52 protein-coding genes and 4 pseudogenes are annotated in these 53422 nt (G+C 27.1%); 40 read left to right on the top strand and 16 right to left on the bottom strand.

The genetic code is table 11. The features are described 5' to 3' along the window. Positions 1-118: 118 nt before the first annotated feature. Both DU473_RS06195 and DU473_RS06190 read left to right on the top strand, forming a co-directional pair. On the top strand, positions 119-1093 hold the full coding sequence (locus DU473_RS06195; RefSeq protein WP_131186747.1) for a GDP-mannose 4,6-dehydratase: 975 nt from the start codon (positions 119-121) through the stop codon (positions 1091-1093). Then, positions 1086-2228, top strand: coding sequence for a LegC family aminotransferase (locus tag DU473_RS06190; protein ID WP_131186746.1), 1143 nt, complete (start codon positions 1086-1088; stop codon positions 2226-2228). Before DU473_RS06195 ends, DU473_RS06190 begins: the two co-directional genes overlap by 8 nt. Before the next feature lie 27 nt (positions 2229-2255). Here DU473_RS06190 and DU473_RS06185 read toward each other — a convergent pair whose 3' ends face one another. After that, complete coding sequence (locus DU473_RS06185) at positions 2256-3584, bottom strand: major outer membrane protein (protein WP_131186745.1); 1329 nt, start codon at positions 3582-3584, stop codon at positions 2256-2258. A gap of 124 nt (positions 3585-3708) precedes the next feature. On the opposite strand from DU473_RS06185, the gene DU473_RS06180 reads away from it, so the two are divergent. From DU473_RS06180 to DU473_RS06160, 5 genes are read left to right on the top strand one after another with little or no spacing between them, the layout of a single operon-like run. Beyond that, positions 3709-5739, top strand: coding sequence for a capsule polysaccharide biogenesis protein (locus DU473_RS06180; RefSeq protein WP_131186744.1), 2031 nt, complete (start codon positions 3709-3711; stop codon positions 5737-5739). 24 nt (positions 5740-5763) lie between these two features. Beyond that, entirely contained in the window at positions 5764-6954 is a 1191-nt protein-coding gene (gene kpsS, locus DU473_RS06175; protein WP_131186743.1) for a capsule polysaccharide modification protein KpsS, read from the top strand. Positions 6955-7007: 53 nt separating this feature from the next. Further along, positions 7008-8132 (top strand): DUF829 domain-containing protein, encoded by a 1125-nt coding sequence (locus DU473_RS06170; protein ID WP_131186749.1) that lies wholly within the window; start codon positions 7008-7010, stop codon positions 8130-8132. Position 8133: 1 nt separating this feature from the next. Continuing rightward, complete coding sequence (locus DU473_RS06165) at positions 8134-9501, top strand: cytochrome P450 (RefSeq protein WP_131186742.1); 1368 nt, start codon at positions 8134-8136, stop codon at positions 9499-9501. Then, entirely contained in the window at positions 9498-9854 is a 357-nt protein-coding gene (locus tag DU473_RS06160; protein ID WP_131186741.1) for a hypothetical protein, read from the top strand. Before DU473_RS06165 ends, DU473_RS06160 begins: the two co-directional genes overlap by 4 nt. Here DU473_RS06160 and DU473_RS06155 read toward each other — a convergent pair whose 3' ends face one another. The 3 genes from DU473_RS06155 to fliL are packed head-to-tail and all read right to left on the bottom strand — an operon-like array spanning position 9855 to position 11373. Beyond that, positions 9855-10478 (bottom strand): hypothetical protein, encoded by a 624-nt coding sequence (locus tag DU473_RS06155; protein ID WP_131186740.1) that lies wholly within the window; start codon positions 10476-10478, stop codon positions 9855-9857. Continuing rightward, positions 10479-10832, bottom strand: coding sequence for a holo-ACP synthase (acpS, locus tag DU473_RS06150; protein ID WP_131186739.1), 354 nt, complete (start codon positions 10830-10832; stop codon positions 10479-10481). Position 10833: 1 nt separating this feature from the next. After that, positions 10834-11373 (bottom strand): flagellar basal body-associated protein FliL, encoded by a 540-nt coding sequence (gene fliL, locus DU473_RS06145; protein ID WP_131186738.1) that lies wholly within the window; start codon positions 11371-11373, stop codon positions 10834-10836. A gap of 92 nt (positions 11374-11465) precedes the next feature. Between fliL and DU473_RS06140 the strand changes: the two genes are divergently transcribed. Both DU473_RS06140 and DU473_RS06135 read left to right on the top strand, forming a co-directional pair. After that, on the top strand, positions 11466-12845 hold the full coding sequence (locus DU473_RS06140; RefSeq protein WP_131186737.1) for a phosphomannomutase/phosphoglucomutase: 1380 nt from the start codon (positions 11466-11468) through the stop codon (positions 12843-12845). A 30-nt stretch (positions 12846-12875) separates the two neighbouring features. Beyond that, complete coding sequence (locus tag DU473_RS06135; protein ID WP_131186736.1) at positions 12876-13253, top strand: DUF1090 family protein; 378 nt, start codon at positions 12876-12878, stop codon at positions 13251-13253. On the opposite strand, the gene rsfS is transcribed toward DU473_RS06135, so the two are convergent. Together rsfS and nadD are read right to left on the bottom strand one after the other, a co-directional pair. Next, the gene (gene rsfS, locus DU473_RS06130; protein ID WP_131186735.1) at positions 13250-13579 is read right to left on the bottom strand and encodes a ribosome silencing factor; all 330 of its coding nucleotides are present in this window, start codon (positions 13577-13579) and stop codon (positions 13250-13252) included. The two genes, DU473_RS06135 and rsfS, sit on opposite strands and share 4 nt — an antisense overlap. A gap of 8 nt (positions 13580-13587) precedes the next feature. Then, on the bottom strand, positions 13588-14151 hold the full coding sequence (gene nadD, locus DU473_RS06125) for a nicotinate (nicotinamide) nucleotide adenylyltransferase (protein WP_131186734.1): 564 nt from the start codon (positions 14149-14151) through the stop codon (positions 13588-13590). Positions 14152-14210: 59 nt separating this feature from the next. Between nadD and gap the strand changes: the two genes are divergently transcribed. From gap to DU473_RS06100, 5 genes are read left to right on the top strand one after another with little or no spacing between them, the layout of a single operon-like run. Further along, complete coding sequence (gap, locus tag DU473_RS06120) at positions 14211-15206, top strand: type I glyceraldehyde-3-phosphate dehydrogenase (protein ID WP_131186733.1); 996 nt, start codon at positions 14211-14213, stop codon at positions 15204-15206. A gap of 1 nt (position 15207) precedes the next feature. Beyond that, positions 15208-16410: a phosphoglycerate kinase gene (locus DU473_RS06115; protein ID WP_131186732.1), complete on the top strand. Its 1203-nt coding sequence runs from the start codon at positions 15208-15210 to the stop codon at positions 16408-16410. Next, entirely contained in the window at positions 16407-17087 is a 681-nt protein-coding gene (locus DU473_RS06110; protein ID WP_131186731.1) for a triose-phosphate isomerase, read from the top strand. Before DU473_RS06115 ends, DU473_RS06110 begins: the two co-directional genes overlap by 4 nt. Continuing rightward, a complete protein-coding gene (fabI, locus tag DU473_RS06105) occupies positions 17081-17896 on the top strand; it encodes an enoyl-ACP reductase FabI (RefSeq protein ID WP_131186730.1) in 816 nt (271 codons plus the stop codon). Before DU473_RS06110 ends, fabI begins: the two co-directional genes overlap by 7 nt. Before the next feature lie 10 nt (positions 17897-17906). Then, positions 17907-19559 carry a hydrogenase small subunit gene (locus tag DU473_RS06100; protein WP_131186748.1) on the top strand — a complete coding sequence of 551 codons (1653 nt, stop codon included), beginning with the start codon at positions 17907-17909 and terminating at the stop codon, positions 19557-19559. Between the two features lie 5 nt (positions 19560-19564). Here the strand turns inward: DU473_RS06100 and DU473_RS06095 are convergent, their stop codons facing one another. Further along, positions 19565-20512, bottom strand: a complete 948-nt coding sequence (locus tag DU473_RS06095; protein ID WP_131186729.1) for a phospholipase A — start codon at positions 20510-20512, stop codon at positions 19565-19567. Then, the gene (locus DU473_RS06090) at positions 20505-21083 is read right to left on the bottom strand and encodes a molybdenum cofactor guanylyltransferase (RefSeq protein ID WP_131186728.1); all 579 of its coding nucleotides are present in this window, start codon (positions 21081-21083) and stop codon (positions 20505-20507) included. Before DU473_RS06090 ends, DU473_RS06095 begins: the two co-directional genes overlap by 8 nt. A gap of 63 nt (positions 21084-21146) precedes the next feature. On the opposite strand from DU473_RS06090, the gene DU473_RS06085 reads away from it, so the two are divergent. The 9 genes and pseudogenes from DU473_RS06085 to DU473_RS06045 all read left to right on the top strand — a co-directional run bounded on the left by DU473_RS06085 (position 21147) and on the right by DU473_RS06045 (position 29803). After that, a complete protein-coding gene (locus DU473_RS06085; RefSeq protein WP_131186727.1) occupies positions 21147-22454 on the top strand; it encodes an NFACT RNA binding domain-containing protein in 1308 nt (435 codons plus the stop codon). Between the two features lies 1 nt (position 22455). Further along, entirely contained in the window at positions 22456-22782 is a 327-nt protein-coding gene (locus DU473_RS06080) for a hypothetical protein (protein ID WP_131186726.1), read from the top strand. An 8-nt stretch (positions 22783-22790) separates the two neighbouring features. Continuing rightward, positions 22791-23519 carry a phosphatidate cytidylyltransferase gene (locus DU473_RS06075; RefSeq protein ID WP_131186725.1) on the top strand — a complete coding sequence of 243 codons (729 nt, stop codon included), beginning with the start codon at positions 22791-22793 and terminating at the stop codon, positions 23517-23519. Next, entirely contained in the window at positions 23516-24583 is a 1068-nt protein-coding gene (dxr, locus tag DU473_RS06070) for a 1-deoxy-D-xylulose-5-phosphate reductoisomerase (protein ID WP_131186724.1), read from the top strand. Before DU473_RS06075 ends, dxr begins: the two co-directional genes overlap by 4 nt. Positions 24584-24592: 9 nt before the next feature. Beyond that, positions 24593-25993: a peptidoglycan D,L-carboxypeptidase Pgp1 gene (gene pgp1, locus DU473_RS06065; protein ID WP_131186723.1), complete on the top strand. Its 1401-nt coding sequence runs from the start codon at positions 24593-24595 to the stop codon at positions 25991-25993. Continuing rightward, on the top strand, positions 25990-26997 hold the full coding sequence (tsaD, locus tag DU473_RS06060; RefSeq protein WP_131186722.1) for a tRNA (adenosine(37)-N6)-threonylcarbamoyltransferase complex transferase subunit TsaD: 1008 nt from the start codon (positions 25990-25992) through the stop codon (positions 26995-26997). The genes pgp1 and tsaD overlap by 4 nt, the downstream gene beginning before the upstream one ends. 9 nt (positions 26998-27006) lie before the next feature. Continuing rightward, entirely contained in the window at positions 27007-27537 is a 531-nt protein-coding gene (locus DU473_RS06055; protein WP_131186721.1) for a prepilin-type N-terminal cleavage/methylation domain-containing protein, read from the top strand. Continuing rightward, positions 27524-28740: pseudogene (locus DU473_RS06050) on the top strand (DUF2920 family protein). The gene DU473_RS06055 and the pseudogene DU473_RS06050 overlap by 14 nt, the downstream one beginning before the upstream one ends. Before the next feature lie 49 nt (positions 28741-28789). Continuing rightward, entirely contained in the window at positions 28790-29803 is a 1014-nt protein-coding gene (locus DU473_RS06045) for a 3-oxoacyl-ACP synthase (protein WP_131186720.1), read from the top strand. A gap of 41 nt (positions 29804-29844) precedes the next feature. Here DU473_RS06045 and DU473_RS06040 read toward each other — a convergent pair whose 3' ends face one another. Beyond that, positions 29845-31053: a DUF2920 family protein gene (locus DU473_RS06040; protein WP_131186719.1), complete on the bottom strand. Its 1209-nt coding sequence runs from the start codon at positions 31051-31053 to the stop codon at positions 29845-29847. 56 nt (positions 31054-31109) lie between these two features. Here DU473_RS06040 and DU473_RS06035 point away from each other — a divergent pair, with 56 nt between their 5' ends. From DU473_RS06035 to DU473_RS06015, 7 genes and pseudogenes are all read left to right on the top strand, one after another. After that, a complete protein-coding gene (locus DU473_RS06035; protein ID WP_131186718.1) occupies positions 31110-32612 on the top strand; it encodes an amino acid adenylation domain-containing protein in 1503 nt (500 codons plus the stop codon). Positions 32613-32925: 313 nt separating this feature from the next. Further along, positions 32926-33099: a hypothetical protein gene (locus DU473_RS08255; RefSeq protein ID WP_166683081.1), complete on the top strand. Its 174-nt coding sequence runs from the start codon at positions 32926-32928 to the stop codon at positions 33097-33099. Between the two features lie 188 nt (positions 33100-33287). Then, positions 33288-34025: a formyltransferase family protein gene (locus DU473_RS06030; protein WP_131186717.1), complete on the top strand. Its 738-nt coding sequence runs from the start codon at positions 33288-33290 to the stop codon at positions 34023-34025. A 33-nt stretch (positions 34026-34058) separates the two neighbouring features. Continuing rightward, positions 34059-34448: a polysaccharide deacetylase family protein gene (locus DU473_RS08465; protein ID WP_262868086.1), complete on the top strand. Its 390-nt coding sequence runs from the start codon at positions 34059-34061 to the stop codon at positions 34446-34448. A gap of 204 nt (positions 34449-34652) precedes the next feature. Further along, positions 34653-34982 (top strand): annotated as a pseudogene (locus DU473_RS08460) (polysaccharide deacetylase family protein); the annotation flags it as partial. Between the two features lie 110 nt (positions 34983-35092). Continuing rightward, positions 35093-35998 (top strand): hypothetical protein, encoded by a 906-nt coding sequence (locus DU473_RS06020; RefSeq protein WP_187347525.1) that lies wholly within the window; start codon positions 35093-35095, stop codon positions 35996-35998. Between the two features lie 26 nt (positions 35999-36024). Further along, positions 36025-36252, top strand: coding sequence for a phosphopantetheine-binding protein (locus tag DU473_RS06015; protein ID WP_131186716.1), 228 nt, complete (start codon positions 36025-36027; stop codon positions 36250-36252). Here DU473_RS06015 and DU473_RS06010 read toward each other — a convergent pair. Then, positions 36249-37313 carry an acyl carrier protein gene (locus DU473_RS06010; protein ID WP_131186715.1) on the bottom strand — a complete coding sequence of 355 codons (1065 nt, stop codon included), beginning with the start codon at positions 37311-37313 and terminating at the stop codon, positions 36249-36251. The genes DU473_RS06015 and DU473_RS06010 overlap by 4 nt on opposite strands. A 240-nt stretch (positions 37314-37553) precedes the next feature. Between DU473_RS06010 and DU473_RS08340 the strand changes: the two genes are divergently transcribed. Both DU473_RS08340 and DU473_RS06005 read left to right on the top strand, forming a co-directional pair. Beyond that, positions 37554-37733 (top strand): hypothetical protein, encoded by a 180-nt coding sequence (locus tag DU473_RS08340; protein WP_187347524.1) that lies wholly within the window; start codon positions 37554-37556, stop codon positions 37731-37733. Further along, on the top strand, positions 37720-38301 hold the full coding sequence (locus DU473_RS06005) for an AAC(3) family N-acetyltransferase (RefSeq protein ID WP_187347526.1): 582 nt from the start codon (positions 37720-37722) through the stop codon (positions 38299-38301). Before DU473_RS08340 ends, DU473_RS06005 begins: the two co-directional genes overlap by 14 nt. Here the strand turns inward: DU473_RS06005 and DU473_RS06000 are convergent. The 5 genes and pseudogenes from DU473_RS06000 to dcd all read right to left on the bottom strand — a co-directional run bounded on the left by DU473_RS06000 (position 38276) and on the right by dcd (position 43448). Further along, positions 38276-39632: pseudogene (locus tag DU473_RS06000) on the bottom strand (DUF4910 domain-containing protein). The gene DU473_RS06005 and the pseudogene DU473_RS06000 sit on opposite strands and share 26 nt — an antisense overlap. Then, positions 39625-40755, bottom strand: a complete 1131-nt coding sequence (gene pseC / locus DU473_RS05995; RefSeq protein ID WP_131186714.1) for a UDP-4-amino-4,6-dideoxy-N-acetyl-beta-L-altrosamine transaminase — start codon at positions 40753-40755, stop codon at positions 39625-39627. The pseudogene DU473_RS06000 and the gene pseC overlap by 8 nt, the downstream one beginning before the upstream one ends. Continuing rightward, positions 40755-41759, bottom strand: a complete 1005-nt coding sequence (pseB, locus tag DU473_RS05990) for a UDP-N-acetylglucosamine 4,6-dehydratase (inverting) (RefSeq protein WP_131186713.1) — start codon at positions 41757-41759, stop codon at positions 40755-40757. The genes pseC and pseB overlap by 1 nt, the downstream gene beginning before the upstream one ends. A 57-nt stretch (positions 41760-41816) precedes the next feature. Further along, complete coding sequence (locus DU473_RS05985) at positions 41817-42878, bottom strand: SLAC1 family transporter (protein ID WP_131186712.1); 1062 nt, start codon at positions 42876-42878, stop codon at positions 41817-41819. A 9-nt stretch (positions 42879-42887) separates the two neighbouring features. Then, a complete protein-coding gene (dcd, locus tag DU473_RS05980; RefSeq protein WP_131186711.1) occupies positions 42888-43448 on the bottom strand; it encodes a dCTP deaminase in 561 nt (186 codons plus the stop codon). A 161-nt stretch (positions 43449-43609) separates the two neighbouring features. Here dcd and accB point away from each other — a divergent pair, with 161 nt between their 5' ends. Genes accB through DU473_RS05965 form a run of 3 tightly spaced genes read left to right on the top strand, consistent with a single transcriptional unit; the run spans position 43610 to position 46100 of the window. After that, positions 43610-44065, top strand: coding sequence for an acetyl-CoA carboxylase biotin carboxyl carrier protein (accB, locus tag DU473_RS05975; protein ID WP_131186710.1), 456 nt, complete (start codon positions 43610-43612; stop codon positions 44063-44065). Continuing rightward, positions 44065-45396 (top strand): acetyl-CoA carboxylase biotin carboxylase subunit, encoded by a 1332-nt coding sequence (locus DU473_RS05970; protein ID WP_131186709.1) that lies wholly within the window; start codon positions 44065-44067, stop codon positions 45394-45396. The genes accB and DU473_RS05970 overlap by 1 nt, the downstream gene beginning before the upstream one ends. Positions 45397-45422: 26 nt before the next feature. Beyond that, entirely contained in the window at positions 45423-46100 is a 678-nt protein-coding gene (locus tag DU473_RS05965; RefSeq protein WP_131186708.1) for a type 1 glutamine amidotransferase domain-containing protein, read from the top strand. A gap of 24 nt (positions 46101-46124) precedes the next feature. On the opposite strand, the gene DU473_RS05960 is transcribed toward DU473_RS05965, so the two are convergent. Further along, complete coding sequence (locus DU473_RS05960) at positions 46125-46940, bottom strand: peptidylprolyl isomerase (RefSeq protein WP_131186707.1); 816 nt, start codon at positions 46938-46940, stop codon at positions 46125-46127. A gap of 66 nt (positions 46941-47006) precedes the next feature. Here DU473_RS05960 and gltX point away from each other — a divergent pair, with 66 nt between their 5' ends. From gltX to DU473_RS05935, 5 genes and pseudogenes are all read left to right on the top strand, one after another. Further along, the gene (gltX, locus tag DU473_RS05955) at positions 47007-48395 is read left to right on the top strand and encodes a glutamate--tRNA ligase (RefSeq protein ID WP_131186706.1); all 1389 of its coding nucleotides are present in this window, start codon (positions 47007-47009) and stop codon (positions 48393-48395) included. Beyond that, positions 48395-49630, top strand: coding sequence for a malic enzyme-like NAD(P)-binding protein (locus DU473_RS05950; protein WP_131186705.1), 1236 nt, complete (start codon positions 48395-48397; stop codon positions 49628-49630). The genes gltX and DU473_RS05950 overlap by 1 nt, the downstream gene beginning before the upstream one ends. Next, entirely contained in the window at positions 49627-50256 is a 630-nt protein-coding gene (gene upp / locus DU473_RS05945; protein WP_131186704.1) for a uracil phosphoribosyltransferase, read from the top strand. The genes DU473_RS05950 and upp overlap by 4 nt, the downstream gene beginning before the upstream one ends. A gap of 4 nt (positions 50257-50260) precedes the next feature. After that, positions 50261-50923 (top strand): MqnA/MqnD/SBP family protein, encoded by a 663-nt coding sequence (locus DU473_RS05940; protein WP_131186703.1) that lies wholly within the window; start codon positions 50261-50263, stop codon positions 50921-50923. 1244 nt (positions 50924-52167) lie between these two features. Next, positions 52168-53422, top strand: a pseudogene (locus DU473_RS05935) (hypothetical protein); the annotation flags it as partial.

Genomic DNA, 53422 nt, shown 5'->3' with positions numbered 1-53422 from the left:
TCAAAGAACATTTAGAATGGCTTAAAATGATATATGCACATATTAATGCACTTGAACTTGCTTTAATAAAAAACATTAAGCCTTTAGAAGAAGAGTTATATAAAAGGGGACTTGAGAAATGGATAAAAATATCCTAGTAAGCGGTGCAGATGGATTTATAGGTTCTCATCTTTGCGAAAGTTTAGTTTTAAAGGGTTTTAAAGTTAAGGCTTTAGTGCAATATAATTCTTTTAACTCCTATGGACATTTGGAAAAAAGCCCTTATCTTAAAGAAATGGAGATCATAAGCGGGGATTTAAGGGATAGTTTTTTTTGTGAAAAATTAGTTCAAGATGTAGATATTATTTTTCATTTGGGTGCTTTAATTGCTATTCCTTATTCTTATATGGCTCCTAAAAGTTATGTTGATACTAATGTAAGTGGGACTTTAAATCTTTTAGAAGCAGCAAAAAAAAGTGGTATTGAACTTTTTATTCATACTTCAACAAGTGAAGTATATGGGAGCGCTCTTTATGTTCCTATTGATGAAAAGCATCCTTTACAACCTCAAAGTCCTTATTCAGCAAGTAAGATTGCAGCTGATATGATGGCTCTTAGTTATTATCATTCTTTTAATCTTCCACTTATTATTGCAAGACCTTTTAATACTTATGGTCCAAGACAAAGTGCAAGAGCTATTATTCCTACAATTATTACGCAAATTTTAAACAAAGAAAAAGAATTAAAATTAGGAGATCTTACGCCTACAAGGGATTTAAATTTTGTTTTAGATACTTGCGAAGGTTTTATTTCTTTGCTTAAATTAAAAAATTATGGAGAAGTTTTTAATATAGGAAGTTCTAAAGAGTATTCTATGCAAGAAGTTGTTATGCTGATTAAGAAACTTTTAAATTCAGATATAAAAATTATTCAAGATGAGCAAAGATTGCGCCCTAAAAACAGTGAAGTATTAAGGCTTTGTTGCGATAGTTCAAAACTTTTTAATGCAACAGGTTGGAAAAGCAAAATAAGTTTAGAAGAAGGGCTTCAAAAAAGTATAGAATATTTTAAAGAAAATTTAAGTTCTTATAAAAGTAATATTTATAATGTTTGAAAAAGAAATTGATTTTATCAAAGGACTTTTTTCTCAAAAAAAAGAAATTGCTCTTCATGAACCTTGTTTTATAGGTAATGAGAAAAAATACCTTGAACATTGTATTGATAGCGGTTTTGTTTCAAGCGTTGGAGAGTTTGTTTATAAATTTGAAAATAAAATTAAACAAATTACAAATTCTCCTTTTGTTGTTGCAACAAATTCTGGAACTTCAGCTTTGCATTTAGCACTTTTAGCTTATGATATCAATGAAGATAATGAGGTAATTACTCAAGCTATTAGTTTTGTAGCTACGGCTAATGCCATTGCTTATACTGGTGCAAAGCCTATTTTTTTAGATGTAGACAAAGAAAGTTTGAGCCTTGATCCTAAGGCTTTAGAAAATTTTCTAAAAGAAAATACCTATCAAAAAGACTATAAAACTTTTAATAAAATCACACACAAACATATAAAAGCTTGTGTGATAATGCATACTTTTGGTTTGGCTGCAAAACTTAAAGAACTAATAAAAATTTGTGAAAATTATCATTTAATTCTTATAGAAGATAGTGCTGAAGCTTTAGGAAGTACGTATAATAATAAGGCTTTGGGAACTTTTGGATCTTGTGGAATTTTAAGTTTTAATGGTAATAAAATTGTAACAGGGGGTTGTGGGGGAGCTCTTTTATGTCATAATGAAGATATTGCAAAAAAGGCTAAGCATTTAAGCACTACTGCTAAAATCAATCATCCTTATGAATATGAGCACGATTTAATAGCTTATAATTATAGACTTTGTAATATCAATGCAGCTTTGCTTCTTGCACAGCTTGAAAATTTGGAGTTTTTTTTAAAAAATAAAAGAGAATTATCTATTTTATATAAAAACTTTTTTAAAAATAATGAATTTTTAACCTTTATTGATGAAACCTTGGATTCAAAAAGTAATTTTTGGCTTAATGCAGTAATCTTTAAAGATGAGGATTTAAGAAATATTTTTATCAAAGAATGTTTTGAGAATAATATTTTCGTGCGTCCTGTATGGAAAAGTTTAGCATCTTTAAAAATGTATAAAGATTGTCAAAATGATGGATTGCTTTATACTAAAATTTTAGAAAAAACTTTAGTTAATCTTCCAAGTAGTGTAAGATTATAATAAAACGCAAAAATGCGTTTTATTATTTTAAAATTTATATAGAGCTTCAAGGCGAACAGTGTTTTTTTCTCCTTCATCATGTAAAGCTTTTACTTTAGCATAAGAATACCAAGTTCTAAAGGTAAGTTTAGGAGAATATTTATAATCTATTCTTGCAACAGATTCAAGTTTTTTTCCTGCTCTTCCAGCTACAGCTGAGAGATCACCTGATTTAGTTCCACCATAAACAAAATCTGCCCCTAAGCGCAATACTTCATTAAAGGTATATCCAGCACTTGCAAAAGCAAAAAGATTTTCACCAGTATCTCCATTAAGTTTAGAGCCATCAGAATAAAAAATTTCTTCACCTGCTAGAAGAGATTTTAAGTTTCCTTGATCTTCTATAACTACCATATTAACGCCATTTTTATCCCCGTAATAAACTCCACCTAAACTTGCATCAATACTATTGATTGTGATTGTTCCTTTTAGGGCAAAAAAGTTACTATTTTTAAAACCTAGATCTTTTAAGCTACTTTCAATAACTTTATTTCCAAGATATGCTCCTTGTAAATTCCAATTAAGATTATCAAAAATATCTGTATTGTAATTAAATTTAAAAGCATAAAACAAAAAAGAATTATTGAGATAAGAGAGCCAAAGCTCTGGATTAAAATTTCCACCTAATAAATTATAATTTCCAAGTATAGCTCCACCATAAAAATTTTCATTATAAGTTTTTTCATCTAGAATATATTGAGCATTACCATAAAAGTCATTAGGTTGTTCATCTGTACCAAAACTATCAATAGCAAAGGCTAAAAAATTTAAATGATCAAAACTATTGTTTGTAATTTTAATCCCTGTTCCAACTAAACCATCTATACTATTATCAGTCCAAATAGTATTTAATTGTTGTTTACCTAAAATAATATTTGTATTAAAATCATCAATTGCATAAGTTAGGTAAAGCTGGCGTACAGAAAACCCTGTTTGAGTATCACTGATATTAGGATTGTAATTTGGATTTAATGACCCATCTGGCAATGTTGGATTTCCATCGTAAGCACCATATCCACCATCTTTAGCACTATAATTAAATTGTATAAAAAGCTTAAAATTATCAGCTATAGCACCACTAAAGTTGATTTGTGCTTTATAATTATGCATTTGTTTATCTTTAATATAACCTGCACCAACGTTATCTAAAAAACCACGACTTGAAATATTGTGGAAATTTCCACTTGCACTATCATAACGATATCTTAAAGCTCCAGAAACATCTACATCTTTAATTGCTTCTTCTAAAGGAGTAGCATTTAAATAAGTAACACTTAATAAGGCTGTTACTGGATATAGTATTGATTTTAGTTTCATTGAAACATCCTTAATTATTTTAAAGTTATTTTATATTATATTAAGAAAATTTAAAGTAAAGCTTTATTTATAAAATACAAAATAAATGTTAGAATATTATTTTAAATAAATTTTTAAGGTTTATATGAATTTATATTCTACTTCTAAACGACTTATTAAAAATGTTAAAAATTTCTATAAAATTAAATTATATTCTTTTTTTAATGTGAAAGATAATAGTATTTTTTTAGGCTGGGGGCGTAAAAAATCTGGTCTAAAGGCTATTTCTTTAGCTAAAAGACATAAAGGTTCGTTTTTGCTTTTAGAAGATGGTTTTATAAGGTCTTTAAATTTGGGTCTTTATAATTCTCCAAGCTTTAGTATAGTAGAGGATGATGTAGGAATTTATTATGATAGTAATGAAGCATCAAGACTTGAAAATTTATTAAATAATCATACTTTTGATTCTTTATTATTACAAAAAGCTAAAAAAGCTATAGCTTTGATTCAAAAATATGAAATTACCAAATACAACAATACTCTTGAAATCCCCAAAAATTTTTTTAAAAAACATGAAAAGCGTGTTTTAATCATCACTCAAGTTGATAAAGATGCCTCTTTAAAATATGGTCAAGCATTGAGCTTTAGTACAAATGATATGATACAAGATGCTATTAATGAAAATAAAGATGCTAAAATTTACATTAAAATTCATCCTGATGTTTTAAGTGGTAAAAGAAAAAGTGATTTTGATTTAAATCTTTTACCTGAAAATTGTGAACTTATTAGCAAAAATTATAATCCCATTGCTTTATTAAAATATTTTTCTAAAGTTTATACCAAAACTTCTACTATGGGTTTTGAAGCTTTAATACTTGGTTGTAAATGCGTGTGTTATGGTTTGCCTTTTTATGCAGGATGGGGATTGACTATAGATAAATTAGTATGTCAAAGAAGAAAAGCAAAAAGAACATTAGAAGAAGTATTTGCTGCAAGTTATTTGCTTTATCCGCGTTATTTTAATCCTTATTTAAATCAAAAAAGTGATATTTTTGATACTATTTATACTTTAAATCGTTATAAAAATATAGAAAAAATAAATTCAAAGCGTCTTTTTTTTCTAGGTTTTGCTCTATGGAAAAGAAGGTTTATTAAGCCTTTTTTTACAGCTCAAACCAATAAAATTATTTTTGTTAATTCTATAAAAGCTTTATTTAAATTTAATATCACTAAAGAGGATAAATTTTTTATTTGGGGCTATAAATTTAAAAAAGAAGAATTAAGAAAATATTTTAAAGAAAATCAAATTTATTTTGTTGAAGATGGATTTATAAGATCTATTTCTTTAGGATCTGATCTTACAAGAGCCTTTTCTTTGGTTGTAGATAGTAAATCATTTTATGTGGATCCAAGTAAAGAAAGTGATCTTGAAAATATTTTGCAAAATTATGAATTTGATGAGAATTTAATCCAAAGAGCTAGAAATTTAATTGAAAAATTAAAAGTAAATAAAATTTCAAAATATAATGGTTTAAAACACCAAGAACTTTTTTTAAAAGCAGATAAAAATCAAAAAGTTATTTTAATTCCTGCTCAAGTAGAAGATGATGTTTCGATGATTTTAGGGGGAATGGGTTTTAATACAAAAGATTTGATTAAAGAGGTGCGTCTTAAAAATCCTAAAGCCTATATAATTTTTAAGCCTCATCCAGATGTTTTAAGCGGAAATCGTAAAGGTTTAAAAGATGAAAGAATTATTTTAGAATTTTGTGATGAAATTATAAAAGATGTGAGTATAGATAGTGCGATTAATGTAAGTGATGAAATTCATACTATTACTTCAACTTCCGGTTTTGATGCGCTTTTAAGAGGGAAAAAAGTTTTTACTTATGGTTTGCCTTTTTATGCAGGATGGGGGCTTACGCAAGATAAACATAATATAACAAGAAGAACTAGAAAATTAAGTATAGAAGAGCTTGTAGCAGCTACTTTAATAATATATCCAAGATATATAAATCCTATAAATAAGCATTTATGTGAAATTGAAGTTACTTTAGATATAATGCAAAAAATGCAAAATATTTACTTTTCAAAATGGTGGATTAAATTAGGCATAGATATTAGGATTTTCATTATAAGGAAAATAAGAAGAATTTTTGAAAAGATCATAGATTAACTGGGGGGGGGTATCCCTATTTGTATGAATTTTAGTAAAAAAATAAAAGAAGAATTTAGTAATAAAAATATTGTTCTTTTACAAGGACCTGTTGGAAATTTTTTTAAACGCTTATCTTGCGAGTTAAAAAAAAATAATGCTCAAGTAAGTAAAATTAACTTCAATGGCGGAGATTTCTTTTTTTATCCTAAAGGTTTTATTTATAAAAATGATAAAGAACAATTAGAAAATTTTTATAAAAATTTTTTTATTCAAAAACAAGTTCAAGCTATTATTATGTATAATGATTGTAGATTTATACATCAAGTAGCTATAAAAGTTGCTAAAGAAATGAAAATTAAAATTTGGGTTTTTGAAGAAGGATATATAAGACCTAATTTTATAACTTTTGAAGAAAATGGAGTTAATGCGAATTCAAGTGCTCCAAGAGATAAAAATTTTTATCTCTATTATAATGCTAAAAAAGAAAAAAATTTTGGGTTAAGTTCTACTTTTAGTTCAATGGCATTTCAATCTTTTTTGTATTGGTTTTTTGCTTTTATTTTGGCCCCGTTTTTTAATAATAAACTTCATCATAGATCTTTAAGCCCTTTTGAAATGTTTTTTTGGTTTTTATCTTTAGGAAGGAAATTACTTTATAAAGTAACCGAAAAAAAACTTAATAAAAAAATTTATAGTCTTGATAAAAAGTATTTCTTAGCTATATTGCAAGTTTACAATGACACACAAATTATTTATCATTATAAAAAAAGTATGGAAGAATTTATAGAAGAGAATATTATTTCTTTTGCTAATCATGCAAGAGCTAAACATTATCTCGTTTTTAAACATCATCCTATGGATAGAGGGTATAAAAACTATTCTTCTTTAATTAAATCTTTAAGTCAAAAGTATCATGTTGAAGGACGTATTTTGTATATACACGATGCTCATTTGCCCACTCTTTTAAAACAAGCTTTAGGTTGTATCACTATAAATTCTAGTGTTGGAATTTCTGCTTTAATGTATGATTGCCCTCTTAAAGTTTGTGGCAATGCTTTTTATAACATCGATGGTTTAGCTTACCCAAAAAAGCTTCGATTTTTTTGGAGAGAAGCACATGCTTATAAGCCAAATTTAAAGCTTTTAGAAAATTTTAGAGCTTATTTAATTGAAAAAAATCAAATAAATGGGAGTTTTTATAAAAATTCTTTTTTATTTACTAATAAGGAATAAAATAGTTTTCTTAATATTTTAAAAATATATTTTAAATTTAGGAAAGCATATTGTTGCAACGAGATGTGTTTTATTTAGCGGGTTATGATCCTAGGACTTATAGGTTTTATTATTCTTTATTTAAAAAGAATTTAAACCAGTACAAAGATAGATTTAATATAGATGCACAACTTTCTAAAAGTTTGATACAACAAAATGATATTTATTGGAATATAGAAGGAAAAGATTATCAAACAAAATATCATTTTTTAGCTTGGAATGATATTGTAAAAATTAATTGGTCTGAAAATTTCAAAGATGCTCTTTTAGATTGTTATAGTTTTTTTAGGATTTATACTATTACAGGACTTTTTATTAAATTTGGAAAAGCTTCTATATATCAATTAATAACAGGATATTATCCTTTTTTCTATGTCATTTTCTCCTTGTGTTTAGCTTTAATTTGTGGCGGATCTGTTTTTTTGTTGGCTCAAATTTATATACATTTTGTTTTTGCTGCACTTTTTGCTGTATTTGTATTTTATATAGTGAATCGATTTTTATTTAATTATGGTAGAAAACTAGCAGTTTTTTGGATTTCTAGAATTTGTTCGTTTTGTGCAAATTGGCACAAACATAAAAAAGAACATTTAGAAGATAGGATTGAAAAATTTGCTTATTCTATTTTTGATATTTTAAAAAAAAATCAAAATAATAAAAATTATGAATTAATTTTAATAGCACATAGTGTAGGAACTATAATGTGTATTGAAATATTAGAACGCATTTTACATCTTTGCAAAGAAGAAAAAATTGACTTTTCAAAATTAAAAATTTTAACTCTTGGAGAATGTATTCCTTTGGTGAGTTTTCAAAAAAAATCTATTGATTTTAGGGAAAAGATGGAATTTGTAGGTGGTTTTGATTTGAAATGGTATGATTTTACTTCAGTGATTGATGGTGCTTGTTTTCCTTTGGTAGATTTTATGCAAGAAAGTGGGGTAAAGGCTCAATTTAAACCAAAATATTTATCTGCTAAATTTCATACTCTTTATGAAAAAAAATATTATAAAAAGATCAAAAAAAATAAAAATGATGCCCATTTTTTATATTTGTGGAGTATTCAATTAAAAGGAGATTACGATTTTTTTAATTTTGTTACAAATAATAAATTTTTAGAAGAAAAAATAAGGAGTTAATATGAGCCAATGTCCGTTTTTCCCAAAGCCTTATAAAACTAAAGCTTCAACCTTGCTTACTTTTTTACTTAAGCGTAGATCGTGGCTTGATGGACTTTATGAAAGAAGTTATAAGATGCAAACTGGTTATGTTAAAATGCCAAATTTTGATCTTTATGTGATTAATGATACTAAAGAAGTAAAGCGTATAATGATTGATGAGGTAAAAGAATTCCCAAAAAGTGAATTTTTACACCAACTTTTAAGTCCTTTATTGGGCGAGAGTATTTTTACAACAAATGGAGAGGTTTGGAGAAAACAGCGAGAACTTTTACGTCCAAGTTTTGAAATGACACGTATTAATAAGGTTTTTAATCTTATGAGCGAAGCCGTTGCTGATATGATGGGTCGTTTTGAAAAATATCATGATGAAAGTATTATAGAAGTGGATGAGGCTATGACATTTGTAACAGCTGATGTTATATTTAGAACTATTATGTCTTCAAAACTTGATGAGAAAAAAGGAAAAAAAGTTTTAGATGCTTTTGTAACTTTTCAAGAGCAAAGTGTTCATAGTGCTATGAGACGTATGTTTCGTTTTCCAAAATGGATTTCTTATATTTTAGGAGATAAAAAAAGACTACAAGCTGGTGAAATCATAAGAGAAGTTTTAAGTGAAATCATCAAGCCAAGATATGAGAGTTTTGATCCGCAAAATACAAATGAATTTGATATACTTGAGTCTTTACTCTGTGTAATAGATGCTAATACAAATAAAAGGTTCTCTTTTGAGGAAATTTTAGATCAAGTAGCAATGCTCTTTTTAGCTGGCCATGAAACAACAGCTAGTTCTTTAACTTGGACTTTGTATCTTTTAAGTTCATTTGAAGATGAGCAAGAGAAAGCTTATAAGGAGATTGAAGAGATTTTGCAAGGAAAAGATATCGAAATAACCCATTTAAAACAATTTAAAATTCTTACAAATATTTTTAAAGAATCTTTAAGGCTTTACCCTCCTGTGGGATTTTTTGCAAGAGAGGCAAAACAAGATACCAAAATAAGAGATAAATTTGTAAAAAAAGGTTCGGGAGTTGTTGTCGCTCCTTGGCTTATTCAAAGACATGAAAATTATTGGGAAAAACCAAATGAATTTAATCCTTCTCGTTTTGAAGGCGACTATAAAAAAGATGCCTATCTTCCTTTTGGTATGGGGGAAAGAATTTGCATAGGTCAGGCATTTGCTATGCAAGAAGCTATTTTAATTCTTGCTAATATTTTAAGAAAATATAAACTACAATTACAAGAAGGATTTATTCCAGATGTTGTAGGTAGATTGACTGTCCGTTCGGCTAATGGAATGAATATCAAATTTATCAAAAGGAAAAAATGAAAGAAAAATTAGCAGGAACTTTATTATTATGCGCCATTGTTCCTTTGGCTGTAATAGGTTATATTTTTATAGTTTTTGTTGGGATTTTTTTTAGCGTAAAAAGAGCAAGACAAGGTGTAAGAGCATTAGATCATTTTGTTAATGCAAGTTTATTTAATGGTTATGCATGGGAGAGTGTTTCTTCTCATGCGTGGAGAGAAAGACATCATAAAAGATGGGCTAGGGTGGTTATTAAGATCACTGATTTTTTTCAAAAAGATCATTGTAAAAGAGCCAATAAAAGAGAACAACCAGTTGTTGATTTAATTTTAAAAAGAGGTCTTGATAATCAAACTATAGGAAAGCAAGTTTAATCACTCATTTTCATTTAAATTAACTATAAAATCATTTATTTGCTCTTTATCTAAAAATTTTTTTTCATTAATTAAAAAGTTGATTTTTATTGTTTGGGCGCTAAAAGGGGATAAAATGGTAAAATAATGCCATTTTGATTCTTTTACGTTATCATAATAATTATATTGCGAAAAACTTCCTAAGCCGTAATTTTTATAAGGATATTTTTTATAAAATTCTTTAAAAATTTTAGGAATTTCATTGGTTATTATAAAAATAATTTTTTTATTAAATTTATCATTTTGATAAATATTTAATTCCTTAAAATCACTTTTTGGATGATAAATTTTTAAAATATCTAATAAAGAATTACTAGGATTTTTTAACTGGTTAATATTTATATCTAATTCTAAATTATCACTAATATGATAATTATCTTTTAAGAGTTCAAGTTTTAAACAATCTTGAGTTTTTATAACAAGTCTTGCTATACCTAAATTTGATAGATTTAGCATTATAAGTTTATTGAAATCTCTTTTGGTAAAAATATCAGGCATGATATTTTTTAATTCCTTATTTTCTATATTGGCATTGGATAAAAATTCTAAAAGTTTTGGTAAAAAATCAGGTTTTGAAAAAGGCATTTAATTCCTTGTTAATACAACAACTGCTATGGCAAAATTTCCATCGTGAGAGATACTAAGAGATTGTGAGCTAATATTGAATTTTTCTTTGATTTTTGATGAAAAATTAAGAACAGGTGCATTTTTTTTAGTTTTAGAAATTTGTATATCAAAAAAATCACATTCTAAAGAAATCCCTACTCCAAGAGCTTTTGAGGCAGCTTCTTTAGCTGCCCAAAATCCTGCTAAAGTTTTTGAATTTTTAATTAATTTTTGTTCTTCTATACTAAGAAATTTATCTAAAAAGTTTTTACCGTGTCTTTGATAAATTTTTTCTATTCTAGATATACAAACAATGTCACAACCTACTTCCATTTTAAGAAACTACAAAATCTGTAAAATAAACATTTTTAATAAAACCATCTGTCAAAATTTCATTAATCTTTCCAGTAATTTCATCTTTAAGTCTTTCTTTTCCCTTTGCAGTGCTTATCTCTTCAAAAGTTTTAGCTGTAAGCGTTCTAATAATGATATCTCTAATAATTGCAACTTTTTTATCAAGTTCTGGTTTTAAAAGTTCGGTGTTTTGCTCTAATTGTATCGTGCATTTTACATATCTTGAACCACTATCACTTAATAAATTTAAGGTAAAAGGATCAAGTGGATACATAGGGCCTATATTAGAAAAATCACTTCCTCTTTGTTGATTAGAAGCTTTAACCTTTGGTGTTTTATTTGTTGCCATTTCTTCTTTTGGAGCTTCTTTAACCTCGTTTTCATCTCCTGAAGAGGAACTAATAAGCCAAGCAATAATTCCCATCATACCAAGGAGCAATATAAATAATAAAACAACAATAATAATAACTAATAATCCACCTTTTTTCTTTTTTCCTTCGTTTTCTATTTCTTCATCCATCTTTTTTCCTTTTGACTTTTATAAATATTAATGTAAAATTGTAGCAAATTTTTTCTTTCTATACTAGATGTATAATTTATAAGGAGTTTTTTGTGTTTGATGTTATTTTTAGAGAATACGATATCAGAGGAATTTATAATAAAGAATTAAATGAAAAAAGTGTTAAAGCTATAGGATATGCTTTAGGACTTCTTATGCTTGAAAGATCTTGTAAAAACGTAAGTGTTGGTTATGATGCAAGATATAGCGCAAAAGAACTTTTTAATTATTTAGTAAGTGGTCTTAACAAAGCAGGAATAGAAGTTTATGATATAGGACTTGTTCCAACACCTTTAGGGTATTTTAGTCTTTATGAAGGATTTAAATTTGATGCAAACATTATGATAACAGGTTCTCATAATCCAAAAGACTATAATGGTTTTAAAATAACCATTCATAAAGAAAGTTTTTTTGGGAAAGAACTTAAAGAATTTTCTAAAGAAGTTTATAAATATTTAGATGATGAGATAGAAGATAATTTTAAAGTTAAAAAATATGATATTTTAAATGTTTATATATCTTATATGTGTGAACATTTTAAAACGCTTAAAAATTTTTCCTATCCTTTCGTTGTAGATTGTGCCAATGGAGCTGCTGGAGTGGTTATAGAAACTTTAATTAAAGAACTTCAGTTAAAAGCGCATATTTTATTTAAAGAACCTGATGGAAATTTTCCAAATCATTCTCCTGATCCAACTGAAGTTGAAAATTTAAAGCCTTTACAAGATTTTTTAAAAGAAAATGAAAATTGTCATTTAGGATTTGCTTTTGATGGAGATGCAGATAGATTAGTAGTTTTGAGTCAAAATCATATTTTTTGCGGAGATGAGCTTTGTTATCTTTTTGCTAAAAATATTAATAATCCTAGAGTTTTAGGTGAGGTTAAATGTAGTAAAAATCTTTTTGATGAGGTTTCGAAATTTGGAACTATATTTATGGGCAAGACAGGACATTCTAATATTAAGCAAATGATGAGAGAAAAAAATATCGATTTAGCGGCTGAAGTAAGCGGTCATATATTTTTTAAAGATAAATATTTTGGTTATGATGATGGAATTTATGCTCTTTTTAGAACTTTAGAACTTGCTTATAAGGGTTATGATTTAGAGAGTATGATAAATTCTTTACCTAAACTTTATGCGACACCAGAAATTAAAATTGCTGTAGAAGAAAAATTTAAATTTATTTTAGTGGATGAATTTAAAAAAGCTATAGAGAAGGGTGCCTTAAAAGATGTTAAATCTTTATGTGAAATAGATGGAGTAAGGATAGATTTTGGATATGGCTGGGCACTACTTCGTGCATCAAATACTAGCCCTTTTTTAATTATGCGTTTTGAAGCACAAAGCGAGGAAGAAGTAAAAAATCTTAAAAACATGGTAAATTCATTATTTGAGGATATTAATAAAAAATTTATGTTAACGGAATTATAATTTTCCCTTTAATTTCACAAAGGAGAATTAATGAAAAAAGTTATAGTATTTTTATTTGTTTTTTCTGGGTTGCTTTTTGCAAATGAGTGTGATAAAAAAATAGAACGCATTAATAAAGAGATTTCTTTTTCAAAAGCCAATGGAAATACTGCAAGAACATTAAGTCTTGAACTTGCTTTAAAACAAGTGCAAAATGATTGTGCAAAAGATCCTTTATTTTATGACAAAAAATTAGAAGCTAAGAAATTAAAAGAACAAGAAGTAGAAAAAATAGAACAACAGCTAAAAGAATTAAATAATCAAAAAGATTATATGAGTAAAGCTGAATATAAAGCTAAAAAAAGAGCTTTAAAAGATCAAAAAGATAAAATTAAAAAAGAGATTGAAGAGTATATAGATAATCTTTAATTCGATTTTAATCTCTTAAGATTTTCCAAAAGCTCCTCAATATTATAGATTGCGCGATATTGAGGGGTTAATAAGTGAATTAAAATATCTCCCAAATCAATCACTGACCAATCTTCTGAACTTTCTATATGTAAAAATGTTTCGTTTTGTTCCTTAAGTTTTATCTTTAGTTCGTCGATTAAAGATAAAGAATGCTTTTCTCCTAAAGTTGAAGCAATAATTACATATTTGACAAAATAATCTTCTTCTTGCATATCAAAACTTTTGATTTCTTCTGCTTTTTTATCATCTAAAATTTTAACAATTTGTTCAATTCTTTTTTGCATTTTAATCCTTAGTTTATTTTTATTGTATCAATTTTTTGTAATTTTAAGTAATACTCTTTTACTTCTTCTTTGATTTCATCACAAACTTCTTCTACTTCTAAAGTTGTTCTTATAAGTGTTGAAGAGATATTTATTTGTGTGTTTAGGTTTTTAAATTTTTTTGGAATTTCTATATTATCTCTTTGTGCAATAACAAATTCTACTTTTTTGCAAAGTTCTTGGTAATTATGCCATAGATGAAGTGTTGATAAGTGATCAGCCCCTATGATAAAATAAAGTTTTTCTGGTGTATAAAGTTTTAAAATATGATTTACGCTGATGATACTAGGAACAGGTTTTTTTTGATCAATTTCAAAACTAGAAATTTCAATTTTTTTCATTGAACCCCAAATTTTTTTTATCCAAGAAAGTCTTTGTTTCTCATCTGCTAAAAACTTATCCTTAAATGGGCTAATAAAGGTTGGCATAATAATAAGTTTATCAATATCCAAATTTTTTAAAGAGTGCATTACAACAGCGTTATGCCCTTTATGAGGAGGATCAAAACTTCCACCAAAAACTGCAATTTTCATTAAAATTTTAACCTTTTTTTTGTAGAATATTAGCATTTTATTTTGCAAAAGGAAATTAAATGGCTATAAAAGTTGCTATAAATGGTTTTGGACGTATTGGAAGATGCGTAGCAAGAATTATTTGCGAAAGAGAAGATGTTGAACTTGTGGCAATTAATGATACAACAGATATTGAGCTTATAAAATATCTTTTTAAATATGATACTGTTCATGGTTTATTTAAAGGTGAAGTAAGTAGTGATGATGAACATTTAATTATTAATGATAAAAAAATTAAAGTATTTAAAAGTCGCAATATTAAGGAACTTGATTTTGCAAAATATGGAGCAGAAGTTGTGTTAGAGTGCACAGGGGTTCATTTGCATAAAGAAAAATGTGAAGAGTTTTTAAATCAAGGCATTAAAAAAGTGATTATGAGTGCTCCGGCAAAAGATAATACTCCAACTTATGTTTTGGGGGTAAATTCTAATTCTTATAAAAATGAAAAAATCATTTCTAATGCAAGTTGTACTACAAATTGTTTAGGTCCTATTTGTCGCGTTTTAGAAGATAGTTTTGGTATAAAAAAAGGATTGATGAGCACAATCCATGCTTATACAAACGGACAAAGTCTTATTGATGCTAAAGCAAATGATAAAAGACGTAGCAGAGCAGCAGCGCAAAATATTATACCAACCTCTACAGGAGCTGCTAAAGCTATGAAGCTTGTAATGCCAGAGCTTGATGGGAAATTGCACGGTCAAAGCATGAGAGTCCCAGTGGCTGATGTATCAAGTGTGGATTTAACAGTATTGCTCGCAAGAAAAGTTAGTAAAGATGAAATAAATAATGCTTTTAGAGAAGCTGAAAAAACAACTTTAAAAGGCATTTTATGTGTAGATGATGAACAAAGAGTTTCAAGTGATTTTATCACCTCTTCTTATGGTGCTATTATTGCGAGTGATTTAACGCAGGTTATTGATGATGATTTGGCAAAGATTATAGCTTGGTATGATAATGAGTGGGGATATTCTTCACGTTTAGTTGATATGGCTGTTTTTATAATGAAGGCTTAAAATGGATAATATTATTTCTATAAAAGACATTGATCTAAATCAAAAAAAAGTTTTTATAAGATGTGATTTTAATGTCCCGCAAGATGATTTTTTAAACATTACAGATGATAGACGTATTCGATCGGCTATTCCAACTATAAGGTATTGTTTAGATAATAAATGTAGCATTATTTTAGCTTCTCATTTGGGGCGCCCTAAAGAGATTAGTTCAAAATACTCTTTAGAACCTATTGCTAAGAGATTGTCAAATCTTATAAACAAAGAGGTTTTACTTGCTAAAGACGTTATTGGAGAAGATGCGAAAAAAAAGGCTAGTGAATTAAAATCTGGTGAAATTTTAATGCTTGAGAATTTGCGTTTTGAAAAAGGCGAAACTAAAAATGATGAAAATTTAGCTAAAGAACTTGCATCTATGGCACAAATTTATATTAATGATGCTTTTGGGGTCTGTCATAGATCTCATGCAAGCGTTGAAGCAATTACAAGATTTTTTGATGATAAAACCAAATGTGCTGGTTTTTTGCTCCAAAAAGAAATTAATTTTGCAAGTAATCTTATAAAACATCCAACTAGACCTTTTGTAGCTGTTGTGGGTGGTTCAAAAGTTAGCGGGAAACTTCAAGCTTTAACCAATCTTTTACCAAAAGTTGATAAGCTTATTATAGGTGGAGGTATGGCCTTTACTTTTCTTAAGGCTCAAGGCTTTAATATAGGGAATTCTCTTTTAGAAGAGGAGCTTATAGAAGAAGCACAAAAAATTCTTCAAAGAGGAAAAGAATTAGGAGTTAAAATTTATTTACCAGTAGATGTAGTTGCAGCTCCTTCTTGTAGTGCTGATGCAGTAATGAAATTTACTCCAGCACAAGAAATTCCATCTAATTGGATGGGGCTTGATATTGGTCCTGCAAGTGTCCGTCTTTTTAAGGAAGTTATAGCAGATGCTCAAACAATTTGGTGGAACGGTCCTATGGGTGTATTTGAAATTGATAAATTCAGTAAAGGTAGTATAAAAATGAGCCATTATATTAGCGAGAGTCACGCAACTACTGTTATAGGTGGTGGCGATACTGCGGATGTTGTGGCGCGTGCTGGTGATGCTGATGAGGTTACTTTTATATCAACTGGTGGAGGTGCTTCTTTAGAGCTTATAGAGGGAAAAGAACTGCCAGGAATTAAACCTTTAAGAATAAAGGTTTATGAATGATTTTTGCTGCAAATTTAAAATGTAATCATACAAGATCCACTTTTAAACTTTATGCTGATCAATTAAATCGTTTATCTTGGGATAAAAACAACGAAATTATTGTTTTTCCTCCCAGCATAGCTTTTTTAGAGCAGGATTTAAATTTTACTCAAGGAGCACAAAATTTTTATCCTTGTATTAATGGAGCTTATACAGGTGAGATAGGAAAAGAGCATTTAGATGAGTTTGGTATAAAATGTGTTTTAATTGGGCATTCTGAAAGAAGAAAATTTGAAAATAATGATTTTATTAAAGAAAAATTTGATTTTGCAAAAAAATATGGTTTTAAAGTTATTTTTTGCATTGGTGAAGATATTAAAACTAAAAAAGAAAATAAAACAAATGAATTTTTAAGAAAACAATTAGAAAATATTGATTTAAAATACGATAAATTAATTATAGCTTATGAGCCTATTTATTCTATTGGAAGCGGCATTAGTGCTGATTTAAAAGATATAGAAAATGTATTAAATTTTTTAAACTCTTTGAGTAAAGCTAAGTTATTATATGGTGGCAGTGTGAATGAAAATAATATTGCCCAAATTTTAAATATTAATCATTGCGATGGGGTTTTAATTGGAACGGCTGCCTTAAAGATAGAAAATTTTATTAAATTAATAAAGGATAATTCATGTTAATGAAAGGTAAAAAAGGATTAATAGTAGGTATTGCTAATAATAAATCTATTGCTTATGGCATTGCAAAGGCTTGTGCAAGAGAAGGAGCTACGTTAGCCTTTACTTTTTTAAATGATGCTCTTAAAAAAAGGGTTGAACCTATAGCACAAGAATTTAATTCTAATTTTATATATGAACTAGATATTAATAAAGAAGAGCATTTAGCTAATTTGGCGTTTAATCTTAAAAAAGATTTGCAAAATATAGATTTTATTGTTCATGCTGTAGCCTTTGCTCCAAAAGAAGCATTGGAAAATTCTTTTTTAGAAACTTCAAAAGAAGCTTTTGATATTGCTATGCAGACTTCTGTTTATTCTTTGCTTTCTTTAACTAAGATTTTATTACCTCTTTTAAATGAAAATGGTTCGATTTTAACCTTGAGTTATTTAGGCGGGGTAAGATATGTGCCTCATTATAATGTTATGGGTGTTGCAAAGGCTGCTCTTGAAAGTTCTGTAAGGTATTTAGCAAGAGATTTAGGACAAAGAAAAATACGTATTAATGCTATTTCAGCCGGTCCTATTAAAACTTTGGCGGCAAGTGGCATAGGTGATTTTAGAATGATATTAAAATATAATGAAACCAATGCACCACTTAAACGAAATATTACCATAGATGAGGTTGGAAACTCTGCACTTTATTTACTTAGTGATTTAGCAAGTGGAGTTACAGGTGAAATTCATTATGTGGATGCAGGTTTTAATATCATGGGTATGAGTGATATTGAAATTGATGAAAATGGTTGCACAAAAATATGTGGAAGTAATTAATATTAGGGAAATTAATATGGCAAACAATGATGAATTAAAAATTATACTTGAAAATCAAATTGAAAAATTATTAAGTTCTAATAATAAAGAAGAAAAAAGTATTAATGAAGAAAGCCTTAAAAGCGTTATGAAACATTTAGGTTTAAGTAACGATTTAATCCCTTTGGCTAAAAAAGTTTTTGAATTAGCTCCAAAAACTAAGGTTCTTTGGCTCCATCTTTGTGAATGTACGGGTTGTTCTGAAAGCTTATTAAGAAGTGCAAGCCCTAGTTTTGATGAATTAATTTTTGATTTTATTTCTCTAGATTATCATGAAACTTTAATGGCTGCTAATGGAAGTAAAGCTGAGGAATTATTAGAAAATCTTTTAGAAGAAGAATTTATTTTGGCCGTAGAAGGTGCAGTAGCAGCTATTGATACTTTTTTCTTAACTATAGGTGCACACGCAGAAAGTGGTTATGAGATTTTAGAAAAGGTTGCTAGAAAAGCTAACGCAATTTTTGCTATAGGTACTTGCTCTTCTTTTGGAGGAATTCAAGCTGCTTATCCTAATCCATCAAAAACTTGTGGAATTTCTGAAGTTTTAACACAAAAAGTTGTTAATATTCCAGGTTGTCCTCCAAGTGATATTAATATAGTAGCAAATTTAATATTTTTCTCACTTTTTAAAATTTTACCAGAACTTGATAGTCAAAACCGTCCTTTATGGGCATATGGAAAATGTTTGCATGATTTGTGTGAGAGAAAAGCTAAATTTGAAAGTGGAGAATTTGCTGAACATTTTGATGATGAAGCAGCTAAAAATGGTGCTTGCTTATTTAAAGTAGGTTGCAAAGGTCCTTATACTTATAATAATTGTCCAAAAGTTAAATTTAATGCTAAAACTTCGTGGCCAGTTGCTTCTGGGCATGGTTGTATAGCTTGTAGCGAAAAGGATTTTTGGGATGATTTTGGTTTTCTTGAAAAACCTATGGCAAATGCTTTTGCTTATGCAAAGTTTTCACAAAAAAATGAAAATAAAATTCTTAAAAATTATAATCTTACATATGAAGATTTAAAAAACACAATCAAAGAAGATGAAATTGTGCTTTCGTTAAAAGAAAATAGTGAAATTTTATATAAAGACGAAAAGCAAAATATTTGTAATTTTTTGAATTTTGAATTTGAAAGTAATCTTAAGATAGTTTTAAACAATATATCTAAAAATAAACTTGGAGCTAAACTTGTAGAAAATTACTCAAAGCAATTTCCATCACAATACAATTTTATACAAGAAAATTTCAATGAAGAATCTATGCCTTCAAAAGATATATGGAAATTTTTTGAACTTAATTTTATTTTAGCAAAGGGAAAATTTTTAGAAGATAAAAAAGAATTTATAGATTATGCTTTAAATTACCATTTTAAACATCCAAGTCCTTATGATTTTAAACTTTCTATTAATGAAATGGAGGCAAAACTCGATGTAAGTAAGTCTTTAAGAATGCCTTTAATTTATCTTTGTGGTGGACTTGATTTTGAAGGTATTGCTTTTAGCTGTTTAAAAGCTTTTGGAAAAAGTATTATTAAAATCAATGAAAATTTTAAGGATAAAAGATTAGCTTTAAATATTAATGAAGAATTAAATTCAGCTTTTTTACAAGAGCTTTTAATTCATTCTTGATTTCTTTAATAAGAAATCAAGAATCCGCTTGATAACCTTTGAACTTTTTTATTAAAGTCGATTAAACTTTCCCCGTATCCATTAAAATATTGCAAATACCAATATATACCATTATCAAATAAATCATAACCTAAATCAATTTGTAAAGCCCCTTTGTTATTTGAAAATTTAAGATTATTTCTAATAAGTGTATTTACAAAGAATTTTTTATTAAAATAGGTTAAATTAATATCGAAATTCCCCATATAATGAATAATTGCTGGATTATCATCAGTGTTTTTGCTTTCTGGAATTCTATACCAAATACGAGGAGTAAATAAAAAATTCCCGTATAAAAAAGAGCTACTAAGATAAATTCTATTCCATGATCTTGATCTTAAATTTTCATCTCCTTGTCCATTGGATTCGTGTAGTAATCCTAAGCGTAAATTTTTAAATATTTCATTATTTTGTGGAAAATCAACAAAAAACTCTGGTTGGTAGTTTGTTTCTCTAAAAGGAGAAGAGTGATTATAAATTTGCCACCATGAAGTTTGAGTATAAGCTATATAATATTTCTCGTTTAAACCAAACAAATTTTCAAATAAATGTTTTTTTATACTGATTTGAAATTTTGCTTCCATTTTGTTATAGTCTTGATTAGTGGACGCAAAATTATATGCTAAGGGTAGAAAATAATTCATTTTGTAAGTTTTTATTCCAAAGGCGTTTAATTTCCCTTTTTCTATATAATCTGTCAAGTTAGTTTTGGATTCTTGTTTGACTGAAATAGCATCTTTATTTTTTAATGTTGTGTTTGAGTCTATATTTAAATGCTGTTCTCTTAAGGCTAGTTTTTTATAAATTTGCATAGCCTTTTTAAATTCACCTTTTTGTTCATATTCTAAAGCTTTTTGAAAATCATTAGCATATAAAATTGCACTCAATAGTATAAATAACAAAAATTTATTCATTTAATCTTCTTTTAAAAATTTCATATTCTTGATAAAAATTTAGATTAATAAAGGTATCTTCGTTATCAAAATATACTTTTTTAATCTTAACCTTATCAAGTAAGATCCCAATTTTATGTTCATTTTTTTCTAATAATTCTTTGCAAAGTGGAGCTAAAGAACTATGATAAAAACCACATAATGGATGATTATATTTTTTAGTTTTAGCAATAATGACTTTATAATCTTGTTTTGTAAATCGAGCTAGATGATCAATTTCTTTAAAACCAATATTAGGAGTATCAACACTAATAATAAAAACAAAATTATTTTTATAGCTTTTTAATATAGAGTAAAGAGCTAACATTGGGGAATATCCGTTAAAATTGGCATCATCTAATATTAATTTAAAAGCACCTTGAAATTTATCATTTTTAGCGCTAATAAAAACTTTTTTAAAAATGATAGAAAATTTTTCAAATTGAAATTGCGTAAGGGTCTTAGAGTCTAACATTAAAAGACTTTTATCTTGTCCCATACGACTTGACTTTCCTCCGCATAAAATAACACAATCAAAGTTTAATTTTTTCATCGATACCTTTAAATTTAATACAAGATTTTATCATAAATTTGCAAAAGTATTTTATAATTAGATATGAAATATAACGAGCTTTTGCAAATTAAAAATTTTTTTATTGACTTTAAGAAAATTGATTTTATAAGACGCATTGATGATAATATCTTAGAATTAAGCTTAGATAGACAAAAATTTATTATAGATCTAAATAGATCTTTAAGCGCTATTTATCAAGCTAAAATTACTGTAAAAACTTATAATGCTCCTTTTGATTTTATGCTTAAAAAATATTTTAATAATGCTTATATTAAAGATATCGAGGTTTTAGAAAATAATCGTATTTTGTGCTTTTATACAGAAAATCAAAAGGCTTATAAAAATTATCAAAATAAAATTTATTTTGAATTTACAGGTAGAAATACGAATGCTATTATTACAGATTATAACAATATAATTATAGAAGCTTTAAGACACATTGATAAAAGTTTTCGTCCTATAAAACCTAATTTAAAATTAGAAAATTTAAAACCTTATGAAATTAAAGAAGAATACAAAGAAATTAAAGATTTTAAAAAGTATTTTCAAGAACAATTTGACAATTTATATCAAAAAAGATTAGAAGAATGTAAAAATATAAAATTAAATACTCTTAATAAAAAAATGCAAACGATAAAAAAATATTTATCCTCTTTAGAAAAGGAAGATGATTTATTAAAAGAAGCTGAAGATTATAGTTTTAGAGCAGATGTTTTATTTGCAAATTTAAATAATTTAAAAGAATATGAAAGAAAATTTAAACTTAAAGATTTTTATGGCAAGACTATATTTTTCGATCTAGATTGTAATCCAAAACAAAGTGCAAATATTTTTTATAAAAAATCAAAAAAGCTCAAACAAAGGGCTAAAAATATAAGCATTGAAAGAAGTAATCTTTTAGAAAAACTTTATTTTTATGAAAAACTTTATAAACTTTTAGAAAAGGCTAAAGATCTTTTTGAATTAGAACTTTTACTTCCAAAGAAAAAATTAAATGAAAATAAGAAAATACAAAAAGATTCTAATATTATAGATTTTTATTTTAATGAATTTAAGATTAGTGTTGGAAAAAATGAAAGAGGTAATGAATATTTACTTAAAAATGCAAAAAAAGAAGATTTATGGTTTCATGTTAAAGATTTTTCTAGTGCACATGTTTTTATTACTTCAAATAAACAAAAAATAAATGAAGAAGTGGTAGAATTTGCGGCAAAACTTTGTGTAAATTTTTCAAATTTAAAGTCAGGTGCTTATATAGTCGATTATACAAAGAGAAATTTTGTTAAAGTTAAAGAAAAAGCTTTTGTAAATTATATAAATTTTAAGAGTATTAAAATAATAAAGGAGTAAAATGCCAGTCTCTCCTATAGGTAATATGAATTTTATCAATCAAAATATGACTTATCCAGCAACTCAAACAAGCAATGAATTAGCTAAAGAAGGTTTTGCGTCTATTGCAAATATGAATGAGTTTAAAGATAAAGAAAAAACAATTGATAAACTTGAAAAGGTAAACGAAACAAAAGAGATTAGTCAAGAAGTTAAAGAACGTTCTCAAGATGAAAAAGAAAAAAAGAAAAAAAAGTTTAAAAATAATCAAAAAGATAAGGAAAATGATGAAGAAGAACAAAGTGAAGAACAACAAAAAAATATTCATCATTTAGATATGAGTATTTAGGAAAAAAAATGTTTGATAAAACGAGAATAATTTCAGCTTTTATAATGATTATAGCAATAGCAATTGTTGCTTTAATCAACCAATTTGTTATAAATTTTATTGTTTTTGCAGCTTTATTATATTTTGCATTTTATGAAGCAAAAAATCTTTTTAAATTAGAAAATGCTTCAATCATTCCAGTTTTTATTACTTTTATTGTGGGAAGTTTAACAAAAGAAGCTTTATTGTTTGGAATTTTGGCTTTTTTATTGATTGTTGGATATTTAGTATATAAAAAAGCTGAAAATTTAAAATTATCTTTTATTTATCTTTATCCTACTTTACCTATTTTAGCACTCTGGCAGGTGTATTTAAGTTTTGGAATGTTTGCTTTGTGTTGGCTTATCTTAATTGTTGCAAGTTGTGATAGTATGGCATATTTTATTGGAAAACTTATAGGAAAAACACCTTTTTCGGCAACAAGTCCAAAAAAAACTTTAGAAGGTGTTATAGGAGGAATTATTTTTGGTACTTTGATAGGAACTTTAATGGGAATCTTCGTTTATGATTTTTGGTTAAGTTTAATTTGTTCTTTTTTTGCTTCGATTTTTGCTGTAATTGGAGATTTGATTGAAAGTTATTTTAAAAGAGATGCAGGGATAAAAGATAGTGGAGATTTAATTCCAGGCCATGGGGGAATTTTAGATAGAATTGATGCTATAATAATTGCTTCTTTTGTAATGGTTGTTCTTTTATGATTCTTTATGGTAGCACAGGAAGTATAGGGGTTAATACTTTAAGATTAGCTAAACGCTATAAAATTCCTGTTTCAGCTTTAGCTTGTGGGGATAATATTAAATTATTAAATGAACAAATTGCTGAATTTAAACCTAAATTTGTTTGTATTAAAAATCCAAAAAATAAATCTTATGTCAATCATAAAAATGTTTTTAGCTCTCAAGAAGGGTTGGAAAAAATTCTTGAAGAATGTGAAGATAAATTGTTTGTTAATGCTATTGTAGGTTTTGATGGCTTAAGAAGTTCTTTAAAGGCAAAAGAACTTGGAAAAGAAATCGCTTTAGCCAATAAAGAAAGTTTAGTTATAGCTGGAGAGTTTTTAAAGGGAGCTAAGATTAGACCTATTGATAGTGAACATTGTGCTTTAAATTTTTTAATAAAAAATCAAAAAAATATTAATAAACTTTTTATTACAGCTAGCGGGGGAGCGTTTTGGAAGAATAAAATTAAAGATTTATCCAAAATGAAAGCTCAAGATGCGCTAAAACATCCAAATTGGAATATGGGAGCAAAAATTACCATTGATAGTGCCACCATGGTCAATAAACTTTTTGAAATTATAGAGGCTTATTATTTATTTAATACTAAAAATATTGATGCACTCATTGAGCCAAAATCTTTAATCCACGCTATGTGTGAATTTAAAGATGGTACTAGTACAGCGTATTTTTCTTATGCTGATATGAAATTAGCCATTTCTCAAGCTCTTTTTAAAAATAACCAATATAAAATTTTAAAAGCTATAGATTTTACTAAATTACCAAGTTTGAGATTTTATAAAATAAGCATTAAAAAATATCCTATTTTTGCATTAAAAGATGAATTTTTAAGCCATCCTCAAATTGGAGTTTTAATTAATAGGGCAAATGAGATTATGGTAAAAAAATTTTTAAATCAAGAATGCAGTTTCTTGGATATTTCAAAAAATATTTTTAAAGTTCTAAATCATTTTGGATATCCAAAAATTTCAAGCATTGAGGATATTTTTGAATACGATAAAAGAGTGAGATATTATTTAAAATAACGGGGTAAAATGAAATATTTATTGGTTTTTTTTATTTTTTTAACACAAATTTTTGCTTACAATCTTGAATTTAGCGTAGGAGAAAATGGTAGAAGTTTAGATGATAATAATACGGTTTTGATTTTTGGAGGAATCCAAGGAGATGAGCCAGGAGGATTTCATGCAGCAAGTTTATTGTTAAGTGATTACAATATTACCAAAGGTAAGATTATAGTTGCTCCAAATCTTGCTTTTGATAGTATTATTAAAAGAAGCAGAGGAACCAACGGAGATTTAAATAGAAAATTTGCAAATATTAGTCCAAAAGATCCTGATTTTAATACCATTAAACGTATTAAAGAATTGATTTTAAGACCTGAAGTAGGTATGGTTATCAATTTACATGATGGCTGGGGTTTTTATCATCCAACTTATATAAATTCGTTAAAAAATCCTAATCGTTGGGGTAATTCAAGCGTTATAGATACAAGTGAAATTAATGCAAGTAAATACAATGATCTTGAGAATATAGCCACTCAAACCATTAATCAAGTAAATTCTTATTTGGTTGATCCAAAACATGAATATTTTTTAAAAAATACTAAAACAAGAGAATCTGGTGATACTCAAATGCTAAAAGCTTTAACGTATTTTGTTATATCACATCATAAGGCCGCATTTGCCAATGAAGCAAGTAAAAATTTAGCAGTTCATTTAAGGGCGTATTACCATCTTTTGGCTGTAGAAAATTATTTAAAAACAGCAGGGATTGAATTTAGTAGAAATTTTGAATTAACCCCAGAAGGTGTTTATAAGGCAATTAATAAAGAAATTGAAGTAAAACTTTTCAATGATAAAATTTTACTATGGCTTGAAAATCCTAGAAAAGTGATTAAATTTTTGCCCTTTCCGGTTAATAAGGATTTAACATATAATGCTAGTAATGAACTCACAGCAGTTATTGCTGAAAATAATTCATTTTTTATCCAATACGGGAATAGATTTCAAACGAGAATTTATCCAGAATATTTTGAATTTAGCGATGCCTTTAATAAGGTAGAAATTATTGTTGATCAAAATAAAACTCAAACATATTCTTTTGGTGAAAAAATAAAAATAAAAGATAATTTTTTAATACCAAAGATGCAAAATGTTCGTGCAAATGTGATAGGTTTTGATCATTCAAAAGATGAGAGTAATATAGTAATTTATAAAAAAAATATGCAAAAAGAATATTCTTTAGATAGGAATGGAAAAATTTATCGTGTTGAATTTTACGAGCTAAGAGGAGCTAATTTACAAGAACAATTTTTAAAACAAAATGAAAAAGATAAGCTTATTAAAAATGTTAAAATTCCAAATATGCAAATTTTAAAATCAGCAAGTAAAAAAGATAAATTTTTAGGTTCTATTTTAGTGGAGTTTGAATGAAAAATCTTATTTTAGCTATAGAAAGTTCTTGTGATGATAGCTCTATAGCAATTATAAATAAAGATAATTTTAAATGTATTTTTTATAAAAAAATTTCTCAAGAAAAAGAACATTGCAAATATGGTGGAGTAGTACCAGAGCTTGCTGCAAGACTTCACAATGCAGCTTTGCCAAATATCTTAGAACAATGTAAAATTTATTTTGATAGGCTTTGTGCTATAGCTGTAACTAATGAACCTGGGCTTAGTGTAAGTTTGATAAATGGTATTACTATGGCAAAAATTTTATCTTTAAGTCTTAATATTCCTTTGATTGCAATCAACCATTTAAAAGGGCATATTTATTCTTTATTTTTAGAACAAGAACTTTTGCTTGATATGGGTATTTTGCTTGTAAGTGGTGGTCATACTATGGTAATAAATCTTGATAAAAATAAAAATTTAAATATCATAGCAAGAACTTGTGATGATAGTTTTGGGGAAAGTTTTGATAAAGTAGCAAAAATGATGAATTTATCTTATCCTGGTGGAGTTGAGATTGAAAATCTGGCTAAAAAAGCAGTTCATAAAAATTTAAATTTTTCTGTGCCTATGTTGCATTCAAAGGATTTGAACTATAGTTTTTCAGGGCTTAAAAATCAAGTAAGACTTGAGATATTAAAATATAAAAATTTAGATGAGGGTATAAAAGCTGAGATTGCTTATGCCTTTGAAAATGCCGCTTGTTTGCATATATTAGATAAATTAGAAAAGATTTTTAAAAAATATTCTTTTAAATTTTTTGGTATTGTTGGGGGTGCTAGTGCAAATTTGAATTTACGCTCTCAAGTAGAAAAATTATGCGAAAAATATAATACTAAGTTGTATCTAGCTCCTCTTGCTTATTGCTCTGATAATGCTTTAATGATAGCAAGAGCAGCTATAGATGCTTATAAAAATAAAGATTTTGTAAATATTGAACAAGAAATTTTAAGTCCAAAGTCACTTAATTTTTCAAAAATTTAAGGAAATAAAATGAAAAAAGCTTTTACTATTTTAGAGCTTATTTTTGTAATTATTATTTTAGGAATTTTAGCAGCTATTGCTTTGCCAAAATTAAACATCAGTAAAGATGAAGCAGAGCTCAGTAAATCTTTAAATAATCTTAAAATTTTAATTAATGATTTGAGTATTTATGCTTTAAAAAATGATAAACTTTCTACCCTTAGAGCAATGAGCAATGTAAAAGAAATTCAAAATGTAGATTTAAGTCAGATTAGCGGTACTAAAGAAGCTTTTTTTAAAGTTGGTAATGATGATAAATGTATCAAACTCATTTTTATTGATAAGCCAAATTTTACTTTAATGGGAATTGCAAGCAATGATACTATAAAAAATCTCATAGAAAATGTAGCCAATACTTCTTCTTTAGAGGCTTTAGAAAATGCAGATTTTACTTCTAATTCTAAGGATAAAGCTTGTGTTAGTTTAAGTAAAAATGAAAATTTCAAAAATATTGCTAGTAAGGTTTATGTTTTATTAGGAGAAATGAGTGCTAATAAATAAATTTTATGAAATAAATTCTTGTGATGATGTTGAACTTAATATAAAAAGAGAAAGTAAGCTTGAGTATAGAATTACTTTTGATGATAGTAAAGATTTAAAAGCTATAGTTTTTATTATAGGTGGTTTTGGAGCTAATGCTAATATATCTTTTTTAGATTTTGATAGAGAATATTTAGCTAAAAATTTTGATGTAGTAGTGGTTAATGTTTTTTATCATTGTTTTTGTGCAAGAAAAAGTATAAATGAAAAATACAATCCAAAAATTGTGCCTAATGAACAAGATTTACATCAAATACAAAAACTTTTATCTAATATAGGTTTATCACATATTATAGCAGATGAGAAAAATTATTATAATCTTCTTTATCCTACTATAGAAGAACATATTAAAAAATTAAAAGAAGAAAAAATCATTGAAAAAGATATTAAAGCTTATTTTAATTGTGATTTTATCCCACCAAATAATGACTATCAAAACTATGGTATTATGGCAGCAATTGATCATATCAATGCTTTAAAAGATATAGTTAAAAACTATCCTGAATTTAAAAATTTGCCTAAAATTTATGGGGGGGGTCTTATGGTGGATACTTATCTTTGCTTATAGCTAAGATTGCTCCTTGGTATGTTGATGGGGTGGTTGATAATTCTGCGATCACTATGCCTTTTATTCCACATATTTTAGGAAGAGAGACTGAAATTGCAGAATTTGTATTTAGTGGAGAAAATGTAAATTTAAATTGTTATGTAAAAAAATATTGGACACGTAATATAAATTCTCCTTTTTATCTAGATGATGATAATTATATAATTAGATCTATTTTAAATCAAAGACACATTCAAATTCAAAAAGAATTAAATTCTAATATAATCTATATTCACTACCATAGCGCAAAAGATTTTGGTGCTCCTGCTAAAGATAAAATAGAACTTCATAAAATCTATAAAAACCTAGGCTTTGATTCTACTTTACATTTAATAGAAAGTGAAGATCAAATTGATGGAAAATTAGTTAAAAGTTTAGAACATGGTTTAAGAATGACTGATAAGGCTTTATTTAGACAAGAATTACCTATAGTATTAGAAAAATTAAAAAATAGAAATTCTTTTATGAAAGAAAATTCTATTTCTTATCCTTGTAAAAATAAAGTATTTACTTTTAAGGATAAAGAGGATAAATTTGTTTTGGAGATTAAAAATTAGATTTTTAGATTAAATGATATTTTTGTAATAATAAAATTAAAGGTTATAAATGAAATTAACAATTAACAATCACTCTATCAAAGCCATAAGCGTAGTTTTACCTAAAAATTTTCGCACCCAGCAAGAAGAACTTAGCTATATTGGTTTAAGTGAAAATAAATTTAAAATTTTACAACAAAACAGTGGTATATTAAATCACTTTATAAGCGATGAAAATACCTATGCAAGTGATTTAGCAAGCAAGGCTTTAGAAGAATTACTAAATCAAAATTTGATTAAAAAAGATGAAATTGATGCACTAATTTTTGCAAGTTTTACTCCTGACTTTCTAGCTCCGTCTTGTTCTAGTTTGATTCATAAAAATTTAAAATTAGATAATCGCACTTTATGTTTTGATATGAATGCATTTTGTTGGGGATTTTTACAAGGGATCTTACAGGCCTTTTCATTGCTTGATTATCCAAATATTAAAAAAGTTATTTTACTTTGTGCAAGCGTAAAAAGCAAAAAAATTAATCCTAAAGATAAAATCACTTTTTTAAATACTTCTGATAGTGCTAGTGCTATTTTGATAGAAAAAACAAATGATCAGCAAAAAGCATTTTATTCTCAAAATATTTTTTCAGAATTTGTCCTAGAAGAAACTTCTCCATTAAAGGCATTTAATGAAAATGCTAATGAGTTTGGCAAAACAGATGGGAATTTATTTTTTTCATTTGTTATGGAAAAATTTCCATTATTTTTTGAAGAATTTTTTAACTATTTTAAACAAGAAAAACAAGAAATAGATTATTTTTTATTTCAAAGCTCAAATGCCTTTTTTCGTGAAAAACTTTTACATACCTTAAAACTTAAAAATAATTTTAATGATAGTCTAAGAGAATATGGAGATACTCTGATCAATAAACTTGTTTTAGATCTTATTTGTTTACAAAAACAATCAGCGGGGGGGGGGATTAAGGATTTGTGCTTAGGTTCTTTTGGAACAGGAATTGTTTTTAATATTTTAAAATTAAAACTTGATTTTAATGAATTAAAAAGCTTTATAAAGATTTTAGAGTAAGTTTTTTATTTAAATAAAACTAAAAATCTAACCAAACCCACTTATTTAATCTCCAAAACAAATTTATCCTCTTTATCCTTAAAAGTAAAAACTTTATTTTTACAAGGATAAGAAATAGAATTTTCTTTCATAAAAGAATTTCTATTTTTTAATTTTTCTAATACTATAGGTAATTCTTGTCTAAATAAAGCCTTATCAGTCATTCTTAAACCATGTTCTAAACTTTTAACTAATTTTCCATCAATTTGATCTTCACTTTCTATTAAATGTAAAGTAGAATCAAAGCCTAGGTTTTTATAGATTTTATGAAGTTCTATTTTATAACTTGCTGGATCGCTATCTTTACTACTATGATAAGAAATATAAATGATATTAGGATTTGATTTTTGCTGGATTAAAAGATGATTTGAATTTAAAATTGAACGAATCATATAGTTTTCATCATCAAAATAAAAAGGTGAGTTAATATCTCTATTCCAATGATTTTTAAGAAAAAATTCTATGATATTATGGGGAAATTCTTCATAATATTCACATAAATTCATCTCCCTTGCGAGAATACGCTTTAAAGGCGGCAAAGCTGAACCTGAATTATCAATCACCCCATCAACATACCAAGGAGCAATCTTAGCTATAAGCAAGGATAAGTATCCACCATAAGACCCCCCCCCATAAATTTTAGGCAAATTTTTAAATTCAGGATAGTTTTTAACTATATCTTTTAAAGCATTGATATGATCAATTGCTGCCATAATACCATAGTTTTGATATTCATTATTTGGTGGGATAAAGGTTGAAGTAAAAATGGCTTTATAGTTTTTATCAAGTTTGTTTTGATTTTTTAGTTCTTGTATATGTTCTACTAAAGCATTAGCGTATAAAGGAGCATTTTGTGCATCAATATTTTTAATATTTAAACCAAAATTCTCCAAATTCTGTTTTAATCTTTGAATATCTTGAGGCAAAAAAACTTTAATCGCACTATATTTTTCATCTAAACTTTTTCTCATACAAAAACAATGATAAAAAACATTAACTACTACTACATCAAAATTTTTAGCTAAATATTCTCTATCAAAATCTAAAAAAGAAATGTTGGTATTAGAGCCTAAGCCACCTATAATAAAAACTATAGCTTTTAAATCTTTACTATCATCAAAAGTAATTCTATACTCAAGCTTACTTTCTCTTTTTATATTAAGTTCAACATCATCACAAGAATTTATTTCATAAAATTTATTTATTAGCATGGTAAATCTTTTTAGTTTTTTTAGTATTATAATAAAAATTTTTTAAAGGTGTTTATATGGTTAGAAGTATTTATGATTTTTTAGAAAAAAGTGTTTTAAAATTTCCTGAAAAATTAGCTTTTGTAGATGCTTTTGGTTCAAATTTTAAAAGTATAAATTATAAAGAATTCAACATTTTAAGCAAAAAACTTGCAAGTAAAATTGCTAAAGATTTAAATGATTCTTATACACAAAATTCTATTTTAATTCTTTTGCCTAAAAGTATTGATTGTCTTATAAGTTTTTTTGGTGTGAGTTTAAGTGGGAATTTTTATACTCTTTTAGATGAAAAAACTCCAAAAGAACGCATAGAAAAAGTAATAAATATTTTAAAACCAAAATTATTAATCACTTCAAAAAATTTAAAATTTGATTTTAATTTACCAACACTTTATACAGAAGATTTTGTAAATTTTGATATAGATGAAGCTTTATTAGAAGAAGTTAAGGAAAGGCATATAGATACAAATTTATTGTATGTTTTTTTTACAAGTGGGAGTACAGGAGTGCCAAAAGGTGTTTGTATTTCTCATAAAAGTGTGATTGATTATACTTTTTGGGTGTGTGAAACTTTTAACTTAAGCGAACATGAGATTCTGGCTAATCAGGCTCCGTTTTATTTTGATAATAGTATTTTAGATATATTTTCAAGCGTTAAAGTAGGGGCAACACTTCATTTATTGCCTAATCATCTTTTTGCTTTTCCAAATAAAATTTTATCTTATTTAGAAGAGAAAAAAATAAATATGATTTTTTGGGTACCTTCGGTGCTTATTTATTTTGCCAATACCAATGCTTTAAAAGATTTTAATCTTGATCTTAAAAAAGTTCTTTTTTGTGGTGAAATTATGCCAAATAAACAACTTAATTTTTGGAGAAAAACTTTACCAAATACAGAATTTTTTAATCTTTATGGGCCTACTGAAATTACTGATGTTTGTTCTTTTCATAAGGTTGAGAGAGAATTTAAAGACGAAGATATTTTACCCATTGGTAAAGCTTGTAAAAATACCGAGCTTTTAGTCTTTGATGAAAATATGAATTTTATTAGTCCCAAAGAAGTAGGTATCAAAGGAGAACTCTATATAAGAGGAACTTGTTTATCATTAGGTTATTATAATGATAGCGAAAAAACAAAAAAGGCTTTTATACAAAATCCTTTGCATAATAATTATTTAGATTTACTTTATAAAACAGGGGATATTGTAGCTTATAATGAGTTTGGCGAACTTTTGTGTTTTGGAAGAAAAGATAATCAAATAAAATATATGGGACATAGAATAGAATTAGGAGAGATAGAAAGTGTAATTAATTCTCATTTAGAGATTAAAAATACTGCTTGTATTTTTAAAGATGAGATTATTTGTTTTTATGAAAGTAAAAAAGAACTTGATTTAAAAACTTTTTTAAAAGATAAATTAAATGCTTATATGATACCTAAACGTTTTATAAGATTAGATAGTTTTAAACTCAATCAAAATGGCAAGATTGATAGAATAGTTTTAAATGAGTTTATTTAAAGAATTTAAAAAGGCTTATATAAAGGTTTTTTACTGAGTAATTATTATGAGAGTCTAGATAAATTACAAGAAAAATACAAAAAATTTAACATTTATATAAGAAAGAGATAATTATTTTTTCTATGAAAACTCTAGGCTTTATTTTTTGTCAATGAGATTAAAGATTTTTCTTTAAAACTAAGTTTTATTGGAATTTTAAGAAAAAATGAGTTTTCTTTTTCAAAATACCAATACTTTTTAGAGCAAATCATTTAAAATTCATCAAAATTTTTCCCAAATGAGTTTAAAGGCAAAAAACTTAACCCCTCCCTAATTGGGTGATGAAGAAGAACTTTTTAAATTTTTTAGTGAATTTTTTGATGCTAATTATCTTTTTATCTATAATAAAGAATTAAATAAATACATTGATAATATCTTAGTTTATAAAGAAAATCATAAGATTAAAGATGCTTTATTATATACGCATTTTTTAAATCAGCTTTTTTAGAATTTATTGCTATAAAATCAAATTTAGTCCACAAAAATGTTTCTTTTGCTCTACTTAATCATTATTTTTTAAATAATTTAAACTCTAATATTTTTAGACTTTTTGTAGATTGCAATAATGATTAAATTTTATCAAAGAGTTGGATTTTAATTTAATGATATTAAGCTTATGTATTATAGGAATTTTTAATGAAATATGAAAATATTTTTATTATAGGTGAGGGAAAAGTAGCAAAAGAATGCCAAAAAATAGCTGAGCTTTTCTTTAATCAAGAGGTTAGATTGGTAATTTTTAAAGAAACGAGTTTTTTAGATAGTTTTTTTAATTCTTTAAAAAAATCTTTAATTATTAGTGCGAATAATTTTTATATTTTTAAGCCATTGTGTGTAGAAAATAATACTATTATTAATTATCACAATTCTTTACTTCCTTATTATAGAGGAGTTAATGCTCATGTTTGGGCGATTTATAAAGAAGAGTTAAAAACAGGTATTACTTGGCATAAAGTAGATAAAAATATAGATACAGGAGATATTTTAATACAAGAAGAAATTAAACTTGATAAAAAAATCACAGCTCTTAATTTATTAAGAGTTCAGCACAATCTTGCTATTAATGTTTTTAAAAAGGCCTTAGAAAATTTAAAAAATAAAAATTATAAAAAACAAGATGAATGTTTAACGGGGGGGGGGATTTACTTAAAGAAAGATTTGCCCAATGGAGGTTTTTTGGAGCTTTCTTGGGAAAAATCAAAAATCGATTGTTTTTTAAGAGCTATGGATTGTGGTATATTAAGTAATATTCCTAAAGCAAAAATCAAACTTTTTAATCAAAATTTAAATATTTTATTTTATGAATATAATAAAAATAGTTTAAAGCTTCATTTAGAGAATGATATAATTTTAAAAATTAATAAGAATTTATAATATTATTTTTTCAAATAAAGTTGAGGATAGTAAATGAAAATTATAATGTATCATTATGTAAGAGAAAAAACTAAAGATTTACCTTTTTTAAGATATTTATCTTTTAAAAATTTTTGTAAACAACTTGATTTTTTTGAAAAAAATTTTGGTTTTGTTAAATATGAAGATTTTATCAATTTAAAAAAGGATATGAATTATTTCAAAGAACTTAAGGATAAAATTTTATTGACTTTTGATGATGGGCTTATAGATCATTATAATTTTGTCTTTTTTGAACTTTTAAAAAGAAATTTATTTGGTTTATTTTTTATTCCAACAAGAATTTTGCATCAGAAAAAAGCTTTAGATGTTCATAGAATTCATTATCTTTTAGGACGATACGGGGGGGGCATTAAATCAATTTGTTTTAGATCTTATCGATAATACTCTTTTAGATAATTCTTTCAATAATATATTTGATACTTATTATAAAGAACACAATGATGATTTAGAAGTTAAAAAATTTAAGGCTTTATTTAACTTATATATTAAATATGAATTCAGAGAGCAAATTCTAGATGAAGTAGTAAAACATTTTTGCTCTGATGATGAAATTTTTATGCCTTATATTTAAATGAAAAACATTTAGAAAAAATGCAAGCAAATAAAATGATCATTGGTGCACATAGCTTCAATCATTTAAATTTTTTAAAATTAAACAAAGAAGAGCAATTTGAAGAAGTAAATAAGTCTTTTAAAACTCTTGATAGGTTTTTAAATCCTTTAAAAACCTTTTGCTATCCTTATGGAGAATTTAATATTGATTCTAAAGAAATTTTAGAAAAATTAAGTTGTAATTTTGCTTTTGTTAGTCTTGATTATTATAAAAAAGATATAACTTTAGAAGATTTAAAGAATAATCCCTATACTTTATCAAGATATGATTGTAATGAATTTCAATTTGGACAAGCTAATTAGGGGTAAAAATGCACGAAATAAGATTTTGTAAAAAAGATGAATATAAACTTTTACAAGAATTTATAAAAAAATATTGAAAAGAAGATCATGTTTTTGTTAAGTCAAAAGAAGTGCTTGATTTTCAACATTTTGATAAGAAAAATCAAAGATATAATTTTTTGGTTGCTTTCAATAAACAAAATAAAGAATTCGATGCCGTATTAGGTTTTATACTTCAAAGTCAATATGATATAAATGCTAAAGATATTAATATTTGGACTTCTTTATGGTCAGCTAAAAAAGAATTTCCTTCTCTTGGTTTAAGATTATATAAAAGCTTACAAGAATTTTTTAGTTTAAAAAATACAGCTTCATCGGGTATGAGTGAATTTTCTCTTAAATTTGTTCGCTTATTTAATTATCATAAAATAGGAAAACTCTATCATTTTTATATAAAAAATGATAAGAGAAAATATTTTAAAATTGCTTATTTTAAAGATATTAAAACAATATCTCATCGAAAAAGTTCTTTAAAATTAAAATTATTAAGTTGTAATGAATTTAAAAATTATGAGTTAAAATCTAATTTCTATCCTAAAAAAAGTAAAGATTATTTTATTTATAGATATTTTAAACATCCAATTTATAAGTATAAAGCTTATGGAGTTTTTAAAGATGATAAAATTTTAAGTATTTTTTTTACAAGAATTATCAAACAAAATAAATCAAAATGTATGCTTATTGTTGATTTTTTAGGGAAATTTCAAAAGAATTTATATGATGAATTTCAGAAGCTTTTACAAAAGCAAAATCTCGAATTTGTAAGTTTTCTTTGTTATGTTTGGGATACAAATAAAATTATACAAATGGGTTTTTCATTGAAAAATGAAGAAAGTATTATACCTGTATATTTTGAACCTTTTTTGAAAGAAAATATTGATATTTATTTTGCTTTTAAAAGCGAGTATAAAAACTATACTATTTTTAAAGGAGATAGTGATCAAGATAGACCTAATATTTATATAAATTCAGTATAATACAAAATTAATTTTAAGGAGTAAAAATGCAAACAATTAAGCAATTTTTTCTTAATATAGAAAGAACAGACATTGATGAAAATACAGAGAATTTAATTAGTGATGATCTTATAGATAGCATAGATATTATGGCTTTAGTAGCAGAAATTGAAAAATACTATGGAAAACCACTTGATGCAAGTTTTATTAAGCCTGAAAATTTTGAAAATTTTCAAACAATCAAAAATATGCTTGAAATTGCAATGAAAAATTAATTTTTATTGCAATTTTTCAAGTTCTGAATAATAATATTTTTTGAGACAATTACTTCTGCAAAAAAGTCTACAATTTTATCCCAATCTTCTTCTTTAGTGTCTTTTAAAGTGGCATTTTCTTTATAATCATCCCAATTTATAGGGGTAAATAAACTTTTTTTATGAGGAAAATATTTAGCTCTTACCCATTCATTGGAGCTAGCAAAATAATCAACATAAGCTTTGGCAAGTTCTTTTTGAACTTTAAATTTAAGTCTTGGCTCTTTTGTACCTTCAAAGTGTTTTCTAGAAATGCTTAAAAGAGAATTAAAATTTTGTCCATTTAAGTCTTTTTCATTTAATCTTTTTTGAATTTCCATACCCAAAAGATTAAAACTTTCGTTTCTTTTTTGTTCTAAATCAAAAGTTTCGTCCCATTTAATGCCTAAATGATAAGTAAAATCCTTAAGCAAAGTTCCTCCAACGTAATCTTCTCTTAATAATCTTACAATTAAACTATTTTCTCCAAAAACTTCAGTATAATTTTCACAAATCCATTTATAATCAAAAATATATTTTCTAGGATGATCTTGTGGCTTAAAATCACCTGAATAATAGCCCAAATTGTTTTTCAAATCTTGAGAGCAATGAGAATTTAAATAATCTAAAGTATCTCTAAAATAAACCATAAGTTTGATTTCACTAAATCCTAAAGCCTTTAAAATCGCATGTAAAATTTCTATATGTCTTTTTGAAGAAAATTCCCAAACACACCCTTCAACAGAAAAAATAAAAGTTTTATCTTTGTGAAGTTCTTTTTCTTTTTTAAAATCTTCTATAGTTTGTAAAAGACGAGGATTTTTTAAAGCTTTTAATACTTGCTGGGGGGAGGTAAGGCTTAAATTTTTATCTTCAATTAATTCTAAAACCATATCTACTAAAGCCCAATGTCTATTGGCCACTCTTAGACTTTTTGGATACAAAAATCCTTGGTTTAAAAGTTTGTTAAAATTTTTTGCTAAAAAACCTTGCTTTTCTTGATTTCCTGTATTAGTTGTTCCTATATGTAAAAAAGCTTTCAAATTTTCTCCTTTTTAACATTATATTTTTTGTTTAATTATATCTAAAAAAATACATAATTTTAAAAATTAATATAAGGTTTTATTGCTAGCGTGAGTAAAAATAAGTTAAGTTTTATGGCGATGATAAATTTCTTTAAAGAATGAAATAAATCTTATGGTATGAGTTTAATTTATCAATATGTCAAAACTATTATATAATATTCTTTATTTAAAATAAACTTAATTTTTAAGGTTGTATTAATGATAGAAGATTTTTTTAAGAAATTTGATATAAGAGAAAAGGATTATATATTATTTACAGGAAATTTAACACGTTTGCTTTATAAGCTAAAGGGTAATGCAAGAGAAAATTTAAATATTTTTCTTGATATTTTTTTAAAACAGACTAGGGGGGGGGGGATTAGCAATACAAAGCTTTAATTGGGACTTTTGTAAAGGCTTAAGCTATGATATTTTAAATTCAAAATCACAAACAGGGGCTTTGGCAAATATAGCTTTAAAAAGAGCAGAATTTAAACGCACAAAACATCCTATTTATTCTTTTATGGTTGCAAATAATTTTCAAAAAGATTTAATTAAGCTTGATAATAAGGGAGCTTTTGATAAAAATTCACCTTTTGATTTTATGTATAAAAATAAAGCTAAGATGATTATTGTTGATTTGCCCTTGCAGGATTCTTTTACTTTTGTTCATTATGTAGAACAATGTTTTAAAGTTAGTTATAGATATAATAAAAGTTTTACATCTTTTTATATTGATGAAAAAGGTTACAAAGAACTTAAAACATATGATATGTTTGTAAGAGCCAATAATGTTTTAACTTATATTTATCCCTTAGAAGAGCTTTTTTTAGAAAAAAGTGTTATGAAAGTAGTTTTTTTTGATGAAATTTGTATCAAGATCATCAATCTTGAAAAAGCTTATGAAGTGATATCTAAAGATATCAAGCAAAATCAAGGACTTAGTTTACACATTCTAAAAGCTTAAATTCTAAAAGTTTTTGCACTAAGTCTTTAAGTTCATAGCCTTGTAAATTTAAGATTTCTGCTATATCTAAAATATCTTTTTTTCCATCAAGAAAAGCTAGAAAATTACAGGCAAGAGGGATATCATTGATAGAACTTAAAGTGTGATAAAGACCTCTTTTTCCAAGATTTGGTTCGCAAAAAGTAGTATTTTTATAAATAGCATTATTTTCCAAATTTAAAATGATTTCTTGCATAGCCTTAAGTCCTCCCAATAAACCTTTAGGGCTTATAAAATCAAGATCATCTTTTGAATATGATAAAATTTATAATCCCCATATCTTGTGCGACAAATTCCAACAATCCCTAAATTTACTAAAGGAGAATTGTATTGTCTTTCATCAGAACCTCTCTTTAAAAAGCTAAATTCTTTAAAATTAGTTTTATTTTTTAAGGTATGTAATGCAACTTTATCTGAAAGAGTATTTGCATTTGGGGTATGAATAAGTGAATAAGAAAGATCATCTCCTACGCACGAAAGGACAAATCCAGCCTTTACATTTTTTTGTAAAGCTTTTAAATTTTTATTGATATAAGTTATACTTCCTATAGTTTCAGGCACGATAACAAAGCGGTAATTATATTTTCTTTCTTTAAGATTTAAAAGCCATTTGATTAAAAATAGAGCCACCACAGGCCCACTTAGCTCGTTATTTGCCATAGAAGGATGACAAAGATAGGTAGAGATTAAAATTTCATCTTTTATTTTTTTCGTACTAGGGATAATAAAATCTGCATAATTTAAAACCCCATTTTCATCATGCTTTGAATCAATAAAAACTCTATATGTTCCTTTTTTTAACTCTTTTCTTTCATTATGAGTAATGCAAAATCCCCATCTTTTTTTATAATAACTCGTAACATAAGGAATAGCATCAGGAATATCTTCTAAAGAGTATAAATGATTTTGCAATTCTTCAAGATCTAGTTTTTTATCAACTGCTATGCTATAGTTTAAAACATGTAGATTATTTTTTTTAAAATCACAAATTTTTTTACCGTTTGGATCTATTATGAAAGCATCTTTGATATGCCATTCAGGTGGAATGACCCAATCATATACTTTTGTTCCACTTTTAATGGAATAAATCTCAAATCCCCCCCCCCAGCTAGTTGTTGTAATTTATTTGGCTGTATAAAGTTTTTTGTAAGTTCATAGTTTAGAATTTTTAAACTTGTTCTAAAACCTTTTCCAGTGATACTTCTACAAATTGGAAAAAGCTTTTTAGCCAGATTATACATTAAGATACCATTTTGTATAAAATTTTTATGTCTAAAGTCAAATTTATTCACAATAAGCCTTTTTTACTTGTTCTAAAATTTCAAATAAGTTTTCTTTTACAAATTTTGCATCTTCTAAACTCATTTCTTGATGACAAGGAATACTAAGTTCAGCTCTATAAAAATGATCAGCATTTTCTAATCTTATATTTCCCATTAAATTTTTATAAAAACTAAATTCATAAGTGGGTTTATAGTGTACTTGAACTCCTATTTTTTTATCAATTAAAGCTTTAAAAATTTCTTCTTTTTTACAATGAAATTCTGGAAAAAGTAAAATAGGATATAAATGCCTTGAACTTTTTTTATAATCTTTAATTTTTATAGTAGAAAAATAAGGATTGTTTTTAAATTCTTCATCATAAAACCTAGCAATTCTCTCTCTTTTTTCTAAATTGATATCAAGTTTTTTAAGTTGATTAATCCCTAAAGCACAAGCAACATCGCTTAAGCGATAATTATATCCAAGTTCATACATATCACTATCCCAAAGTCTTTTTTTCTCTATACCATGAGATCTTAAAAGTTTTGCTTTTTTAATAAAATCTTCATTATTGCTAAGTAAAGCTCCACCCTCAAAAGTAGTTATAGGTTTTACAGGATGAAAGGAAAATACATTTAAATCCGCCATTGATCCTACTTTTTTATCTTTATAATTTGCCCCTAGGGCATGGCTTGCATCATCGATTAAGGGAATATTATATTTTTTAGAAAGATATAAAATTTCATCCATCTCAACGCTATTGCCCCCAAAATCAACCACACAAATAGCTCCTATATTTTTACTATCTTTTTTTAATCTAGCTTCTAATTTATTCTCATCAATATTTCCATCACTTTTAATATCTATAAATTCAACCTTTGCTCCTGCCATTAAAGCTGTATTTGAAGTAGCTGCGAAAGTTAAAGGGGTGCTAAGAACGATTTTGTCTTTAAGGTTTAAAATTTTATAGGCAAGATGAAGGGCTGAAGTAGCTGAATTTAATACACAAGCATATTTTACTCCTACATATTCACAAAGGCTTTTTTCAAATTCTTCTACTTTTTTACCCCCTGTTAAAATTTCATCTTTTAAAGCTTTTAAAATAACTTCTATATCACTTTGATCAATGTTTTGATGAGAATAAGTTAGCATTAAAACTCCTCAGTATGACTTATTATATTTAAAAGTTCTTTTTCGCTTACCCAATTTGGATTATTATCAGAACTATAAGAAAAACCATCTTTTACTTTTTTACCTTTTTGATTTAACGCATTTATACTAAAATCATTATGAGTATTAGTAAATTTAATACTAGGACTAATAGCATAATAATCATCAAATTCATAAGTTAAATGACTATCATCACTTGAGATCATTATCTCATGAAGTTTTTCTCCAGCTCTTATGCCGATAATTTTATGTTTTAAATTCGGAGCTAAGGCATGGGCAAGATCGGTGATTTTCATTGATGGAATTTTAGGGATAAAAATTTCTCCTCCGTGCATTTTTTCAAAATTACTAAGTACAAATTTAACTCCATCTTCTAAAGAAATCCAAAATCTTGTCATTCTGGTATCTGTGATAGGAAGTTCTTTAGCGCCTTCTTTGATTAATTTTTTGAAAAATGGCACAACAGAACCTCTTGAACCTACCACATTTCCATATCTTGCAACGCTAAATCTTGTTTGATTATTTCCAGCTATATTATTTGCTGCTACAAAAAGTTTATCACTAGCCAGTTTGGTTGCCCCATATAAATTTACAGGATTACAAGCTTTATCGGTTGAAAGAGCTATACACTTTTCAACTTGATTTTCAAAACACGCATCAATAACATTTTGGGCCCCGTGTATATTGGTTTTGATGCATTCCATAGGATTATACTCAGCCACAGGAACATGCTTCATTGCAGCTGCGTGGATTACAAAATCTACACCTCTCATAGCTGTGCTTAGTCTTTCTTTATCGCGAACATCTCCTATAAAATATCTCATACAAGAGTCATTAAAAATATTTGCCATTTCAAATTGTTTTAATTCATCTCTTGAATAAATAATAATTTTATTAGGCTTGTAATTTTGTAATAAAATTTTGGTATAGGTTTTACCAAAGCTGCCAGTTCCACCCGTAATAAGGATATTTTTACCATTGAACATAAAATTTCCTTTTATTTTTTTAAAAATATTTAGCAAAAGCTGTTCCATTGTTTTATTTTAACTTAAATTTTCAATTTCTTTTGAAAAAATTCCTTTGACTGTTCTTAAAATAAGCCATAAAAAAACTAAAGTTGTAAAAATTAAAAATCCAAAAGCTAGGATAATAAAAATTCCATAAAGACTATTAAAATTAATTGTATTTATATTTTTTAAAGAATTAGCAATAATCTTTAAGTAGCTAATATTTAAAGTTGCCAGTGGAAAACTTATAGCCCACCAAGTAATTTTAAAAGGGCAACACTTATAAGCTTTAAAAATTTGAGGCAAAAGCGATAAAAATAAAAATCCTCCTATTAAAAATAATATTATTGCAAAATCATCAATATTGAAAATAGTTGTATAGGTGCTAAATCCAACGCTAAAAGGAGCTATTAAAATCAAAAGTGTTGGAGCAAGTTTATCGGGGAGTTTTTGAAAAAAAATAATTCTAGCTAAGATCAAGGGGATTAAGATCAAAGCAAAAAGAAAACCCGTTCCAATACAAAGCATTGTTAAATATTTAAAAATATATAAATTTGTATTAAAAATATAAGGCAAAGCTAAAGGAATGTCCAATAAACCAACTACAGGGATAATCCAAGCTGGAGTGATATGGATAAGTTCGTGTTTATGATAAAGCCAAGTATTTATAATATACAAGCTAAAACCAAACATTAGTATCACCCCAAATGTCCATAAGATTAAACCAAAAGTTTTGATTATATTGCTTTCATAATGAAAAGTTTGTAAAAGTATTGATAATATCATAGGTAAAAGCAAACAAGAGATACAAAAAGTTCCAAAAAAAACTTTGGTGGTTGGGTTGTGAAATTCACTTTTTATATTTTCAAAATTCATTATGCTTTTAAAAATAAAAATAAAAAATAAGAAAACAAAAACCAATAAAGCCAAAAGTGCAAAAAAAGTATAAAAAATTTGACTTATCTTAACAAGAGTATCATTAAGATGTGCAAAATAAATGATTTTATATGCTAAAAACCAAGCTAAGGAAATAGCACTAAGCCCCATAACAGCCCCAAAAAATGAAATTGGCAAGGAAAAGTATCTTTTAATATTCATTAATACCCCTTATTTTAAAATTCTTGGTAAGGTTATACCTGTTTGAGCTTGATATTTTCCTTTTTTATCTTTATAGGTTGTATCACAGTATTCATCGCCTTGAAAGAATAATACTTGTGCTATACCTTCATTAGCATAAATTTTAGCTGGAAGTGGGGTAGTGTTTGAAATTTCAATAGTTATATGCCCTTCAAACCCAGGTTCAAATGGAGTAACATTGACTATTATTCCACATCTTGCATAAGTGCTTTTTCCAAGACATATAGCCAAAACATTATCAGGCATTTTAAAATACTCAATTGTTCTTGCTAATGCAAAAGAATTTGCAGGAACTATACATACATCTCCTATAAAATCAACCACATTTTCTTCTACAAAATTTTTTGGATCAACAACAGTAGAATTAACATTGGTAAAGATTTTAAATTCACGACCTACACGTATATCATAACCATAACTTGAGAGCCCATAACTAACAACTCCTTTTCCTATGTTTGCTTCACAAAATGGAGAAATCATTTCATTTTCTTTTGCCATTTTTCTAATCCAATTATCAGCTTTTAAGCCCATTTTATACCTTTATATTTATTAATTTTGATTATTATACCTTAGTATATTTTGGTTTAATTAAGATATTTGGTATTTTAATTAAAATACTTTAATATTAAATTTTTGTAAGTTTTTATATAATGCCAAATTTAAGTTCTTGATTAAAGAATAGGAGAAAAATTATGACAAAAGAGGAAATTAAAGATTTAGTAAATTTATTTGCTGAAACCAATATCACTAAAATAAAAATTAAAGAACAAGATGGTTTTGAAATTGAACTTCAAAGAGATATATGTTGTGATATTCCAGCTCCTGTATGTCCTACAACGCCTGCTCCACAACCAATTAATGTTAATGTTGTTAATGAGGCTAAGCCAAGCGTAAGTTCAAAATCAGATAGTTTAACTATCAATAGCCCTATGGTAGGAACTTACTATCAAGCCCCAAGCCCAGGAGCTAATCCTTTTGTAAAAGTTGGAACAAGTGTTAAAAAGGGTGATACAATAGCTATTATTGAGGCAATGAAAATTATGAATGAAATTGAAGCAGAATTTGATTGTCGTATTAGCGAAATCCTTGTTGCAGATGGACAACCAGTTGAATTTGGAATGCCATTATTTGCCGTGGAGAAACTTTAATGGAAATTAAAAGTATTTTAATTGCTAATCGTGGAGAAATAGCCCTAAGAGCTTTAAGAACGATTAAAGAAATGGGAAAAAGGGTAATTTGTGTATATTCTGAAGCCGATAAAGATGCACTTTATTTAAAATATGCCGATGCAAGTATTTGCATAGGAAAAGCAAGAAGTTCTGAGAGTTATCTTAATATCCCTGCTATTATAACAGCTGCTGAGATTGCTGAGGTTGATGCTATTTTTCCAGGATATGGTTTTTTAAGTGAAAATCAAAATTTTGTTGAAATTTGTGCTAAACACAATATTAAATTTATAGGTCCTTCAATCGAAGCTATGACTTTAATGAGCGATAAAAGCAAGGCCAAACAAGTAATGAAAAGAGCCAATGTGCCTGTAATTCCTGGAAGCGATGGAGCATTACAAGGTATAGAAGCGGCTAAAAAACTTGCAAATGAAATAGGCTATCCTGTTATTTTAAAAGCTGCAGCTGGTGGTGGCGGACGTGGTATGAGGGTTGTAGAAAGCGAAAAAGATTTAGAAAAAGCCTACTGGTCTGCTGAAAGTGAAGCTATGACAGCATTTGGTGATGGAACAATGTATATGGAAAAATATATACAAAATCCACGTCATATTGAAGTGCAAGTGATAGGAGATAGTTTTGGCAATGTGATCCATATAGGCGAAAGAGATTGTTCTATGCAAAGACGCCATCAAAAACTTATAGAAGAATCCCCTGCCATACTTCTTGATGATAGCACACGTAAAAGATTGCATGAAACAGCTATAAGAGCAGCTAAAGCTATAGGATATGAAGGGGCTGGAACTTTTGAATTTTTAGTGGATAAAAATTTGGACTTTTATTTTATTGAAATGAATACACGTTTACAAGTGGAACATTGTGTAAGCGAAATGGTAAGCGGTATTGATATTATTGAGCAAATGATTAAAGTAGCCGAAGGCTATGCTTTACCTTCTCAAGAAAGTATAAAATTAAAAGGACACTCTATAGAATGTAGAATCACAGCTGAAGATTCTAAAACTTTTTTACCAAGTCCAGGAAAAATTACTAAATACATTCCCCCAGCAGGTAGAAATGTAAGAATGGAAAGTCATTGTTATCAAGATTATTCTGTTCCACCTTATTATGATTCTATGATAGGAAAACTTGTTGTGTGGGCAGAGGATAGACACAGAGCGATTACTAAAATGAAAGTAGCTTTAAATGAGCTTGTGGTGCAAGGTATTAAAACAACTAAAGATTTTCATATTGCTATGATGGATAATCCTGATTTTATTAACAATAATTACGATACAAATTATCTTTCAAGGCATTAAATTTTTATTTTATCAAAGGATAGAAAATGAAAAAAATTCTTGTCGTTATTACTAATGTAACAAAATATCCAACAACAACAAGAGCTACTGGATTATGGTTTTCTGAGGTTGTTCATTTTGTAGAGCCTTTTTATAAAAAAGGTTATGAAATTGATTATGTAAGTCCAAACGGAGGCATGATTACTAATGATCCTCATAGTCTAGAAGCTCAAAATATGAGTGAGCTTGATTGGAAGTATTATACAGATGCTAAATTTATGAATAAATTAGCACAAACTAAAAGTCCAAAAGAAATTAACGCAAAAGATTATGAAGTAATTTATTATGCAGGTGGGCATGGTGTACTTTGGGATTTTCCTGATAATGAGGAACTTCAAACAATTTCAAAAGAAATTTATGAAAATGGTGGGGTTGTTTCTGGGGTTTGTCATGGAGTGGTAGGATTATTAAATATTAAATTAAGCAATGGTGAATATTTAATTAAAGATAAAAAAGTAACAGGCTTTTCAAATGAAGAAGAACAGCAAGCAGGTCTTAGTCCGTTTGTGCCTTTCTTGCCTGAAGATGCTATGAAAGAAAGAGAAGCACATTATATTAAAGGAGCTAATTGGACCGCCTTTACTGTAAGCGATGCAAGAGTTGTTACTGGGCAAAATCCTGCTTCAGGACTTGAAGTAGCTAAAAAAGTTCTTGAAATAATTTAAATCAACTATAAGATAAATTTTTATTTATCTTATATACTCTATATTGGCTTTTGAACGTAATTTTTCAAAATAATCTTGTATGAAATTTTGTTTTTGTTTATTGATATAAGCGTTTAAAACTTCATTTTTAACTTCATCAAAATCAGGAGTTTGTTCTCCTCTTTTGTCCTTAACTTCATAAAGTTCATAGCCATTTTTTGAATTTAAAACAGGAGAAAAGTCGTTGATATTAACCTGTGATAAAAGAACCAATAAACGCGGATCAGTATTATTTAAATTTAAATGAGCTTGTTTTCTTTTAAAAAGAATTTTATGAGATTTTTTAATATCCTCTAAAATTTTTGGATCATTTGAATTATAAATATTTACATCAATCTCGCTAAAAATCGAAAAATCACTCTTATTTGTTTCAAAAAATTTCTTTGCCCCTTCTTCGCTATAGTCTATTTTACTCATTGTTAAAATTTGTTCATAAAGTTTTCTTTTTTCCAAATCTTTTTTAAAATCTTGTTTAAAAGTTTCAAAATTTTGATTTTTATTTTTTAATTCTTTTTTAAATTGTTCAAGACTTAGATGATTTTGCGCTAGCATTTTATCAATGCTATTTTCAAGATCGATTTCATTGATAGTAATACCAAATTTTTTGATTTGGGCTTGTTCGATTTTTTCATTGACTAAGATGATTAAAGCTTGATTTCTAGGGATATTTAATTTTTTCATAGTTTGTTCTATTTCATAAAGCGTAATGGGTTCTTTATCTACTATAATAGAAATTGCATTGATAACATTAGCATATAAAATATTTGATAAAAAAACACAAGTTAATAAAATTTTTTTCATAATCAAACCTTTATTTAAGTTGAAATATCGCATTATAACAATAAAAATTTAAGAAAAGGCAAAAAAATGCAAGAAAATATTATAACGCGTTTTGCTCCTTCTCCTACTGGTTATTTGCATATTGGAGGCTTAAGAACAGCATTATACAATTATTTATATGCAAGAAAAAATAAAGGAAAATTTTTATTGCGTATCGAAGATACAGATTTAAAAAGAAATTCTAAAGAGGCTACTAAGGCTATTATTGAGGCTTTTAAATGGTGCAAATTAGATTATGATGGCGAGATTGTTTATCAATCAGAACGTTTTGATATTTATAAACAATACATTCAAAAGCTTTTAGACGAGGGTAAAGCTTATTATTGTTATATGAGCAAAGAAGAGCTTGAAGAGTTGCGTTTAAAGCAAGAAAAAGCTAAAGAGCGTCCAAGATATGATGGAAGATATAGAGATTTTAAAGGCACTCCACCAAAAGGCATAGAACCTGTGGTGCGTATTAAAGCACCACTTAGTGGAGAAATAGTTTTTAACGATGGTATAAAAGGCGAAGTTAAATTTAAAGTTGAAGATATTTTAGATGATTTTATCATAGCAAGAAGTGATGGAACTCCAACTTATAATTTTACTGTTGTGATAGATGATGCGCTAATGGGAGTAAATAATGTCATAAGAGGCGATGACCATCTTTCTAATACTCCTAAGCAAATCATTCTTTATGAAGCTTTAAATTTTAAAATACCTAAATTTTTTCATGTTGCAATGATACATGGAGAAGATGGCAAAAAGCTTTCTAAAAGGCACGGAGCAACAGATGTAATGGAATACAAATCCATGGGCATGCTCCCTCAAGCCTTGCTTAATTTTTTAGTGCGTTTAGGCTGGGGTCATAAAGATGATGAAATTTTTTCTATAGAAGAATTAAAAGAACTTTTTGATCCTTATCATATAAGCAAAAGTGCATCTTCATATAGTTTTAAAAAATTAGAATGGCTTAATACCCATTACATTAAAACTTTATCTTATGATGAGCTTAATTTCGAGCTTAAATCTTTAGATTTTGATTTTGATGATATCAATAAAGGGAATTTTTTACTCAATTTATTAAGAGAAAGGGCAAAAAATTTATTTGATATTATAAATGGTGCAAAAAGTATTATAGAATTACCAAAAGATTATGATAAGGTTGCAGTGCAAAAATTTATTACTGAAAAGAATTTAGAATTTTTAGCTAAGTTTTGTGAAGAATTAAAAGATCAAAATAGCGCTAAAGATTTTGAAGAATTTACTAATGAATTTTTACAAAAATATGAGTTAAAATTAAAAGATTTAGCGCAGCCATTACGCATAGCTTTAACTGGAAATGCGGTGAGCCCTAGTATATTTGAGGTATTAGAGTTTTTAGGAGTAAATGAATGTAAAAAAAGAATCAAAGCATTCTTAGAAAAGAGGAAATAATGTATATAAAAGAAGATGCCTTAAACTATCATTTAGGCGGAAAGATTAGTGTTGAACCAACTAAAAATATGGATTCAAGTAGTGATTTATCCTTAGCATATAGCCCAGGTGTTGCAGAACCGTGCTTAGAGATTGCAAAAAATGAAGACTTAGCCTACACTTACACCACTAAGGCAAATTTAGTGGCTATTGTAAGTGATGGATCTGCGGTATTAGGACTTGGAAATATAGGCCCTAGTGCAAGCAAACCTGTTATGGAAGGAAAGGCTTGTTTATTTAAAAAATTTGCAAATGTAAACGCTTTTGATCTTGAGATCAATGCACACAGCATTGAAGAAATCGTTACTTTTTGTAAATTTCTAGCTCCAAGTGTCGGAGGGATAAATTTAGAAGATATAGCAGCACCTAAGTGTTTTGAAATCGAAGCTGCTTTGCAAGATTTAGGCATTCCTGTTATGCATGATGATCAGCACGGAACCGCTATCATCTCAACCGCAGGTCTTATGAATGCCATGGAGCTTAGCGGAAAAAAATTTAAAGATATTAAAGTAGTTATTAGTGGTGCTGGAGCAGCAGGGGTTGCAAGTGCTAGAATGTATAGAAACTTAGGTGTTGAAAATATCATTTTAGTTGATAGCAAAGGCGTGATAAACAAAGAAAGAAAAGATCTAAATTCTTATAAGCTTGAATTTGTATCAGATACAAAGGACAAAACTTTAAAAGAAGCCTTAAAAGGTGCTGATGTTTTTTTAGGCTTATCAGCGCCTAAGATCTTAGATGATGAAATGATTTTATCAATGGCCAAAGATCCTGTAATCTTTGCTTTGGCAAATCCTGTTCCTGAAGTAATGCCAGAAGATGTTATAAGACTTAGAAAAGACGCTATTATAGGCACAGGAAGAAGTGATTATCCAAATCAAATCAACAATGTCCTAGGCTTTCCTTTTATCTTTAGAGGAGCCTTAGATGTAAGAGCTACTAAAATAACTGAAAATATGAAAATAGCAGCGGCCAAAGCCTTAGCGGATTTAGCTAAATTGCCTGTAAGTAATGAAGTTAAAAAAGCTTATAATCTAAGCAATTTAGAATTTGGAAGAGAATATGTGATCCCAAAGCCTTTTGATGAAAGAGTTAAGGCTATTGTAAGCACTGCTGTTGCAAGTGCTGCGGTAAAAGATAAAGTAGCTAGAATTGCAAATTTTAATGAAAAAGAATACTTTGAGAGTTTAAAATGAAAAATATTCATCAAGTCAAACACCCTTTAATAGAACATAAATTAGGAATTTTAAGGGATAAAGAAACAAAACCCTTTCAATTCCGTATGCTTATTGATGAGATTAGCACCTTTTTGCTTTTTGAGGCTACCAAAGATTTAAATTTAAAAGATAAAGAAATTTCTACCCCTATGGCAAAAACAACCGCTAAAGAACTTGATGAAAAAATTATGATTTGCCCTATCTTAAGGGCAGCCTTAGGAATGCTTGAAAGTGTTTTTAAGCTAATCCCAAATGCAAGTATTGGTTTTTTGGGTTTTCAAAGAGATGAAAAGACTTTTAAAGCCCAGTTTTATTTTCAAAAACTCCCAAAAGACGCCAAAGAGCGTTTAGCCATCATCATAGATCCTATGTTTGCGACAGGTTCGACCGCCATTGAAGCTTGTGATTTCTTAAAAGAACAAGGCATAAAAAAGATTAAATTCATCTCTATACTTGGAACTTTAGAGGGTTTTAAAAATTTCAATCGTTTTCATAGTGATGTTGATGTTTTTATAGCAAGCATTGATAAGGGTTTAGATGAAAATGCTTATATTATCCCTGGTTTAGGTGATGCTGGAGATAGGGTATTTAATACTTTAGAGTAAATAAATGATTTTTGGGAAAATTGATTATATAAATTTATTGCCTTTGCATATTTATCTAAAAAAATATCCTTTACCCAATGGTTTTAAAGCTTCTATGGAATTTAAAAAAGGAGTTCCTAGTAAATTAAATCGTGATTTATTTTATAGAAGAATCGATGGAGCTATAATTTCTAGCATAGAAAGCGCAAGAAAAAAATACCAAAATTTAGATATTGGAATTTGTGCCTATAAAAAAGTTTTAAGCGTTTTAGTGCAAAAAAATACACCCAGTTTAAAAGATCCAAGCTCTGCTACTTCAAATACCTTGGCTAAAGTTTTAAAACAAGATGGAAAAGTGATCATAGGAGATAAAGCTTTAAAGCTTTATTTAGAAGATGATACAAAATATATTGATTTATGTAGCTTATGGTATGAAAAAACAGGACTTCCTTTTGTTTTTGCAAGGTTTTCTTGCGTGAAAAAAAAAGAAATTTATAAAATAATTTTTAAAAAATTTTCTAAAAAAAATATCAAAATCCCTTATTATATACTTGAAAAATATGCCAAAAGAGTAAATTTAGATGTTAAAGATATAAAATATTATTTAGATGAAATTATTTATTATGAAATAAAAACAAAAGAAAAATTCGCTTTAAAACGTTTTATCGCCCAGTCTAAGAAAAAATAATTTTGACTATATAATTTTAGTTTAAATTTTTATAGAAATATTAAATATATTTATACTTTAAAATTTAAATTTATCTACTTTTTTAACCTCATTAATTTTTTATCTTAAAAATTATTTAATTTTGTTTTTAATAATTCAAAAATATTAAATCATATTAAAGCACTTATACAATGATATAAAAATAAAACAAAAAAATCAATTAAAAATTGTTATTAATAAATTTTTAATTAAAAATATTTTATTATTTTAAAAAGTTTATAATTAATATTTTATTAATTTTTTATTTTCTTTTTTTAAAATAAATAAACGCAAGGAGTTTAATTAATGGATCAGAAAAAACTTGGTTTATTTAAAAAAGAAACATTAGGGGGGGGGGAATTGAAAAAAGTCATTCTTCTTCAAAAAAATTAGCCCTTTCTTTAGTTACAATTTCTTTTTTAAGTTCTTATTCTTATGCTACAACAAATTCAAAAACTTATGATGATAATCTTAAAAGTAAATCAAGTAGTGTTTATAGTCCTCAAGCTAAAAGTAATACTACTATAAAGGATCCACAAACTAATACTCACACTGTAAGTGGAAGTGGTAATACTCTAGTTGTAGAAAGTGGCGGTTCAGTTATAATTTCTACTCCTGCTAATAATCAAGCAGTAAGCTTTACTCAAAATTCTTCAACTTCTACTTTTAAAAACCAAGGAACTCTTATAGGTGGAAATAATACTTCTAGTGTTCAAGTAGGAGTAAATAGAACAGGTGGTGCTACTATAGAAACTTTTACAAATGAAGGTATCATAGGCAATAGTTCTTCTAGATTTGGAGTAGTTATCTGGGGAAAAAATGATAATAAATCTAGTATTACTAATTTTAACAATAGTGGAACTATAAATTCTAATAATGGTGAGGCTATTTATATTGGTAATGCTAATGTTAGCACTTTCAAAAATGAAGGAACTATAAGTTCTAATAATGGTCATGGTATTAATATAGCTAGTGGAGCAAGTATAGCAAATTTTATTAATAGCGGAACTATTAAGAGTGATAATAGATATGGCGTAAGTATAGGAGATGGAGCAACTATAACTAGTTTTACCAATGAAACTAATGGAATTATTCAAGGAAAGAGTGATTTTGGAGCCATAAATATAAATAATGGAACAGTCCAAACTTTAGTAAATAGAGGAACTATAAAAAATGTAGGAACTAGAGAACCTTCTAATTTTACAGAAGTTTCAACAGGTGTATTTTTGCAAAATGGCACGATAAATAATTTTACCAATGAAAGCAATGGACTTATTTCTGGTATTATGGGTGTAAGTTTAAATGCAAGCACAATTAATAATTTTACCAATAAAGGTACCATTCAATCAACTAGCAGTAATGAACTTTCTGCAGCTATCAATCTTTCGGCTGTTTCTAAGAGTAAATCTACAATAGAAAATTTTACCAATGAAGGACTTGTTCAGTCAAATTCTCACGGTATTTTAGTAGAAACAGGCAATTCCATAGAAACCCTTATCAATAAAGGCACTATAGATGCTAGCTTGAATGGTTTAAGCTTTTATGGCTTTAGTCATCTTGATGATGGCACAACCAACATCGGTAAAATCACCCTGGATACAGGCAGTATCATCAAAGCAGGTAACAATGGCATCAACATTGATGGTAGTGATAAAGACATAGTAGGCGAAGGCATAGACGTAAAAGGTAGATTAGAAGGTGGTAATGCAGGTATTTATATAGGTGGAGGAAAAAATTTAAAAACAAGCATCACTGTATCTGGAACCATCCAAGGTGGTAATGGTGGTATAATTAATACTGGAACCATAGGACAAGAAGGTGTGTCAAATCAACAACATGGTATCACTATTGAAAATGGAGGTCTTATTACTTCTACAAACGGTAAAGGTATTTTAAACACAGATAATGGAATTATCTATGGTAATATTATAAATCAAAGTAATAACGATTTAACCTTAAAAAATGATTCTAGTGCTACTATTACAAGTGGTATCACAAATAATGGTAATGGAACTATCTTTATAAATAATCAAGGAACTATAAGTAAAGATGATCAAGGTCATAACTTAACCAACAATGGATTTGGTAGCATAGTCATAGAAGATTGGCTTGTAACTTCTGATAAGGATGGTAATTTAGATACTATAGTTGTAGGTGGAAATGGTGCTTCTAATGTAACCGCTGATCAAATCACTGTAGATGAGAGTGGTCTTGATCTAGATAATCTTGATCATATAAGTGATGTAATTACAGGAATCAATAATAATAATGTAAGCAACATAACAACCAATGGTAGTGGGGATATAGATTTAGTCTATGATCCTACAACAGGAAAAATCTATCAAAGATTTAACCTTAATGCTTCAATATCAGGTGCAACCTTTAGAAGCTTAATCTCTACAACTACAAGAAGATCAACCTTTATAGATAATGTTATGGGCAATTCTATGCAAAGCTTTTATTTAGGAAATTCAAGTAGAG

Origin of the sequence: Campylobacter novaezeelandiae (assembly GCF_004323845.1) — a bacterium.
Lineage (GTDB): Bacteria > Campylobacterota > Campylobacteria > Campylobacterales > Campylobacteraceae > Campylobacter_D > Campylobacter_D novaezeelandiae.
The sequence above is the reverse complement of the archived record's forward strand: the minus strand, read 5'-3'. Positions and strand labels throughout refer to the sequence as shown.

Bases quoted from the DNA above. Each gene is read 5' to 3' on its own strand.
- DU473_RS06085 (WP_131186727.1), top strand. From the start codon at position 21,147: ATGAAATATAACGAGCTTTTGCAAATTAAAAATTTTTTTATTGACTTT.
- DU473_RS06030 (WP_131186717.1), top strand. From the start codon at position 33,288: ATGAAATATGAAAATATTTTTATTATAGGTGAGGGAAAAGTAGCAAAA.
- fabI (WP_131186730.1), top strand. From the start codon at position 17,081: ATGTTAATGAAAGGTAAAAAAGGATTAATAGTAGGTATTGCTAATAAT.
- DU473_RS06115 (WP_131186732.1), top strand. From the start codon at position 15,208: ATGGATAATATTATTTCTATAAAAGACATTGATCTAAATCAAAAAAAA.
- rsfS (WP_131186735.1), bottom strand. From the start codon at position 13,579: ATGCAAAAAAGAATTGAACAAATTGTTAAAATTTTAGATGATAAAAAA.
- DU473_RS08340 (WP_187347524.1), top strand. From the start codon at position 37,554: ATGATAGAAGATTTTTTTAAGAAATTTGATATAAGAGAAAAGGATTAT.
- DU473_RS05970 (WP_131186709.1), top strand. From the start codon at position 44,065: ATGGAAATTAAAAGTATTTTAATTGCTAATCGTGGAGAAATAGCCCTA.
- tsaD (WP_131186722.1), top strand. From the start codon at position 25,990: ATGAAAAATCTTATTTTAGCTATAGAAAGTTCTTGTGATGATAGCTCT.
- pgp1 (WP_131186723.1), top strand. From the start codon at position 24,593: ATGAAATATTTATTGGTTTTTTTTATTTTTTTAACACAAATTTTTGCT.
- pseC (WP_131186714.1), bottom strand. From the start codon at position 40,755: ATGCTAACTTATTCTCATCAAAACATTGATCAAAGTGATATAGAAGTT.
- DU473_RS06055 (WP_131186721.1), top strand. From the start codon at position 27,007: ATGAAAAAAGCTTTTACTATTTTAGAGCTTATTTTTGTAATTATTATT.
- DU473_RS06015 (WP_131186716.1), top strand. From the start codon at position 36,025: ATGCAAACAATTAAGCAATTTTTTCTTAATATAGAAAGAACAGACATT.
- kpsS (WP_131186743.1), top strand. From the start codon at position 5,764: ATGAATTTTAGTAAAAAAATAAAAGAAGAATTTAGTAATAAAAATATT.
- DU473_RS06075 (WP_131186725.1), top strand. From the start codon at position 22,791: ATGTTTGATAAAACGAGAATAATTTCAGCTTTTATAATGATTATAGCA.
- nadD (WP_131186734.1), bottom strand. From the start codon at position 14,151: ATGAAAATTGCAGTTTTTGGTGGAAGTTTTGATCCTCCTCATAAAGGG.
- DU473_RS06180 (WP_131186744.1), top strand. From the start codon at position 3,709: ATGAATTTATATTCTACTTCTAAACGACTTATTAAAAATGTTAAAAAT.
- DU473_RS06045 (WP_131186720.1), top strand. From the start codon at position 28,790: ATGAAATTAACAATTAACAATCACTCTATCAAAGCCATAAGCGTAGTT.
- DU473_RS06090 (WP_131186728.1), bottom strand. From the start codon at position 21,083: ATGAAAAAATTAAACTTTGATTGTGTTATTTTATGCGGAGGAAAGTCA.
- DU473_RS05960 (WP_131186707.1), bottom strand. From the start codon at position 46,940: ATGAAAAAAATTTTATTAACTTGTGTTTTTTTATCAAATATTTTATAT.
- DU473_RS06155 (WP_131186740.1), bottom strand. From the start codon at position 10,478: ATGCCTTTTTCAAAACCTGATTTTTTACCAAAACTTTTAGAATTTTTA.
- dcd (WP_131186711.1), bottom strand. From the start codon at position 43,448: ATGGGCTTAAAAGCTGATAATTGGATTAGAAAAATGGCAAAAGAAAAT.
- DU473_RS05965 (WP_131186708.1), top strand. From the start codon at position 45,423: ATGAAAAAAATTCTTGTCGTTATTACTAATGTAACAAAATATCCAACA.
- fliL (WP_131186738.1), bottom strand. From the start codon at position 11,373: ATGGATGAAGAAATAGAAAACGAAGGAAAAAAGAAAAAAGGTGGATTA.
- DU473_RS06040 (WP_131186719.1), bottom strand. From the start codon at position 31,053: ATGCTAATAAATAAATTTTATGAAATAAATTCTTGTGATGATGTTGAA.
- accB (WP_131186710.1), top strand. From the start codon at position 43,610: ATGACAAAAGAGGAAATTAAAGATTTAGTAAATTTATTTGCTGAAACC.
- DU473_RS06195 (WP_131186747.1), top strand. From the start codon at position 119: ATGGATAAAAATATCCTAGTAAGCGGTGCAGATGGATTTATAGGTTCT.
- acpS (WP_131186739.1), bottom strand. From the start codon at position 10,832: ATGGAAGTAGGTTGTGACATTGTTTGTATATCTAGAATAGAAAAAATT.
- DU473_RS06165 (WP_131186742.1), top strand. From the start codon at position 8,134: ATGAGCCAATGTCCGTTTTTCCCAAAGCCTTATAAAACTAAAGCTTCA.
- pseB (WP_131186713.1), bottom strand. From the start codon at position 41,759: ATGTTCAATGGTAAAAATATCCTTATTACGGGTGGAACTGGCAGCTTT.
- DU473_RS05950 (WP_131186705.1), top strand. From the start codon at position 48,395: ATGTATATAAAAGAAGATGCCTTAAACTATCATTTAGGCGGAAAGATT.
- dxr (WP_131186724.1), top strand. From the start codon at position 23,516: ATGATTCTTTATGGTAGCACAGGAAGTATAGGGGTTAATACTTTAAGA.
- DU473_RS05985 (WP_131186712.1), bottom strand. From the start codon at position 42,878: ATGAATATTAAAAGATACTTTTCCTTGCCAATTTCATTTTTTGGGGCT.
- DU473_RS05940 (WP_131186703.1), top strand. From the start codon at position 50,261: ATGATTTTTGGGAAAATTGATTATATAAATTTATTGCCTTTGCATATT.
- DU473_RS06095 (WP_131186729.1), bottom strand. From the start codon at position 20,512: ATGAATAAATTTTTGTTATTTATACTATTGAGTGCAATTTTATATGCT.
- DU473_RS06190 (WP_131186746.1), top strand. From the start codon at position 1,086: ATGTTTGAAAAAGAAATTGATTTTATCAAAGGACTTTTTTCTCAAAAA.
- DU473_RS06080 (WP_131186726.1), top strand. From the start codon at position 22,456: ATGCCAGTCTCTCCTATAGGTAATATGAATTTTATCAATCAAAATATG.
- DU473_RS08465 (WP_262868086.1), top strand. From the start codon at position 34,059: ATGAAAATTATAATGTATCATTATGTAAGAGAAAAAACTAAAGATTTA.
- upp (WP_131186704.1), top strand. From the start codon at position 49,627: ATGAAAAATATTCATCAAGTCAAACACCCTTTAATAGAACATAAATTA.
- gap (WP_131186733.1), top strand. From the start codon at position 14,211: ATGGCTATAAAAGTTGCTATAAATGGTTTTGGACGTATTGGAAGATGC.
- gltX (WP_131186706.1), top strand. From the start codon at position 47,007: ATGCAAGAAAATATTATAACGCGTTTTGCTCCTTCTCCTACTGGTTAT.
- DU473_RS06160 (WP_131186741.1), top strand. From the start codon at position 9,498: ATGAAAGAAAAATTAGCAGGAACTTTATTATTATGCGCCATTGTTCCT.
- DU473_RS06185 (WP_131186745.1), bottom strand. From the start codon at position 3,584: ATGAAACTAAAATCAATACTATATCCAGTAACAGCCTTATTAAGTGTT.
- DU473_RS06135 (WP_131186736.1), top strand. From the start codon at position 12,876: ATGAAAAAAGTTATAGTATTTTTATTTGTTTTTTCTGGGTTGCTTTTT.
- DU473_RS06035 (WP_131186718.1), top strand. From the start codon at position 31,110: ATGGTTAGAAGTATTTATGATTTTTTAGAAAAAAGTGTTTTAAAATTT.
- DU473_RS06110 (WP_131186731.1), top strand. From the start codon at position 16,407: ATGATTTTTGCTGCAAATTTAAAATGTAATCATACAAGATCCACTTTT.